Annotated in this window: 46 protein-coding genes (2 of these 46 running past the window's edge); 12 read left to right on the forward strand and 34 right to left on the reverse strand. The window is 69.3% G+C overall.

Annotated elements, in window-relative coordinates; translation table 11 throughout:
* The 4 genes in view from C4F17_RS15925 to C4F17_RS15940 are tightly spaced (at most 33 nt apart) and all read left to right on the forward strand, a layout consistent with a single transcriptional unit that may run on beyond the window.
* A protein-coding gene (locus C4F17_RS15925; RefSeq protein WP_106935885.1) for an MSMEG_0567/Sll0786 family nitrogen starvation N-acetyltransferase crosses the window boundary here: on the forward strand, positions 1 to 404 show its 3' portion. It extends 157 nt beyond the left edge of the window; the window shows 404 of its 561 coding nt (coding positions 158-561); its start codon lies beyond the left edge, outside the window; it ends in the stop codon at positions 402 to 404.
* Positions 401 to 1,411, forward strand: a complete 1,011-nt coding sequence (locus C4F17_RS15930; RefSeq protein ID WP_106935886.1) for a sll0787 family AIR synthase-like protein — start codon at positions 401 to 403, stop codon at positions 1,409 to 1,411. The genes C4F17_RS15925 and C4F17_RS15930 overlap by 4 nt, the downstream gene beginning before the upstream one ends.
* Complete coding sequence (locus tag C4F17_RS15935) at positions 1,402 to 1,686, forward strand: MSMEG_0570 family nitrogen starvation response protein (RefSeq protein ID WP_106935887.1); 285 nt, start codon at positions 1,402 to 1,404, stop codon at positions 1,684 to 1,686. The genes C4F17_RS15930 and C4F17_RS15935 overlap by 10 nt, the downstream gene beginning before the upstream one ends.
* 33 nt (positions 1,687 to 1,719) lie before the next feature.
* Positions 1,720 to 3,021 carry an MSMEG_0569 family flavin-dependent oxidoreductase gene (locus C4F17_RS15940; protein ID WP_106935888.1) on the forward strand — a complete coding sequence of 434 codons (1,302 nt, stop codon included), beginning with the start codon at positions 1,720 to 1,722 and terminating at the stop codon, positions 3,019 to 3,021.
* Here C4F17_RS15940 and C4F17_RS15945 read toward each other — a convergent pair.
* Complete coding sequence (locus C4F17_RS15945; protein WP_081268464.1) at positions 3,018 to 3,701, reverse strand: response regulator transcription factor; 684 nt, start codon at positions 3,699 to 3,701, stop codon at positions 3,018 to 3,020. The genes C4F17_RS15940 and C4F17_RS15945 overlap by 4 nt on opposite strands.
* A 241-nt stretch (positions 3,702 to 3,942) precedes the next feature.
* Between C4F17_RS15945 and C4F17_RS15950 the strand changes: the two genes are divergently transcribed.
* Positions 3,943 to 5,286, forward strand: a complete 1,344-nt coding sequence (locus C4F17_RS15950; RefSeq protein ID WP_106935889.1) for a DotU family type IV/VI secretion system protein — start codon at positions 3,943 to 3,945, stop codon at positions 5,284 to 5,286.
* A 5-nt stretch (positions 5,287 to 5,291) separates the two neighbouring features.
* Positions 5,292 to 6,413, forward strand: a complete 1,122-nt coding sequence (locus tag C4F17_RS15955) for a type VI secretion system protein (RefSeq protein ID WP_106937582.1) — start codon at positions 5,292 to 5,294, stop codon at positions 6,411 to 6,413.
* Positions 6,414 to 6,429: 16 nt separating this feature from the next.
* On the opposite strand, the gene tssJ is transcribed toward C4F17_RS15955, so the two are convergent.
* Positions 6,430 to 6,942: a type VI secretion system lipoprotein TssJ gene (gene tssJ, locus C4F17_RS15960; RefSeq protein WP_106935890.1), complete on the reverse strand. Its 513-nt coding sequence runs from the start codon at positions 6,940 to 6,942 to the stop codon at positions 6,430 to 6,432.
* Between the two features lie 71 nt (positions 6,943 to 7,013).
* Between tssJ and tssA the strand changes: the two genes are divergently transcribed.
* The 5 genes from tssA (at position 7,014) to C4F17_RS15985 (ending at position 11,411) form a co-directional block, all read left to right on the forward strand.
* Entirely contained in the window at positions 7,014 to 8,054 is a 1,041-nt protein-coding gene (gene tssA, locus C4F17_RS15965) for a type VI secretion system protein TssA (RefSeq protein ID WP_081268467.1), read from the forward strand.
* A gap of 51 nt (positions 8,055 to 8,105) precedes the next feature.
* Entirely contained in the window at positions 8,106 to 8,621 is a 516-nt protein-coding gene (gene tssB, locus C4F17_RS15970; protein WP_081268468.1) for a type VI secretion system contractile sheath small subunit, read from the forward strand.
* Between the two features lie 40 nt (positions 8,622 to 8,661).
* Complete coding sequence (tssC, locus tag C4F17_RS15975) at positions 8,662 to 10,155, forward strand: type VI secretion system contractile sheath large subunit (protein WP_106935891.1); 1,494 nt, start codon at positions 8,662 to 8,664, stop codon at positions 10,153 to 10,155.
* Between the two features lie 155 nt (positions 10,156 to 10,310).
* Complete coding sequence (locus C4F17_RS15980; RefSeq protein WP_081268470.1) at positions 10,311 to 10,790, forward strand: Hcp family type VI secretion system effector; 480 nt, start codon at positions 10,311 to 10,313, stop codon at positions 10,788 to 10,790.
* 81 nt (positions 10,791 to 10,871) lie between these two features.
* Positions 10,872 to 11,411, forward strand: coding sequence for a peptidoglycan-binding domain-containing protein (locus C4F17_RS15985; RefSeq protein WP_106935892.1), 540 nt, complete (start codon positions 10,872 to 10,874; stop codon positions 11,409 to 11,411).
* 94 nt (positions 11,412 to 11,505) lie between these two features.
* On the opposite strand, the gene C4F17_RS15990 is transcribed toward C4F17_RS15985, so the two are convergent.
* The 32 genes from C4F17_RS15990 to phnD all read right to left on the reverse strand — a co-directional run bounded on the left by C4F17_RS15990 (position 11,506) and on the right by phnD (position 56,041).
* The gene (locus C4F17_RS15990) at positions 11,506 to 12,300 is read right to left on the reverse strand and encodes a PP2C family protein-serine/threonine phosphatase (RefSeq protein ID WP_106935893.1); all 795 of its coding nucleotides are present in this window, start codon (positions 12,298 to 12,300) and stop codon (positions 11,506 to 11,508) included.
* A gap of 56 nt (positions 12,301 to 12,356) precedes the next feature.
* Entirely contained in the window at positions 12,357 to 13,952 is a 1,596-nt protein-coding gene (tagH, locus tag C4F17_RS15995; RefSeq protein ID WP_106935894.1) for a type VI secretion system-associated FHA domain protein TagH, read from the reverse strand.
* Positions 13,953 to 14,040: 88 nt separating this feature from the next.
* Entirely contained in the window at positions 14,041 to 15,300 is a 1,260-nt protein-coding gene (locus C4F17_RS16000; protein WP_234382121.1) for a TIGR02270 family protein, read from the reverse strand.
* A gap of 10 nt (positions 15,301 to 15,310) precedes the next feature.
* A complete protein-coding gene (locus C4F17_RS16005; protein ID WP_106935896.1) occupies positions 15,311 to 16,021 on the reverse strand; it encodes a hypothetical protein in 711 nt (236 codons plus the stop codon).
* Positions 15,993 to 16,907 carry a type VI immunity family protein gene (locus C4F17_RS16010; RefSeq protein WP_106935897.1) on the reverse strand — a complete coding sequence of 305 codons (915 nt, stop codon included), beginning with the start codon at positions 16,905 to 16,907 and terminating at the stop codon, positions 15,993 to 15,995. Before C4F17_RS16010 ends, C4F17_RS16005 begins: the two co-directional genes overlap by 29 nt.
* An 11-nt stretch (positions 16,908 to 16,918) precedes the next feature.
* Positions 16,919 to 17,830 carry a DUF4150 domain-containing protein gene (locus C4F17_RS16015; RefSeq protein ID WP_106935898.1) on the reverse strand — a complete coding sequence of 304 codons (912 nt, stop codon included), beginning with the start codon at positions 17,828 to 17,830 and terminating at the stop codon, positions 16,919 to 16,921.
* 3 nt (positions 17,831 to 17,833) lie between these two features.
* Positions 17,834 to 18,901 (reverse strand): beta-ketoacyl synthase, encoded by a 1,068-nt coding sequence (locus tag C4F17_RS16020; protein ID WP_106935899.1) that lies wholly within the window; start codon positions 18,899 to 18,901, stop codon positions 17,834 to 17,836.
* Between the two features lie 2 nt (positions 18,902 to 18,903).
* Complete coding sequence (locus tag C4F17_RS16025; protein WP_106935900.1) at positions 18,904 to 19,956, reverse strand: DUF2169 family type VI secretion system accessory protein; 1,053 nt, start codon at positions 19,954 to 19,956, stop codon at positions 18,904 to 18,906.
* A gap of 17 nt (positions 19,957 to 19,973) precedes the next feature.
* Positions 19,974 to 20,450 (reverse strand): DUF6484 domain-containing protein, encoded by a 477-nt coding sequence (locus tag C4F17_RS16030; RefSeq protein ID WP_106935901.1) that lies wholly within the window; start codon positions 20,448 to 20,450, stop codon positions 19,974 to 19,976.
* Positions 20,451 to 20,453: 3 nt separating this feature from the next.
* The gene (locus C4F17_RS16035; protein WP_106935902.1) at positions 20,454 to 22,799 is read right to left on the reverse strand and encodes a type VI secretion system Vgr family protein; all 2,346 of its coding nucleotides are present in this window, start codon (positions 22,797 to 22,799) and stop codon (positions 20,454 to 20,456) included.
* 70 nt (positions 22,800 to 22,869) lie between these two features.
* Positions 22,870 to 23,265: a DUF4150 domain-containing protein gene (locus tag C4F17_RS16040; protein WP_081268481.1), complete on the reverse strand. Its 396-nt coding sequence runs from the start codon at positions 23,263 to 23,265 to the stop codon at positions 22,870 to 22,872.
* 23 nt (positions 23,266 to 23,288) lie between these two features.
* Positions 23,289 to 23,903, reverse strand: coding sequence for a DUF3540 domain-containing protein (locus C4F17_RS16045; RefSeq protein ID WP_106935903.1), 615 nt, complete (start codon positions 23,901 to 23,903; stop codon positions 23,289 to 23,291).
* 35 nt (positions 23,904 to 23,938) lie between these two features.
* Entirely contained in the window at positions 23,939 to 24,991 is a 1,053-nt protein-coding gene (locus tag C4F17_RS16050) for a pentapeptide repeat-containing protein (RefSeq protein WP_106935904.1), read from the reverse strand.
* Positions 24,988 to 27,585 carry a DUF2169 family type VI secretion system accessory protein gene (locus C4F17_RS16055; protein ID WP_106935905.1) on the reverse strand — a complete coding sequence of 866 codons (2,598 nt, stop codon included), beginning with the start codon at positions 27,583 to 27,585 and terminating at the stop codon, positions 24,988 to 24,990. The genes C4F17_RS16050 and C4F17_RS16055 overlap by 4 nt, the downstream gene beginning before the upstream one ends.
* Before the next feature lie 12 nt (positions 27,586 to 27,597).
* Positions 27,598 to 30,405, reverse strand: a complete 2,808-nt coding sequence (locus C4F17_RS16060; RefSeq protein WP_106935906.1) for a type VI secretion system Vgr family protein — start codon at positions 30,403 to 30,405, stop codon at positions 27,598 to 27,600.
* Positions 30,406 to 30,733: 328 nt separating this feature from the next.
* A complete protein-coding gene (tssH, locus tag C4F17_RS16065; RefSeq protein ID WP_081271171.1) occupies positions 30,734 to 33,409 on the reverse strand; it encodes a type VI secretion system ATPase TssH in 2,676 nt (891 codons plus the stop codon).
* A 39-nt stretch (positions 33,410 to 33,448) separates the two neighbouring features.
* Positions 33,449 to 34,477, reverse strand: a complete 1,029-nt coding sequence (gene tssG / locus C4F17_RS16070; RefSeq protein ID WP_234382123.1) for a type VI secretion system baseplate subunit TssG — start codon at positions 34,475 to 34,477, stop codon at positions 33,449 to 33,451.
* Positions 34,474 to 36,366: a type VI secretion system baseplate subunit TssF gene (gene tssF, locus C4F17_RS16075; RefSeq protein WP_106935908.1), complete on the reverse strand. Its 1,893-nt coding sequence runs from the start codon at positions 36,364 to 36,366 to the stop codon at positions 34,474 to 34,476. The genes tssG and tssF overlap by 4 nt, the downstream gene beginning before the upstream one ends.
* Before the next feature lie 112 nt (positions 36,367 to 36,478).
* The gene (tssE, locus tag C4F17_RS16080; RefSeq protein WP_081271174.1) at positions 36,479 to 36,991 is read right to left on the reverse strand and encodes a type VI secretion system baseplate subunit TssE; all 513 of its coding nucleotides are present in this window, start codon (positions 36,989 to 36,991) and stop codon (positions 36,479 to 36,481) included.
* Positions 36,984 to 37,805 carry a type VI secretion system accessory protein TagJ gene (locus C4F17_RS16085; RefSeq protein WP_106935909.1) on the reverse strand — a complete coding sequence of 274 codons (822 nt, stop codon included), beginning with the start codon at positions 37,803 to 37,805 and terminating at the stop codon, positions 36,984 to 36,986. Before C4F17_RS16085 ends, tssE begins: the two co-directional genes overlap by 8 nt.
* Positions 37,806 to 37,833: 28 nt before the next feature.
* Positions 37,834 to 38,391, reverse strand: coding sequence for a type VI secretion system tube protein Hcp (locus C4F17_RS16090; RefSeq protein WP_081271176.1), 558 nt, complete (start codon positions 38,389 to 38,391; stop codon positions 37,834 to 37,836).
* A gap of 39 nt (positions 38,392 to 38,430) precedes the next feature.
* Entirely contained in the window at positions 38,431 to 40,434 is a 2,004-nt protein-coding gene (locus tag C4F17_RS16095) for a caspase family protein (RefSeq protein ID WP_106935910.1), read from the reverse strand.
* 281 nt (positions 40,435 to 40,715) lie between these two features.
* The gene (locus C4F17_RS16100) at positions 40,716 to 41,870 is read right to left on the reverse strand and encodes a hypothetical protein (RefSeq protein ID WP_106935911.1); all 1,155 of its coding nucleotides are present in this window, start codon (positions 41,868 to 41,870) and stop codon (positions 40,716 to 40,718) included.
* Positions 41,871 to 41,897: 27 nt separating this feature from the next.
* Positions 41,898 to 42,647: a hypothetical protein gene (locus tag C4F17_RS16105; RefSeq protein WP_081271178.1), complete on the reverse strand. Its 750-nt coding sequence runs from the start codon at positions 42,645 to 42,647 to the stop codon at positions 41,898 to 41,900.
* A 36-nt stretch (positions 42,648 to 42,683) separates the two neighbouring features.
* Positions 42,684 to 44,276: a murein transglycosylase A gene (gene mltA, locus C4F17_RS16110; RefSeq protein WP_106935912.1), complete on the reverse strand. Its 1,593-nt coding sequence runs from the start codon at positions 44,274 to 44,276 to the stop codon at positions 42,684 to 42,686.
* Between the two features lie 60 nt (positions 44,277 to 44,336).
* Positions 44,337 to 46,247, reverse strand: coding sequence for a serine/threonine-protein kinase (locus C4F17_RS16115; RefSeq protein WP_106935913.1), 1,911 nt, complete (start codon positions 46,245 to 46,247; stop codon positions 44,337 to 44,339).
* A 565-nt stretch (positions 46,248 to 46,812) separates the two neighbouring features.
* Complete coding sequence (tagF, locus tag C4F17_RS16125) at positions 46,813 to 47,463, reverse strand: type VI secretion system-associated protein TagF (RefSeq protein WP_106935914.1); 651 nt, start codon at positions 47,461 to 47,463, stop codon at positions 46,813 to 46,815.
* Positions 47,460 to 51,062 carry a type VI secretion system membrane subunit TssM gene (gene tssM / locus C4F17_RS16130; protein ID WP_106935915.1) on the reverse strand — a complete coding sequence of 1,201 codons (3,603 nt, stop codon included), beginning with the start codon at positions 51,060 to 51,062 and terminating at the stop codon, positions 47,460 to 47,462. The genes tagF and tssM overlap by 4 nt, the downstream gene beginning before the upstream one ends.
* A complete protein-coding gene (locus tag C4F17_RS16135) occupies positions 51,059 to 52,408 on the reverse strand; it encodes a DotU family type VI secretion system protein (RefSeq protein ID WP_106935916.1) in 1,350 nt (449 codons plus the stop codon). The genes tssM and C4F17_RS16135 overlap by 4 nt, the downstream gene beginning before the upstream one ends.
* A gap of 46 nt (positions 52,409 to 52,454) precedes the next feature.
* Positions 52,455 to 53,786 carry a type VI secretion system baseplate subunit TssK gene (gene tssK, locus C4F17_RS16140; protein ID WP_106935917.1) on the reverse strand — a complete coding sequence of 444 codons (1,332 nt, stop codon included), beginning with the start codon at positions 53,784 to 53,786 and terminating at the stop codon, positions 52,455 to 52,457.
* 138 nt (positions 53,787 to 53,924) lie between these two features.
* Positions 53,925 to 55,004 carry a phosphate/phosphite/phosphonate ABC transporter substrate-binding protein gene (locus tag C4F17_RS16145; RefSeq protein WP_106935918.1) on the reverse strand — a complete coding sequence of 360 codons (1,080 nt, stop codon included), beginning with the start codon at positions 55,002 to 55,004 and terminating at the stop codon, positions 53,925 to 53,927.
* On the reverse strand, positions 55,004 to 56,041 hold the full coding sequence (gene phnD, locus C4F17_RS16150; protein WP_106935919.1) for a phosphate/phosphite/phosphonate ABC transporter substrate-binding protein: 1,038 nt from the start codon (positions 56,039 to 56,041) through the stop codon (positions 55,004 to 55,006). Before phnD ends, C4F17_RS16145 begins: the two co-directional genes overlap by 1 nt.
* 163 nt (positions 56,042 to 56,204) lie before the next feature.
* Here phnD and C4F17_RS16155 point away from each other — a divergent pair, with 163 nt between their 5' ends.
* Positions 56,205 to 57,671: the 5' portion of an ATP-binding response regulator gene (locus tag C4F17_RS16155; RefSeq protein WP_081265868.1), read on the forward strand. Its footprint extends 426 nt past the window's final position; 1,467 of the gene's 1,893 nt are visible here — the first part of the coding sequence; it begins with the start codon at positions 56,205 to 56,207; its stop codon lies off the right edge, out of view.

Here is a 57,671-nt window from a genome sequence, read left to right on the forward strand (position 1 = left end):
GCGACGCCATCGACGACCACGCGCGCCTGCTGGTCGCCATGTCGTGCAACGGCGGCATGCCAGAGCAGGTGGTGGGCACGGTGCGCATCCATCGCGGTGAGGCCGAAGGCGAATGGTGGGGCTCGCGGCTGGCCGTGCACCCCGCCTTCCGCAGCCAGGGGCACCTGGGCGCCACGCTGATCCGGCTGGCCGTATCGCGCGCCCATGCGCTGGGCTGCGAGACCTTTTTCGCGCAGGTGCAGCTGCAGAACGTGCCGCTGTTCAACAAGCTTGGCTGGACGACGCTGGAGGAGACCAGCGTGCACGGCCGCCCGCATGCGCGCATGCAGGCCGACCTCGCGTGGTATCCGCCTTGCCACGATCCCGTCAGCGGCTTCGTCACGCGCGCCAGGGTGGCGGCATGACGCAGCATGTCCACGACATCGCCGAAGCCCTGCGCGCCACGCGCGGCTTCGCCCACAAGCGCGACATCAGCGATGTGGTGTCGGCGCTGGGCCGTTCGCTGCCAGGCGGCCATGCGGCGCTCGCGCAGGCCGTGCCCATCGGCGACGACTGCGCGGCCATCCCCGACGGCCACGGCGGCTACCTGCTGTTCGCCATCGAAGGCCTGGTCGAAGACTTCATCGTGCGCATGCCGTGGTTTGCCGGCTACTGCGGCGTGATGGTCAACGTGAGCGACATCTACGCCATGGGCGGGCGCCCCACCGCCGTGGTAGATGCCCTGTGGAGCACCGGCATGAGCCCCGCGGACGACGTGCTGCGCGGCATGGCCGAGGCCGCCGTGCGCTACGGCGTGCCCATCGTCGGCGGCCACAGCAACAACCGCAGCGAGCGGCCGCAACTGGCGGTGGCCATCCTCGGGCATGCGCGCCGGCTGCTCACCAGCTTCGACGCCAGGCCGGGGCATCTGCTGGTGATGGCCGCCGACCTGCGCGGCGCCTACGAGGAGCCTTTTCCGTACTGGAACGCCTCGACCCGCGCGCCCGCCGCGCGGCTGCGCGCCGACCTCGAGCTGTTGCCGGCCATTGCCGAAGACGGCCTGTGCGGTGCCGGCAAGGACATCAGCATGGCCGGCGCCGTGGGCACGGCCATGATGCTGCTCGAATGCTCCGGCGTGGGCGCGCGCATCGACCTCGACGCGCTGCCCCGGCCCGACGGCGTGCCGCTGCTGCGCTGGCTCTCGTCGTTCCCGAGCTACGGCTTCGTGCTCAGCGTGGCGCCCGCGCAGGTGGCCTCGGTGCTGGCGCGCTTTGCCGCGCGCGACATCGCCTGCGGCGTGATCGGCGAGGTCGATGCCGCGCGGCAGGTGCGCCTGCGCGCCGGTGGCGAAGAGGCGCTGCTGTGGGACTTCGGCAGCGACGCCTTCATCCAGCCGCCCAGCCTGCAAGCGGAGGCCGCCGCATGCCCGTGACCCACTTCAGCGTGCGCTGGCCCGACGCCAGCGAAACGCGCTGCTACTCGCCCTCCAGCGTGGTGCGGGAGCACCTGGCACCCGGCGAGCGCTATGCCCTCGCCGACTTCATGCAACGCACACGCGAGGCATTGGGCCAGGCCTCCGAGCGGGTTCGCGCGAAGTACGGCTTCGCGTGTTCGCAGGCGATGGACCAGCTTGCAGACATCGAGCAGACCGCCGCGCGCTTCGCCACCACCGCGGACGCACACGTCACCGTTGTCGCCATCGACTGACGCGTTCCCCACATCCAGAGAAAGAAGCACCCCATGTCACATCCCTACGGCGGACGCAGCCACTACAGCGTCGTCATCGTCGGCGGCGGCCAAGCCGGCCTGTCGCTGAGCCACTGCCTGCAGCAGCGCGGCATCGACCACCTCGTGATCGAGAAACGCAGCCTGGTGCACACCTGGCGCACGCAGCGCTGGGACTCGTTCTGCCTCGTCACGCCCAACTGGCAATGCCAGCTGCCGGGCTGGGGCTACACCGGCGTCGATCCGCACGGCTTCATGGTCAAGGACCAGATCAACGAATGGCTCGCGGGCTTCGTCGAGCACGTGAAGGCGCCGGCCGTCGAGGGCGTGACCGTCGAACGCGTATCGCGCGACGGCGAGCGCGACCGCTTCAGCGTGCAGACCGACGCCGGCCTCTACACCGCCGACCAGGTGGTGGTGGCCTCGGGCGGCTACCACCGCCCCATCGTGCCGCGCCTGGCCGAGAAGCTGCCGGCCAGCGTGGCGCAGTTCCACTCGGCGCAGTACCGCAACCCGGCGCAACTGCCCGAGGGCGCGGTGCTGGTGGTGGGCTGCGGCCAGTCGGGCGCGCAGATCGCCGAAGACCTGCACCTGGCCGGCCGCAAGGTGCACCTGGCCACCGGCAACGCGCCGCGCTGCGCGCGCTTCTATCGCGGCCGGGAAGTGGTCGACTGGCTTGCCGACATGAAGTACTACGACATGCCCGTCACCGAGCATCCGCTGCGCGAAGGCGTGCGCGACAACACCAACCACTACGTGACCGGCCGAGACGGCGGGCGCGACATCGACCTGCGGCGCTTCGCGCTCGAAGGCATGGAGCTGTACGGCCTGCTGAGCGGCTTCGACGACGGCAGCTTCGAATTGCAGCCCAACCTGCGCGACAACCTCGACCAGGCGGACAGCACCTACAACCGCATCAACGCATCGATCGACAAGCACATCGCGGCGCAGGGCATCGAGGCGCCGCCGCCTTCGGTCTACACGCCGGTATGGGAGCCACGGGAAGAACGCACGCGGCTCGACCTTGCCGCGGCGGGCATCACCAGCGTGGTGTGGTGCATCGGCTTCTCGCCGGATTTCGCGTGGGTGGATGCGCCGGTGTTCAACGGGCGCGGCGCGCCGGTGCACCTGCGCGGGGTCACGAACGAGCCGGGGCTGTACTTCCTGGGCCTGCCGTGGCTGCACACCTGGGGTTCGGGACGCTTCTCGGGCGTGGCGCGGGATGCGGAATTCCTGGCGCAGGCGATCGAGGAACGCAAGGCGACGTCGCGCGGCGGTGCCGACGCCGCACCGCCCCCCGAGTTGCGCGCAGCCTAGGCCTGCTGCGCCTCGGTCAGTGCCTGCGCCGCCACCACCGCCTCGGTGCGGTTGCGCACGTTCAGCGCACGGAAGATGGCCGCCAGGTGGATCTTCACCGTGCCTTCGCTGATGCCCAGGCTGCGCCCGATCAGCTTGTTGGGCTTGCCCTGCGACAGCAGTTGCAGCACCTCGACCTGCCGCTCGGTCAGCACGTTGCGCAGGTGTTCCAGCGTCTGGCTGCCGGCGCCGCCGCGCGGCAGCGTCTCAGACGCCTGCGGTGCCACGCCCGCCACGATGCCCGGCGGCAGTGCGGTGAGCATCATCGGCGGCACGTACACGCCGCCGGCCAGCACCAGCCGCACCGCGGAGAGCATCACCTCGGGTGAATAGGCCTTGGGAATGAAACCAAGCACGCCGCGCTCCAGCGCGCTGCGCATGATGGCCGGGTCTTCGTAGCCGGACAGCACCATGACGGGCAGGGCCGGATGGCGCTTGCGGATTTCGTCGATGTGCGCCTGCCCATCGGCGCCGGGCATGTTGAGGTCGATCAGGGCCAGGTCGAGGTCGTCGGAAGCACCCGCAAGCAGCTCGTCGACGCTCATCGCCAGAACGAACTCGATGCCGGGCTCCAGTTCCGACAACTTGGCTTTGACCGCCTCGATGACGAGCCGGTGGTCGTCGGCGATCAGGATTTTCATGTCTTTTTTCCCGTGCCCCAGCACGCGTTGAACTACCGGGTGCAGAAGATACCGGTGATTTCCCCGCGCAGCAAGGCCGCCGCCCCACCAACGGCATAGGCCCCAAGCGGTATGGCGCCCCCGCCGGCCCGTTTGAAACAATGAAAGCCTACTCGAAGGAACCGGGGACATAGGCATGTGCCATCGCTGCAGACGCCGGTGCAAGGCATCCTTCGCAATGCACGCCTGAGCAGGCACCTCCATGGCTCGCCTGCTCGACTGCTTCTCCGGCTTCATCGCATACGGCCTCGCCCTCGATGCATCGGCGGCCGCCGGGCGCCCGATGCCCGCGCTCGCGACGGTGCAGCGCAAGGCCATGCAGCTGCTCGACACCGCGCGCGCCGAAGCGGCCGCCGCGGGCACGCCCGCGCCGCAGGTCGAGTCGGCCGTGTTCGCGATGGTGGCGTGGATCGACGAGATCCTCGCGCGCCACCCGGAAGCGACGGCGGGCTCGGATGCGGGCAGCGGCCCCTCGCCGCTGCAGGCGCAGCTCTTCAACTCGAACAATGCGCACAGCGAGTTCTTCCACCACCTGTCGGCCCTGGGCGCGCAGGACAACGACGTGCGCGAGGTCTACTGGCACGCGCTGGTGCTGGGCTTCAAGGGCCAGTACTACTTCGAGGACGGCGACCAGGGCGAGCTCGGAAAACTCAAGGACCTGCACGGCCGCCAGCTGCAGCTGCGCCCGCTCGCGGCCGACAGCCTGGCGCACGACCGCATCACGCCGCAGCCGTACAGCGTGCCCGACCCGCGCGGCCCCAACGACACGCACCGGCGCGACCGCGCGCTGCTGCGCGCCGGCGCGGCGCTCGCGCTGCTGCTGCCGCTGCTCTACCTGCTGTGGCTGTGGTCCACCGGGCCGCCCGCGGCCGGCTCCGGACTGAGCCAGCGCATCGAGCAGCACCTGCAGACCTTCGCCTGCGCCGACCTCACGGCCACCGTGGACACGGAGGGCCGCACGCGCGTGTCCGGCTTCGTCTCGCTGCCCGGCGACCTGTCGCGGGTGGAGCGCGAAGTGGCCTTGGTGCCCGGCGTGAAATCGCCGAGCTTCGACGTCGGCCTGCGCGTGTGGCCGCACTGCGAGGTGTTCGCCATCATCAAGCCCTACCAGGCGCGCAACCGCGAGCGGGCCTACGGGCTCGACATCGACTCGCCCTCCGCGCTCGAAGGCAAGTTGCGCGAAGGCGACCCGGTGCGCGTGCAGGTGGTGGCGCCGCGCCACGACAGCTACATCTGGGTCGACTACTACACGGCCGACGGCGCGGTCATGCACCTCAACGCCGGGCAGGCGCCCACGAAGCTGCATGCGGGCGAAACACTGGCGCTGGGCCGCGAGATCCCGTCGAGCTGGCTCGTGAGCCCGCCCTTCGGCAGCGTGCTGATCACCGCGCTCTCGGCGCCGACGCCGTTCACCGAAACCGCCGACCGGCCGCCTTTCGAGCTCGCGTCAGACTACCTGCTGCGGCTGCGAGAGACCGTCGCGGCCGGCAAGAACAGCGACCGGCTGATCGCCGACTTCGTTTTCCTGGAGACGGTTTCGCGGTGACCGCCATGCTTTCGCACGACCATCGCTTCTGGCTGCTGCTGGCGCTGTGCCTCGCGGGCTTCGCGCTGCTGTACGGCGTGGTGCGCGATGCCGGACGCGGAGCGCGGCGCCGCGCGCTGCAGCGGCGCATCGAGGCACTCGGCGTCCCCGCGTCAGAAGCAGCGGGCGACACGGACCTGGCCGCCGCCGCGCTCAGGGAAGGCATGGCGCAGGCACAGCAGGCCCTGAAGCGCAGCCGCCCGCGCGCGCCTGTTCCATGGTTCCTGTTCTTCGGCAATGCCGCCGCCAACGTGTGCGGCCTGCTTTCTGCGGCGCATGGCGAGCGCCTGCCCGCGCACGACGCAGGCGAAGCCAAGGCAGATGCCCGGTGGCACTGGTGGCTGACCGGCGCCACCGTGTCCATCGAGATTCCGCCCGGCGCGGTCGGCAAGGCTGCCGACACGCCGGCGCAGCGCGGCCTGTGGCTGCAGTCGCTGCTGGCACTGGCCGAGCGGCGACATCGCCTGCCGCTCAACGGCATGGTCGCGTGCGTGTCAGCGCAAGAGCTGCTGCATGCCGACGAGAGCGAACTCGCGGCCCTGGCCGCGCGAATGCGCCGCCTGCTCGACGAGACCGCAGACACCCTGCGACTGCAGCTTCCCACGTACCTCGTCGTCACCAGGCTCGAACAGCTCCCGGGCTATGCGGTGCTGCGCGGCGCGTTGCCGCCCGAGGTGCTCTCTCAGGCCGTGGGCCATCGGCTGACCGACGCCTCGGCCGCCATTGCCACGCCGCCGCGCGAACGGCTCGATGCGGTGTTCGACCCGCTCGCCCGGCACCTGCATGCGCTGCGAATGAGCCTGCTGCATCGGCAGGCCAGCGCCGCGGACCGGCTCGCGGTGCATGAATTCGTGGAAGCGGTGCGCGCGCTGCAGCCCGGGCTGCGCACCTTCGCGCAGGTGCTGCTCGCGAACCACGGCAAGGGCACGCGCGCGACGCGCTGGCGCGGCCTCTACCTGACGGCTGCGGCATCGCCCGTGCACGGCGCGGGCGCGGCCTTCGTTGATGACCTGTTCGGCCGCTTCCTGCCGGCCGACCAGCCACTGGTGCGGCCGGGCCGCCCATCGCCCGCCGGCGCCACGGCCTGACAGCAGGGCCGCGGCGCTACTTCGCGTCGATGCGCATCTGCCGCGCGCCGAGCAGCACGTCGAGCGACTGCGCCTTGCCGGTGGTGACCGGGCGCACCTCGCGCCAGCGCGCGCGGTCGAGATCGCGGAACGCCGCCATCACGCCGATCGCCTTGGCGTCGGGCGGCAGGTTGAAGTCGAGCTTTCTGCTTTCGCCGGGCCGCAGCAGCACTTCTTCGCGCTGCACGAGTTCGGCGCCCAGCGTGGCCTGGTCTTTCTCGAACAGCGAGAAGAAGTCGGCGCCTTCGAACGGGCCAGGCGACTTCAGCGCATACACGCGCACCGTGAGCGGCGAGGCGCGTCCGCGCGCATCGGGGTTGGCGTCGGGGCCCGCCGTGAGCGAGACCGCGACGGTCGTCACCACCGGCTTGCTCGCGCATCCGATGAGCGAAAGACCCGCTGCAGCAAGGCCAAGAACGGCGATGCGACGCCGCGGCAGCGCGGCGCAGGAGCTCTCATAGGACGAATGGTGTGTACCCAGCGTGCGCATGCTATTCCCTTCGTTGCATTGACCGGTCAAGACGCATCTTTGATTATCACCAGCCAACTTCAACAGGCAATATGCTGAACAACCAACTTGCCGCCGCACTGCTCACGCCCATCGGCGAAGCATCGCCGTGCGGCGACGACCTGGAGTACGACGCGGACTTCACCGCGCTCGTCTCGGCCGCGCAAGGCAAGCCGGAGCAGCAGTTCGGCGACACGGTCATTCCCGCGGTCGAGCCCGAGTGGCGCGAAGTCGCCGAGCAGTCCGACGCCATCCTTCGCCGCAGCAAGGACTTGCGCGCCGCGGTGCTGCTGCTGCGCGCCGCCACGCGCCTGCAGGGCGTTGCCGGTTTCGCCGCGGGGCTGCGCCTGCTGACCGACCTGCTCGACAGTTTCTGGGACGGCATACATCCAAAGCTCGATGCGGACGACGACAACGATCCGACGATGCGCCTGAACGCGCTCGCGCCGTTGACCGACGAAGGCATGGGCCTGCGCGACCTGTACGACGCGCAGGTCGGCATCGCGCGCGGCGTCGGGCCGATCCGCGTGCGCGACATCGCCATTGCGCACAACGCGCTCACCGCCGTCGGCGGCGAGGCGGCGTATTCCATGGCGCAGGTGCAGGGCGGGCTCGAAGCCATACAGGCCGAGCGGCCCGAGGCCATACAGGCTGCCGTCGAGGTGCCCGCGCTGATCGATCGCCTGCACAGGCTCATCGTCGATCGCACCGGTCGTGCCGACGCGGTCGACTTCGACGCGCTGCGCGGCATCGGCCGCGTGCTGAACAAGGCCTGCGCCGCGGCCAGCGGCGCGCCGGCGGATGCCGCGGGCGCGGCAACCGGCGAGGGCGATGCGGGCACGCAGGACGCAAGCGCCGCGGCCGCACATCCCGCAGCCCCGCGCGGCGAGATCCAGAACCGCCAGGACGCGGTGCAGATGCTCGACCGGGTGATCCGCTACCTCGAGCAGGCCGAGCCCGGCAACCCCGCGCCGCTGCTGATCGAGCGCGCGAAGAAGCTCATCGGCGTGAGCTTCCTCGAGATCATGGCCAACCTCGCGCCCAACGCGATGGACACCATCGAGACGGTCACGGGCCGACGCCCTTCCGAATAAGCCAGCACCACAACACAACCGCCCCATTCACACCCGCAAGGAGCATCTTCCATGGCCAAGAGCAGTCAGAAATTCATCGCCCGCAACCGGGCGCCCCGGGTCCAGATCGAGTACGACGTGGAGCTCTACGGGGCCGAGAAGAAGGTGCAGCTGCCCTTCGTGATGGGCGTGCTGGCCGACCTGTCGGGCAAGCCCGCCGACCCGCTCGCGCCGGTGGCCGACCGCAAGTTCCTGGAGATCGACGTCGACAACTTCGACTCGCGCATGAAGGCCATGAAGCCGCGCGCAGCCTTCGCGGTGGAGAACTCTCTCACCGGCGAAGGCGACCTGAAGGTGGAGCTCACCTTCGAGAACATGGAAGATTTTTCGCCCGCCGCCGTGGCCCGCAAGGTGGGCGCGCTGAACAAGCTGCTCGAGGCGCGCACCCAGCTGTCGAACCTCGTCACCTACATGGACGGCAAGGGCGGCGCCGAAGACCTGCTGGCCAAGGTGCTGGAAGACCCGGCCCTGCTGCAGACGCTGGCCGCGAGCAAGAAGCCCGAAGACGGCAGCACGCCCGCCGCCTGACCCCCGACACACACACACCGGTTAACGAGGAGTACCCACCATGGCCGAAGCACTCGAACAGAGCGCGCTGAAAGATGTCGCGTACGCGGGCAGCGATTTCTCGTCGCTGCTGCAGAAGGAATTCAAGCCGCGCAGCGACGAAGCCAAGAGCGCCGTCGAGGCCGCCGTGCTCACGCTGGCGCAGCAGGCGCTGAGCAACAGCACCGTCATCGGCAAGGACGTGACCAAGTCGATCCAGGCCATGATCGCCGCGATCGACGCCAAGCTCACCGACCAGGTCAACAGGATCATCCACCACCCCGACTACCAGAAGCTCGAGAGTGCGTGGCGCGGCCTGCACTACATGGTGAACAACACCGAGACCGACGAGAACCTGAAGATCCGGGTGATGGACATCTCCAAGGCGGACCTTGCCAAGAGCCTGAAGAAGTTCAAGGGCGCGGCCTGGGACCAGAGCCCGATGTTCAAGAAGATCTACGAGCAGGAGTACGGCCAGTTCGGCGGCGAACCCTTCGGCGCGCTGGTGGGCGACTATCACTTCGACCAGAGCCCGCCTGATGTGGAACTGCTCGGCGAGATGGCCAAGATCGCCGCTTCGGCGCACGCGCCGTTCATCACCGGCGCAAGCCCGAACCTGATGCAGATGGAGTCCTGGCAGGAGCTCGCCAACCCGCGCGACCTGACCAAGATCTTCCTCACGCCGGAGTACGCCGGCTGGCGCAGCCTGCGCGAGTCGGACGACTCCAAGTACATCGGCATGTGCATGCCGCGCTTCCTGGCGCGCACGCCCTACGGCGCGAACACCAATCCGGTGGAAGAGTTCGACTTCGAGGAGGACACCGCCGGCGCCGACCACAACAAGTACGCCTGGGCCAATGCGGCCTACGCGATGGCGACCAACATCAACCGCTCATACAAGCTCTACGGCTGGGGTTCGCGCATCCGTGGCATCGAATCGGGCGGCGCGGTGGAGAACCTGCCGCTGCACACCTTCCCGAGCGACGACGGCGGCGTGGACCAGAAGTGCCCCACCGAGATCGCCATCAGCGACCGGCGCGAGGCCGAACTCTCGAAGGCCGGCCTGCTGTCGATGATCCACCGCAAGAACTCCGACTTCGCGGCCTTCATCGGCGCCCAGTCGCTCAACAAGCCGGCCGAGTACGACGACCCCGACGCCACGGCCAACGCCAACCTGGCGGCGCGCCTGCCCTACCTGTTTGCCTGCAACCGCTTTGCGCACTACCTCAAGTGCATCGTGCGCGACAAGATCGGCAGCTTCAAGGAGCGCGAGGACATGCAGCGCTGGCTCAACAAATGGATCATGAACTACGTGGACGGCGACCCGGCCAACTCCTCGGAGATCACCAAGTCGCAAAAGCCGCTGGCCGCCGCCGAGGTGGTCGTCGAGGAAGTGGAAGGCAACCCGGGCTACTACACGTCCAAGTTCTTCCTGCGTCCGCACTACCAGCTCGAAGGCCTCACGGTTTCGCTGCGCCTGGTGTCGAAGCTGCCTTCCGCCAAGGGCGGCGCATGAAAAACAGGCCGGAATTTTCTTGAAATTCCGGCTTCCGTTTCGTTCTATCAACAGCTGCCGCGCACCGGCTTTCACCGCAGGCCGCCGGCAGCCCAGGAAACCGTCTGGATCATCAACAACCGCCCGAACGCAATCGGGTTCCAAGGAGTAGGAACATGTCTTCTGACTTTCACATCAAGCTCGACGGCGTCAAGGGCGAGTCTTCCCACAAGGATCACAAGGACGAGATCGAGATCTCGTCGTGGTCCTGGAACGTGAGCAACTCGTCGGGCGCGGGCTCCGGCGGCGGTTCCGGCAAGGGCAAGGCCACGCCCGGCGAATTCCACTTCACGCACACCTACGACAAGGCCTCTCCGGTGCTGGCCAAGAACTGCGTGAGCGGCAAGCACTTCAAGGACATGGTCCTGACCTGCCGCAAGGCCGGCGAAGGCCAGCAGGAGTACCTGAAGGTCACCATGAAGGAAGTCTTCATCTCCGGCGTGAGCCCCGGCGGCGCGCAGGGCGGCGACGTGCACGAGCAGGTTCTTTGCTCGTTCAAGGACATCGAGTTCGCCTACAAGGCGCAGGACGACAAGGGTGCGGCCGGCGGCGAAGTGAAGTTCGGCTGGAACGTGCCGACCACCGAAACCCGCTGACGGGCGACGGACGCCAAGGTGCGGCATCGGGCGTGCAAGCGCCCGGGCCGGCCCCGACGTGTCCTCAACCGGAGCAATGCCATGGCATTCAGCACCCCATTCATCGGCTCGAGCGGCAATCCGCGCACGGCCTACAACATCGACTGGTCCGTCGGCCTGATCGGCTCCAACACGCGCGAAGACGTGATGCTGGTGCAGGCGCTGTTCAGGATCTTCTACTACGAACTGCTCGGCTTCAACGGCGGTTTCGATCCACCTCCCGGGGAGAACGCAGTGATCGTCGTGGACGGCCAGAAGGGGCCGATCACGCAGAGGCACATCGTGCACTTCCAGGAACAGGCGATCGCGCGCGGCCAGAACCTGAAGCCGGACGGCATCTTCGATCCGTACCGGGCGGTGGGCGCGAGCAGCACGATCAGCAAGACGCGCTACGCACTCGACCTGCTCAACAACGGCTGCGCCAACCTCTGCGACGCGCAGGGCATCGACAACTACAGCAACCTGCCGAACCGGCAGGACATGCCGCTGTTGCTGCGCAGCGCGCTGAAGCGGGTCAAGAAGACGGCCAGCAAGTACACCTACGTCGCGCCGCAGACGGTGCCGACCACGGGCGGCGCCTGAACGGAGGACCGAAGGAACAGCCGACCCGGCTGATGCGCAAAGGGCCCGGAGCGATCGCTGCGGGCCCTTTTCCTTTCTGCGCAGGCAAGAGGATTCAGGAATCCGTCGGCATCGCGTTCTCCGGCATCAGCCGGGTCACGTCGTCCCCGTCGTCCTCTATCACCCACAGCGTGAGCGCCGTGTAGTTGTCGTGGCCCGGCTTGGCGTTGGCCTTGACCTGCGCATCGATCAGCTCGGTCCATTGGGTGGGCGTGCGCGAGGCGTGCAGCGTGTCGATCAGGCACTCGTCGCCCAGCGGCTCCCACACGCCGTCGCTGCACAGCAGCAGCACGTCGCCGGGCAGCAGGCGCATCCGGTCCGACACCGCGATGTCGGGCGCCTCCTCGACCGAGCCCAGCGCCGACAGCAGCATGTTGCGTTGCGGATGCAGCCGCGCCCCCTCTTCGTCGAGCATGCCGCCGGCCACCATCTGCTGCACCAGGCTGTGGTCGGTGGTGCGCGCCACGATGGCGCCGCCGCGGAACAGGTAGGCCCGGCTGTCGCCGCTGTGCACCCAGGCGAGCGCATGGTCTTCCAGGTCGATGGCCGCGAACACGATGGTCGAGCGCATGCCCGCGAGCTTGCCGCCCTCGGCCTGGCGCGCCACCACGTCGAGGTTGGCCTGCTCCACCAGACGGCGCAGCGTGGCTTCGTCCAGCCCCGGCGCGGCCGAGAAACCGCCGAGCATGCTGGCGCGCGCGGTGGCCGCCGCCACGTCGCCGCCGCCATGGCCGCCCGCGCCGTCGGCGACCAGGCAGGCGACATGACGCGCGTCGTGCCAGTGGCCGTGCACGTCCTCGTTGTAGGTGCGGCCGCCCTGCCGGGAGAGCGTGACGATTTCGATTTCCAAGCGGGGTGCCTCGCGAATGCTGCGGTTGTCGTTGTTGCTGCCGTGCTTTTTCTGCGTCAGGCGTCCGATTTCAGGCGCGCCATCTGCTCTTCGTAGGCCTGCAGGAAGGCCTTGCCGAAGAGGCTGTGGAAGTCGTCCTCCGCCTCGCTCGCGATGCCGCCGTAGAGCGACACGAACTGGTCCCACAGCCTGGCCTTGCGGTTGGCGCTGAAGAGCGCGTCGAGCGCGGTCCTGGCGCTGATCTTCTTCTCCAGCTCGGCCGGCTCGAAGCGCGCGATGACATGGGCCAGCGCCGCGCGCATGCCCACCATCACGCCGAACTGATGCGCGCGCAGGTCGTCGAAGGCGTCGCGCATCGCGGCCTCTGGCGGCATGAAGCCGCGCACGCCGGGGCCCAGCAGGTGCGCGAGCGCCACCTCCACCGTGGGCGAGAACTTCAGCGGGTTGTTGGCCTGCGCCGCGATCATCGTGACCTCGGCGCGCACCTCGCGCTTGAACTCCTGGCGCGTGAGCAGCAGCTGCAGCGTGCCTTCTGTGGCGCTGCGCAGCATCGAGCCGATGCGCTCCATGAGGCCGGGCGTGAGCATCTCGGGCGGCTGGTGGGTGCTGGCCAGGCCGCGCAGGAAGGCGGCGAGCAGTTCGTCGTCGCTCGCCGCGCGCCTGGGCGCCACTGGTGGCGCGGGCGGCTCGAAGGGCTTGCCGGAACTCTCCGGCCCGCTGATGCGTATGGGCTGGCCGGTCATGTCGTCGAAGTTCGCGACCGGCTGCGCGGGCGCCGGACTGTCGATCGCCTTCGGCGGCGTGAAGCCGAACTGGTCGATCGGCAGGTGGTCCGCGCGCGCTGCCGGCGTGGCGGGCGCGGCGCGCTGCAGCGCGGCCAGCGGATCGGCGTCGGATGCGGTGTTGGGCTGCAGCAGCGGATCGGCCAGCGGCGACAGCGCCAGCGGATCGCCGCCGATGCCGCCGCCACCGCCGTGCATGCCGCCGAAAAGTTCGTCGATGCCCGTGGCCTTGCCGTGCGCGGGCGGAGCGCCGAGGTCGGAGAAGTCGTCGAGCGCGCCCAGGCCGGCCACCGGTGCAGACGAAGGCGTGGGTCCGAGCAGGTTGGCGAAAGGATCGATCTGCGCGGCCTGCGCGTTGCGCGAGCCGCTTTCCATCGGATCGGGGAACAGCAGCGATTCAGGCAGTGCCGCTGCAGGGGCCGGTGCGGCCGGTGCGGCCGGTGGCGCGAGGCCCGCGAGCAAGTCGGCGAAGGGGTCGTCGCTCGTCGGCGCGGCAGGCACCGCCGCAGAGCCCCCCAGCACGGTGTTCGGAATGGCGAGTGACGGCGGCGCGGCGGCGGCCGCGACACGCACCGTGAGCTCGAAGCTGCCCACCACCAGCCGCGCGCCGTCGGTCAGCGCGGCTTCCTTGCCCGAGCCCAGCGACACGCCGTTGCACTGCATCGGGTTGCTGCCCCGGTCGATGACGAAGTACTGCCCGTTGCGGCACAGCACCTGCGCATGCACGCGCGACACGGTGCGGTCCGGGTCGTCGAGCACCAGCGTGTTGGTGTCGGCCCGGCCGATGGTGCCGCCGTTGGGGCCGAAGTCCGCGGCAATGGCCTGCCCGGCCGGAGCGCCTTGCCGGGTGATGACAGCGATATGGATCATGAATCGGCCCCCGAAGGCTCTGTGCCTGAATGCGCCCGAACAAACTCGCAAGGAGTATTCATTCCGTGGGGCATGTTGGCAATCTCGCCTAAAGAGGTATGCCGTCGCCGAGCCAGCGCTGCTGCCGCCACGCCGGCGCGCTGGTTGCGAACAGCGGCGCGTGCGCGTCGAGCAGCGCCAGGTGCAGCGCCGCCGCCACGCGCTGGCGCTGGAAGCCCTCACGCAGCACACCCGTGCAGCCGTCGGGCGAGACCGGCTGGCCCATGAAGAGCCGCACGCCGGGGACGAAGCGCGCGCCGTTCTGCTGCCACCACGCGCGGACCTTGTCGATGTCGGGCCAGGGCAAGGCGATGTCCTCGGGCAGCTCCACGTTGTCGTCGTCGGGGTCGTCGGTCGGTCCGTCCTCGAAGCCGTCGGGCGGCGGAACCTCCATCTGCGCGAGGTTGAAGTCCACGCCCGTGATGGTCACGAAGGCCTCCGCCGCAATGCGCGCCGTGGCCGGCTGCGCCATCTGCTCGATGAGCCAGGGCACGTAGCGCGCGTCCCCGATGAAGCCCGAGCCGATGATGCGCAGGCGCTGCGCCTCGGGCAGCGCTGCGCTGTCGAGCAGCAGCGCATGGCCCGGTGCCGGCTCCATCGCCTGCAGCGCGAGCTGGAACGCGCGCGGCTGGCGCGGCCCGCTCTTCAGCGCAAAGGCCGAGAGCACATCGAGCGCCTGCGCCCGGTCGCCGAGCAGCACCGCCGCCCACGCGGCCCAGAAGCGCAGCTCGGGCTTGGCCTCTCCGAGCAGCGACCGGGCCTGCGACAGCAGATCGGCACGGCCCAGCTCGCCGGCTGCACGCAGCGCGCGGATGCGCACGCTGTCTGGCGCATCTGCGAGCAGCTGCCCAATCAAGGCGCCCGGATCACGCCGATGCAGCGCGCAGGCCGCCACGCCGAGCTTCTGCCGCAATGGCGATGCGTCTTCGAGCAAGGCCTTGACGCGGCCGCCCAGATACTTCGGCTCGACCCAGCCCAGCGCGGAGATCAGGCCGGGCACGACCTCGGGCAGGTCCTTGGCGCGCTCCACCAGATCGTCGAAGCGGCCATCGACCGCCTCGATGGCGAGCACGGCGGCGACGAAGAAGTCTTCGGGGCCTTCGTTGTCGGTGAGCGCCAGGGCATGCTGCCAGCCTTCATCGCCGGCAACGCGCAAGCCGTCGACGTGGGCGGCGAGGCGTTCGTCGAGGTCGGCGAACTGCTGGGGCGAGTAGTTGGGAGCGTGGACCGCGCTGGTGCGTTGGAGCCAGAGGAAGGAGGCTTCGTCGGCGTGTTCGACGACAACGGAAGACAGCGTGTCGGAGTCCACGGGCAAGCTCCTATTCGAAGTGCACCCGCACGATGGGCAGTGTCTCGTGCCAGGCGCAGCACAGATTGACGATCAGATCCCATGCTTCTGCGTCCGCGTTGTCCCAGATCCATTCGTAGTAGTGGATGGTGCGCGGATCGTTGAAGATGGCTTGCGCACCGCTGACTTCCACCGCATCCTCAGGGTCGGATCGATACGCAAGCGTCAACGCGTCCCACAACGCAAGGGTTTCGAGCAGGCCCTGCCCGACCTCGGGCTGCACCGGCTGTGCGAATTCGATCTCGACCAGCAAGGCATGGTTACCACCCAGGTTCTCCGGGAACTCAGCGGCGAACGGCGGTTCCTCCGGAGCGGCCGGACGCACGCCTCTCTCGCTCAGCAAGTCAAGCTCGCGCTGTCCCAGCATGGCATGCGCCGCGTGGAAAAGGACTTCGTGCTGACGGCAATCCGCCAGCATGCCACCCAGCACATCCAAGGCCGCAACAGGGAGATCCACGACTTGCAGCCGCGCCTGCAACGACCTACCGGCGACGCGAAGCTCGGCCGGCACAGCAGGAAGCCGCCTCCCCGGGAAGAAGAACCCCGCATCGACCGCATCGAGAAAGACGCGAACGCGCCGCTCCACGAGCCCGACCGATCCTTCCGGGCTTTGCTCCAGCATGGCCTGGAGCAGAACCAGGCCGCTGTAGCGCTCAGACGAAGAAGCGTCGAAGCCAGTCATGCGCCGCCTCCTCGGACATGCCTTTGATGAATATCTGGTCCAGCGCCTCGTCGGGCGCCACCACATGCGCGACAAGCTTGCCCACGGCGCCATAGATCGGCACGGTGTCTTGCCGATTCACGTCACCGATCTGCGGCGCATCGCCGGCGCGCAAGATCACGCCGGCCTTGCCGAGCGCAAGCGCGGACACCCCCAAGGGGGCACTTCGCTCAAGGGCTGCCAGACCGCCAAGCGCCGCCGCCGCATCGGCCCCGAGGAAGGTCAACCAATTGACGGCCGCGACACCATGCAGCGCTCCATTCGACATGCGCAAGGCGTCGCCGTAGCCGAGGCCTGGATACCGCAGCATCAGCGGTATCGACCATTGGAGGACTTTCCGATCCACCAATGAATCCGCGTCCTCCCAGAGCAAAGAGTAGCCGGCATATCCACTGTGAAGCGGGAGTTCGGCAAGCGCCTCCTGGGCCAGCGCGATCACCTGCTCGGGATGGTCGCCCCACTCGACGGGCAGCGACATGCGCAGCACAAAGCGCGACGGATCCAAGGGTCCGGCCAACGACATCCTTATCGCGGGCGACTGAATCTGGCCGGCCTTCTTGCCCGAATGCGCTCTGTGGCTCAGTATTTTGGTTGCGAGCATGTCCGGGTCCGAAAACCAGTGATTCGGTCCCTCAGTCGCCTTGGCATCCTGAACGCGGAAGCGCTTCATGTCGCCAGTGCGATAGAAACGCTGCTGATTGCCAAAGGCGTCCATGTACGCGCGCAGAAATCGCGCAAGGCCCGCTCCAATGTTCTCAGGCAAGCCGTAGGCAAATGCGACGATTTCGACGCAGGGCGTCGCCAAGCTCTCGCCATCGTCCATCAGGGTGAACAGGGACTCATCCATAAATTTTCCTTTCAGGTACACAGGCAGTCGGCGTCTTTGGCGTCCTTTGCCCCTTTTTTCCTGACCTTCATCTCCGTCAGCTTCTTGTCCGTCTCCGGGTGTGTTTTTCGCAGAATGTCTTGATTGTCCGTAGGCGAGTCATTGGGAAACTTCACCTCGACGATATGTTTCACATCGGCGAGTGTCAGCGCCTTTTTCCCAACGGCGACCCCTGCCTCGAGCAGGATGATGTCCCACCTGGCTTTTCCAAGACTACTGCTGACATCCTTGCCATATTTGCCGATGAGTTTCCCAACATTCGACTGCGAGACCTCCGTGAGCAGGCCTGGTCTGCCACCGCGCACACCGGCGACCTTGGGATCGATGATGTCGCGCATGCGGCGCTGGTATTGGTCAGTGGAAGCCTTCCCTGGCGGTAGTTTGGCGTCAGCCGCTTCCTTGTCTTTCAAGGCCTGGCACGCGGCTTCGCAAAGCTCTTGCGCCAGGGCAGCATCCCCCAAAGCAGCGATCAGCGGCTGCTGCGCAACCCCGCCCAGATTCGCCGCGTTCTCGGAGTTGTGGAACATCTTGTCCGTGAGCCGGGCCGTGTTCTTGCCGTCCATCTTCACGTCGAAGGAATAGAGGATCCAGGTCGCCTCCTTCATGAAGGTGCTGGACTTCACGCCGCCCGCCACGCCTGCGTTGTCACCGTTGGAAATGGCGAACTTCGAACCCTTGTTCGCAGCCATCGCCTTGTCGCCTTTGACGGTGCTGGTGCCGCTCGACAGCGTGATCGAATTGGCGATGTTCGGATAGGGAACCGGCACAGGACCACCGGGGCTCGGCGTCTTGCACACGTCGGGAATGGTCGCGGTGCTGATGCCGATGCTGAACTTGTGGACCAGCGTGAGGCTGGTTCCGTTGACCCTGATGGTGAGCGGCATGACTCAGCCTCCCATCGGTCCCGCGCAGCGCACCAGCACCGCACCGCGCTCGCCCGACTCGGAACTGCCCCAGACCATCGACACCGGCCCCTTGGCGTAGCGCTTGCGATTGGCGATGACAGCCAGCGCCATGTGCAGCGGCGGCCCCGCCGCACCCACGTCGCCCCAGCAGTCGGCTGGCGCGATGAAATCCGATGCCGAGCGGAAGTGTTCTCCGTGGCGCAGCGTGGCAAAGCCGAACTCGTCGGCCCGGTAGGGCTCTCCGTTGAGATCGCAGACCACGTTGTCGACTTGCTCGCCGGGCGCAAGGGCCCGCAGCGCGGCGCGGAAGGCCTGGGTCAAGCCCTCGCCGATGCACACCGTGTCCGTCTTGATGAGCCTGGACTCCATGCCGATGCCAACCGACACCAGTTCACCCAGTGGTGCGATGCCGCACAGCTGCGCCAGGCGAGGCGTTCCGAACAACACCGCGCCAGCTGCCTCGCCGGGGATGAAGCCCCAGGCATTGTTGAGCGGGCCGCCGCCGTGGAGTTGATCGCAGGCTTCGACCCATTCGAGCGTCTCGGGTGCGAGGTACGAGTCGGTGCCCGCCACCACACATGCATCGAAGGCATCACGCGCGCAACCGGCCTCGGCGGCCGCCACGGCCATGTGGCCTGCTGCATGGCCGACCTCGAAGCGGGCGATACGGGCGAATCGATCCCCCATGCGCTCCCGTATTGCCTGCAATACATCATCGGCCAAGCCATCAGGCTGCCCGGGGCGCGGTGGCGGCAGCGCCAGTGCAAGGCCGATGCGCGGCGACACGTTTCCGCCAAGCTGCGTCAACGGCGCCAACGCCTCCTCGATGGCCGGCAGCAGCAGTGCGCCCAGCCGCGCGGCACCGCCGAGGCCCACGTCGAGCCATGGCGCTCGCGAGATACGCATCGCCTCGCCGGCCGTGTCGACCATGTACGGGTGCTCGGAGAAGCCACACACGCCAGCGCGCGCCGCGGCGGCACTGGCCCACACATTGCGCCCTATCGGCGTGCTGGCGCCGAGCCCGAGGATCTGCAATGCGTTGACCGCCATGCTCAGGCCTCCATCGCCTGCTCCAGCGCGCTCTCGCCCAGGCGCAACAGCCTTTTCTCGACGATGCGCGTCTTCAGCAGCTTGTGAACCTTGGGATGGCAAGGCAAAGCGCTATGCCAGACCAGCGAAACACGCATCACCGCCGGCTCGAGGATCACCGTGTGCAACTGCGGTCGCTCATGCAGTACCTGCGTGCCGTCGGAGAAGAAGGTTTCGAAGCCCAGCAGCACGCGCGGCAGCGTGAAGCGGATATCGGACTGCTGCGCCAGATGCACCATCAACACCGGCTCTCCACCCACCAGAAACTGCGGCGCCTGCTGATCCCCCGGCGCGCACTGATAGTGCCGATCATCGAAATCCACCGGCAGCAACGGCATCCGGTCCCGCTGCCAAGTCTCGTCATACGTCCCCGCAAACCCCGCGCGCGGCTGCCAGTGATTGCACAGCGGTCCGAACCCCGCAGGCTCGGGCCTGTCGCTCCACGCCCGCACGCATTGATCCGGATACTCGATGTTCGGCAGCCGCACGCCTTCCGCATGCGCCGCTTCCAGTACAAAGCCGGTGCCCACCGGGTTGCGCACGTCGAACTGCGGCAACGGCGCGTCGCGCGTCCACGGGTCGATGCCGCCGTATGCGCGCTCCCACACCAGCGGCATGGTGCTGAAAGGCTCGGGCTCCGATGGCGCGCCGCCCAGCCACACGCGGTCGCCGGTCACGCGCAGGCGCTTGGCGATCGGGCCGACGCGCAGGCCCACGTCGAGCTGCGTCACGGGCACGCCGCCGGGCGCATGCGCGTTGCCGATCAGCAGCACGTCGGTCGTCTGCTTGGTGCGCACCAGGTCCATCTCGTAGAGCAGGCTGGGCCGGGGCGCGGCCTCGTCGACGAAGACGGGCGCCTGCGCGACGGGCGGTTGTCCGGCGGCGACGCTCGTCTGGCCATCGGGCGAGACATCGAAGCTGCACTTCACCGCCACGAGCCAGATCTCCGCGCCGTCGCGGTCGCGCACCCAGGTGCGTTCGGCGGCATAGGGTGTGCGGTTGTCGAGCTGCCACATGGCGGGTGCCTCGTTCGTCAGTTGATGCCCACGTAGGCACCCTTGACGCGGTTGGCGCCGCGCGAGCGCGTGAGCACGTAGTTGCCGTTGATCAGCACTTTTCCCGCGCGCGTGAGCACGATGCTGGCGTCGCCGCAGCGCAGCTCGATGCGCTCGCGCCCCTGCAGCACGACGCGCTCGCCGTCCACGCGCGCGTCCAGCGCGGGCGGTGGCTCTTTGCGCGGCGGCTGCACACGCCCGACAATGACCGGGCGCCGCACCTCGCCCTGCTCGAAGGCCACGACGATGGCCGCACCGGCATCGCCGGGCGCCAGGCCTACCGTGGAGAGCGCCTGCACCGGCGCCATGCCTTCGCCCAGCGTGACCAGGAAGCGCCCCTCGGCATCGAAGCCGGCGAAGGCGGCCACCGCCACGCCCTGGCCCGGCAGCTTCGACCAGGCCGCCACGCTGTGCAGCACGCTGCGCGCGCTCCGGAGATCGGTGTGGTCTTCCACGGCTCAGTCCTCCCCCAGGTTGGAGCCCTTGATCTTGATCGAGCCGCCGGCCTTGAACGACGCGGTGCCGTCGGCCTTGATGGTGATCTTGGCGCCCTTGATGGTGATGCCGCTGGCGTTCATGACGATCTTGCTGCCGCCCGCCTTGAGCATGATGGTGGGCGCCTCGACCATGCAGATCGCGCCCGCCTTGATCTTGATCGGCCCCTTCGATGTCTCGGCGATCACCGCCGCCGAGAGCTTGTGCGGGCCGCCGACCGTGATCGACTGCAGCGCGCCCACGTTGACCTTCTGCACGCCGCCCACGCTCACCATCTGCGCGCCGCCCACCGACACGGTCTGCACGCCGCCCACATTGATGGCCTCGCCCGCGCCCACGCTGTGCATGCGGCCCGCCCCCACGGTGTGCGCCTCCGCCACCGAGATGGTGGTGGTCTGCATGCCGTTGACGGTGTGGCTGCGCCCGCCGGTCACGGTGACGGTCTCGCCGCCGTTCACGGTCTCGGTGCGATGCCCGGTGATGGTGATGGTCTCGGTGCCGCCCACGGTCTCGCCGCGGTTGGAGCCTATGGAGATGGTCTGGTTGACGCCCACGTGCTGCGTCTGGTTGTTGCCCACGCTCTCCGAATCGTCCACGTCGACGGTGTCGGTGCGGCTGTTGTGCACGGTGGTCGTCTGGTTGTGCTCCACCGTGGTGTTCATGTCGTACTGGCCGTGGATGGTCACCTTCTCCTTGCCGGCGGTGTCGTCCATCGACAGTTCGTTGTAGCCCTTGCCCTTGTGCGTGTTCGACTTGATGCCGCTCACCACGGCGCCGGCCGGCAGGCCGAAGGGCGCCATCGATTCGCCGTTGTAGAAGCGCCCGACGATGATGGGCTGGTCGGGGTCGCCGTCCAGGAAATCGACGATCACTTCCTGGCCGATGCGCGGAATGCTGACCGCGCCCCAGCTCTTGCCGGCCCAGGGATGCGACACGCGCACCCAGCATGAGCTGTTCTCGTCGTTCTTGCCGTAGCGGTCCCAGTGGAACTGCACCTTCACGCGGCCGTGCTCCTCGGTCCAGATCTGCTCGCCGCTGCGGCCCGTGACGATGGCGCTCTGCGGGCCGGGCATGGTCACGCGCGGCGTCAGGCGCGGCGGGCGCCAGGGCGTGTTCAGCGGAATCACCGTGAGCAGGAAGCTGCTGCTCGCGCGCTGGCCGGTGCTCAGCGCGGGCGTCTGCGCGATCAGGTCGCCCACCAGTTCGCCCAGCCCGGTGTTGACGGGGTCGTCGGCCAGCGCGTCGTGCAGCACCGCGTCGATCGAGCGCCGGCTCTCGGGGAAGTTGGCGCCTTCGTAGCCGGGGTGGCTCGCGACGAAGGTGCACGCCGCGATCAGGTAGTCGCCGTCGCGCTTGCCGTCGGGGTCGCCCTTGAAGGCGAAGCTGCGCCCGGCGGTCACGTCGGGCCAGCCGGTCAGCGCCCAGTGGCGCTGGCGCCGGCCGATGAGTTCGTCGAGCCGCAGCTGCGCGAGGTTGTCGGTGTCGTCGCCCGACTGGTAGCCGCCCGGGAACTCGAACACTTCGAGGTCCGACAGCTCGTGCGTGTCGGGGTCGCCCTTGTCGGCGCGCAGCTGCTTGCTGATGACCTTGAAGTCCCGGTCGCGCGACGCGAACTTGCCCGATTCGAACTGGCGCGAGCTGATCCAGCGCGTGATCTCGTTGAAGCGCCCTTCCGATGCGCCGCGCTGCACGTGGTTCAGCGTGTCGGCGGCGGGCAGCTTCTCGTGCGCCAGCGTGCTGGTGTCCGAAAGGTACAGGGTGCCCGGCGCGTCGTGCGCGTCGAACCAGTAGTAGATGCCCTCTTCTTCCAGAAGGCGCGAAAGAAACTGGTAATCGCTCTCGCGGTATTGCACGCAGTACACGTGGGGCTCATGCGGGCCGACCACGCCGCCCGCCTTGAGCTTCTTGAGGCTGCCGACCGGGCTGTCGTCGAGCACCGCATCGATCACGCCCAGCACCGGCTTGTTCTGCAGGATGCGCGCGTTGACGCGCTTGCTCAGCAGCCAGAACCACGAGCGCAGGCTGATGCGGTATTCGAGGAAACGCCCGCTCTGCGCCACGCGCGTGAAGCGCACCGCATGCCCCTGGCAGTGCCGCTTGTGGGTGCCGCCGTCGGCGTCGGCGAACTCGATCACGACGTCGAAGGAGCGGCCCAGCACGTCCGCGGCTTCGATGCTTTCGTTGTCTGTCAGCACGGTGAGTTCGTAGGCCGACGGGCGCGCCAGCACCTCGTGGCCCACGATGCGCCAGAACATGAGCTTGTCGACTACGGGCGAATCGCCCTGGATGCTGAACTTGTGATCGGCCATGCCTTGCGCCCCTTTTCTTTCGTTCCCCTCCCGAATCGCACCGCCGGCCCGCCCATGCGGCGGCGCAGCCTTACGGCGCCAGCAGCAGCACCAGCGGCTGGCTCGGCACCGTTCGCACGCCCGGGCAGTTGGTGCTGTTCTGCAGCGACGTGCTGGTGAGCCGCGACGCGGGCATGCCCATCCACAGCACCGTGAAGGCGCCGGTGAGATGGCGGCTCGGCCCCATCACCGTGCCCGAGGCCACGCCCAGCATCACGCCCGCGTTGTCGCCGTTGGTCATGGGAATGGTGGTGCCGAGGTTGTGCGCCGGCCCGCCCATGATGAGGATCGTGGGGCAGTTCGGAATCGCCATCGGCCCCATCGCGATGTTCGGATACGGCACCGGAATGGGCGACGGCGCGGCGGGCGTGATGCAGACATCGGGAAAGCCCATGTCGGTGCCCATCAGCTGGCAGTTGGCGAACATTTCTTTTCTCTCCCCTTGCCGCTTCAACCGAAGTGGATCTGCGCGCCGCGCGCCTTGACGAGCTCGCGGCCGTTGACCAGCGTGTGCTCGCCTTCGAGCCGCAGCAGCTGCTTCGCCTCGCACTCCAGGTGCGTGGCCGCCACGCGGTCGATGCCGTCGGTGGTGCGCAGGTAGTGTTTGCTGAAGTGCTGCACGCGGTCCATCACCGACGACAGCACCGAGCCGACCAGCTTGATGCCGGTGCCCACCACGGTGAGCTGGCGGCCGACGACGTCCGCGGTGTCGGTGGCCAGGCGGGTGCGCCGGGTGGCCACGTCGAGCTCTTCGGCCGCGAGTTCGAGCCGGCCGCCTTCCACGGCGATGCGCATGTCGTTGCCTTCGCAGCTGACGACGTTGGCGGTGCCTTCCTCGCGCTGCAGCACGGCCATGACCCAGACTTCGTCGGGGGCGATGCGCAGGCAGGCGACGCTGTCGCCGGCGGCGGGTTCGAGCAGGCAGCTCGCCGCGCGCCGCGTGCGAAGCCGCAGGCCGCCGCTGTCGACGACGAGCGCGCCGACCTCGTCGCGGCCGAGCACGCCGACGCACCACTGGCCGGTGATGGCCTGGGCGGACGCCGGTTTCAGGCTGCTTGTCTTCATGGTGTGTTCCTCCGTTGCTTGGCTTCGATGTGGGGTCATGCGACCAGCGGCTGCCAGCGCTCGGACTTCTCCAGCTCCGGATCGCTTTCCATGGCGCGTGCGCGGTCGGTCATCTGCGCGTCCTGCGTATTGGCGCCATGCAGCACGGTGCGCATCAGCGTGGCGCGGCGCAGGTCGGCGGTGCCGAGGTCGGCATGGCGGAAATCGGCATAGGTGAGTTCGGCGCCCGTGAAGTTGGCGCCGCGCAGCTTCGCGCCCGCGAAGTGCGTCTGGTACAGGTCGCAGCCCGAGAAGTCGGCCTGCGGCAGCGTGGCCCCGGTGAACAGCGCCTGCCTTAGCTGCGCGCCGGAGAAGTCGCAACCGGTGCCGCTCGCCTCGCAGAAGATCGACGAGGGCGCCACCGCCTTCGCGAACTTCGCGCCGTCGAGCCGCGCGGCCTGGAAGTTGCACTGCCGCAGCACGATGCCGCTGAAGTCCGCGCCGCCCAGGTCGGCGGACGAGAACTGGCAGCCCTCCAGCGCCAGCCCCGCGAACGACATGCCCTTCAGCGAGGTCTTGAAGAACACGTTGCGCAGCATGCGCGCGCCGGTCCATGTGAGGTGGGACAGGTCGCACTCGTTCACCGTGGTGTAGTGCCAGCTGGTGTCGTCCGCGCACACGTCCAGCAGCACCGACTGGCTGAGCACGGCCGAGTCGAGCTGCGCGCCGCGCAGTACCGCATGGTCGAGCCGGCACTTCGCGACGGTGGCCATGGTGAGCACGCTGCCGGCCAGCTGCGCGTGCGTCAGGTCGCATTCGGTGAACACAGCGCCGTGCAGGTTGGCCTCGCGCAGGTCGACGTGGTCGAGCAGGCAGCGGTTGAACACGGCCTTGCGAAGGTTCGCGCCGGAGACGAGCGCGCCGCGCAGGTCGCACTGGTCGAACACGGTCTCGCGCAGGTCTGCCGCGCGCAGGTCGGCTTCGGCAAGGTTGACCCTGGAGAACACGCCGCCGCCCAGCGGCAGTTTCGCGAACTGGCCCTTGCGCAGGTCGAGGCCTTCCAGCGTCTCTCCGACGCCGACGGCAATGGCGAGCAATAGGGGTGTCATGCCGCGGCCTGCTGTTCAGGGGTGAGACGGGGCCAGGTGCGCGCGCGCTGGAGCAGCGCGCCGTCGAAGCTGGTCGAGCCGTCGAGCCGCACGCGGCTCAGGTCGGCGCCGAAGAGGTTGCTGCGCCGCAGGTCGGCGCCGCGCAGGTCGGCCGACTGGAACACCGCGTCGCTGAAGTTCACGCCCGACAGCAGCGCTCCGGTGCACACGGCCTTGCGCATCAGCACGCCCTTGGCGCTGGCCAGCCGCAGGTCGGCCCCCTCGAGCCGCGCGTCGCAGAGGTTGGCGCCGTCGAGCACGGCACGCACCAGCTTCGCGCCGCGCAGGTCGGAGGCGCCGAAGTTGAAGTTGCGCAGGTCGGCCAGGCCCATCTCGGCATCGGCGAGGCTGGTGCCCTTCACGGCCACGGCACCGGCGCACTTCGCGCCCATGAGCCGGGCGGCATCGAGCTTGCAGGTGACGAAGGTGGCGGCTGCGAGCGTGGCTTCGTGCATGTCCACGCCGGTGAGGTCGCATTCGATGAAGTTGCAGGCCGACAGGTCGGCCTCGGGCCAGCGCATGCCCTTGAGGTCGAGCTTGTGGAAGACCTGGCCCGCGAGCAGCGCGCCGGTCCAGTCCGCCTCGCCCCAGGAGGTGTCGAGCAGCCGGGCTTTCGTGAAGTTGGCGCGCCGCATCTGCGTGCTGCCGAAGGCGCAATGCATGAGCGTGGCCTGCGAGAAATCGCAGCCGTCGAACACGCCGCGCGCGAGCCGCGCCTTGCCGAGGTTGGCCTCGCGAAAGCCGGCGCCGATGGCGATGGCGCCTTCGAGGTTCGCATGCGCGAGCACCGCCCCCGAAAAAATGGCGCCCGAGAGGTTGGCGTTGCTGAAGTCGGCGCTCTCCAGCCATGCGCCTTCGAAGTTGACCTCGCGCAGGTCGAGGCCCGAGAAGTCGGCTCCCGTGAAATCGGCGCGCGGGAACAGCCTGATGCCGGCCGCGATGGCGCGCGTCATTTCCGCGCGCAATGCCGCCGCCGCATCGGCCGGCATCGCAAAGGCCGGCGGCTGCACATGCGCGGACTGCAGGTAGCCCTTGCGCTGCACTTCCTCGAGCTCGCAGAGCCTGCCGAACATCGGCATCAGGTCGACCTTGCGGGTGCTGCCTGCCGCCTGCGCCTGCATCTCGGCCAGGTGCTTCTCGGCGCTGTAGAGCGGCGGGCCGCGGTGCTGAACCTTGGCAAGGTCGATGCGGTGCTGCTGCGCCGCTTCCAGCGCCTTCTCGAGCACGGTCACGGCGTCTTCCACGGCGGCCCAGCCCTGGGCGTCGGCCTCCTTCATCTTCTTCTCGAGGTACGGGGGCAGCGCGTCGCCCACCGGCACCTTCTCGCGCGGCGGCATCCTGATGCCGAGCGCGTCGGGGTCCTTGCCCATTTCCACGGCCTTGTCGCGCGCGAACTCGACGTCCATCTCGGCCCGGCGGTACTGTGCCTCGCCCTGCAGGCCGTCCAGGCCGAACGGCGCCTTGGCGGCTTCCACGTCGGGGTCGAGCGTGCCGATCCCGTCGGGCAGCAGGTCGCTGTCGATGATGGCGTGGACGGGGCCCATCTTCGGGTCGGCGCGTCTGGCGGCGGCTTCGAGGTAGTGCGCGTCACTGCGCGGCTCGCCGGTGCGCTCCACCGCGCCCATCAGGCTGGCCACGTCGGAGCCGTCGTCGGTGCCGACCTCGGCCAGCCCCTGGAAGATCGCGATGCAGCGCTCCGCGTGCGGGAAGAACCACACGGTGGTCAGCCGCAGCGGCACTTCGCGCACCTTGGGCTCGCTGCTGCCGGCGATCCTGTAGCCGACGAACACGCGCGCGCGCAGGCCCGGCAGGCGGCCTTCGATGCGCGGCTTCTGCGGGTGCATGTTGTCGAAGGCGAAGGGCTCGTCGCCGGCGAGCGGCGCGGCCATCCACTGGTCGGGAGGCGCGAGGTTGAAGTAGCGCCAGTCGGTGTCGGGCGCAAAGCCCGGCGCATGCAGCTTCAGGTAGTCGGCGTCGTAGGTGCCGCGGTATTGCGCGCGCTGCGGATGCATCAGGTCGAGCGCGCCGAAGCCGGCCGGCGCAATGGCCTGGTCGGGCCGCAGCAGGCGGTCTTGCGGCAGCTCGGTGTTCGGCAGCCACAGGACGCCGTCGCGCGCCTGCCGGCCCCGGCCTTGCGGGTTCTGCGCGAAATCGGCGCCGCCGTAGGCGGCGGCCCAGTCGAGCGGCAGCGACTCGAAGGGCCGCGGCGCGCTGGCGCGCGTGCCCTCCCAGTGCCGCTCGCCGAAGACGAGCAGCGTCTTCTCGCACGCGCCGAAGCGCGCGCGCACCGCGCAGGCTTCGGGCCGGCCGGGCGGCGCGAAGGCCTTGCCGTGCACCAGGAACTCGGGCGTGAGCTTGGCAACGCCTTCGTCGATCAGCGGCTGCGCCATTTCCTTCGCCAGAAAGGACCACATCGACTGCTCGGCCCACAGCGTGCCGCGCTCGCCCTGCGCGAAAGGCAGGTGCAGGTACGCGCTGACGCTGAGTCCGAACCGCTTGCGGAACTCGATGGGCCGCGTCGAGAGGCCGAGCGCCTGGGGCTTGAGGACTTGCATTCGGCGCCCCGGCTAGTCGCCTTCGGGCTCGCGCTCTTCGGGCGGCCGGGCCGAGCCGTCGGGCTCGACGGCGTTGTTGACCTTGCCCAGGTCGGCGGTGCCGCTGGGGTCGCTGGAAAAGACCTCCGCGAGCGGCAGCCCCAGGCCCATGACCGGCACCAGCCCGAGGATGGCGTCGGTGCGCCGGTTGCGGGCCTTGCCCGCCAGCGCCCGCAGCCGGTCTTCCAGGCTGTGCAGGCCTTCGGCATGCGCGTCGTCGGCGGCCTTGCCCAGGGCATCGGCCGCATCGGCGTACTGCTTGAGCGTGGCGCCGATGTCGACGTAGGCCGAGGCGGCACCCGCCACCGCGGCCAGTCCGCCGGCCACCGCGGCTGCCCCGGCGCCCGCGCCGCCGGCCCCCGGTGTGAAGGTGTGCAGCGCCGATTGCTTCACATCCATCGCCACCGCCGCGATGTCGGGCGCCGCGCAGTTGGTGAGCTTCACGCCCGCGGTGTTCTCGATGTTCACGCCCAGCACGTTGGCCATGGCCAGCGCCAGCGCGTTCTCGATGCTCATGCCGATGAAGGTCGAGCGCGTCACGCCCATGTTGGCTTCGCTGTTGGTGCCGATGTAGCCGCTCGAATTGGAGCCCAGCACCGTGGTGTTCGAGCCGATGGAGGTGGCGTTGATGTCGCCCACCGCCATCATCTCGATCTTGGTGTTGCTCACCAGCTTGATCTTGTCGGCCATCAGCCCCAGCGGGCCGCTGGGCACGGTGATGTACTTGGAGCTCGCGCCCGTCACCAGCCAGTCGATGTGGCCGGCCTCGAAGCTCATCTTCGCCGCCTTGTAGGTGAGGTTCCCGCTGACGGTGATGGTCTGGTTGCCGGTCACGTTGCGGGTTTCGCCGGCGCGCGAGGTGTCGGTGCGCGCACCGGTCACGTCGCTCAGGCTGGTGCCCGTGACCATGGTCTTGTCGTCGGCGTCGACGAAGGTGGTGCGGTTGCCCACCACCTGGTTGTTCTGGTTGCCCTTGACGGTGTTCTTCTGGTCGACCACCACCATGTTGGTGTCGTTACGCGTGACGGTGCTCTTGCGGTCGCGGTCGACCAGGCTGGTCTGGTCGCGCTTGACGGTGACGGTCTGGTCGCGGTCGATGGTGGTCGAGTCGTCGCGCTCCACGCTGCGGCTCATGTCGAGCTCGGCGTGGATGTTGATGTTCTCCTCGCCCTTCTTGTCCTCGAACATGATCTCGTTGTAGTTCGCGGGACCGCCGCCGGGCGTGGAGCGGGTCTTGAAGCCGCTCTGCGTGGGCGACTTGTACGGAATGGGCTGCTCGTCGTTGTAGACGCGCCCGACGATGACCGGCCGGTCGGGGTCGCCGTTGAGGAAGTCGACGATCACCTCCTGCCCGATGCGCGGAATGAAATAGCCGCCCCAGCCTTTGCCGCCCCAGGGCTGCGACACGCGCACCCAGCAGGTCGACTTCTCGTTGCTCTCGTCGTAGCGGTCCCAGTGGAAGTGCACCTTCACGCGGCCGTGGTCGTCCACGTGCAACTCGTCGCCCTTGGGTCCGACCACGATGGCGGTCTGCGGGCCCGGCATGACCGGGCGCGGCGTGAGGCGCGGCGCGCGGAACGGCCGCTCGGCGGGCATCACGGTGAGCAGGAAGGCGCTGGCGCCGGTCTGTCCGGCCACCATCGCGGGCGTGGCGGCGATCAGGTCCTCGAGCACCTGCAGCGTGTCGGCGTTGACGGCGTCGTCGCGCAGCACCTCGGCCAGCGCCGCCTGCACCGGCCGCGCGGCCGAGCCCGCGCTCACGCCCTCGTAGCCGCGATGGCTGGCGACGAAGGTGCAGGCCGCGATGATGTAGTCGCCGTTGCGCGTGCCGTCGGGGTCGCCCTCGAACTTGAAGCTGCGGCCGGCTGCGGCGTCGGGCCACGGCGTCAGCGCCCAGTGGCGATCGCGGCGCGCATTGAGTTCGTCGCCGCGCAGCTTGGCGCGGCTTTCCCCGTCGTCGCCGGTGAAGTAGCCGCCGGGGAACTCGAACATCTCGAGCGTGGCCAGCTCGTGTTCGTCCGATGCATCGATGTCGGCGCCGAGCTTTTTCTTTATGGCCTTGAAGTCGCTGTCGCGCGACGCATGCTTGCCGGTGTCGAACTGCCGCCCGCTCACCCAGCGCGACACTTCGTTGAAGCGCGCCTCGGCCGCGTCGGTGGCCATGTGGTGCAGGGTGTCGTTGGCGGGCAGCTTCTCGTGGGCGATGTCGCTGGCGTCCGACAGGTGCATGGTGCCGGGGGCGTCGTGCGCGTCGAACCAGTAGTACACGCCCTCGTCCTCCAGCAGGCGCGAGAGGAAGCCGTAGTCGCTTTCCTGGTGCTGCACGCAGTAGCGGCGCGGGTTGTGGGTGCCGATGACGTTGTCGGCCCTGGTTTTCTTGAAGCGCTTGATGGGGCTGTCCTCGAACACGGCATCGAGCACTTCGAGCACTTTCTTTTCCTGCAGGATGCGCGAGTTCCTGCGCTTGGTGAGCAGCCAGAACCAGGAGCGCAGGGCGATGCGGTATTCGTAGTGCCGTCCCACGTGGCCCGTGCGCACGAAGCGCACGGCATGGCCCTGGCAGTGGCGCTCATGGGTGCCGCCGTCCGCGTCCTTGAATTCGATGACGACGTCGAATGCACGCCCGAGGATGTCCTTGGCGTCGATGGCCTTGTTCTTCGACAGCACCGTGAGTTCGTAGGCCGACGGGCGAGCGAGTGCTTCGTGGCCGACGATGCGCCAGAACATCAGGTCGTCCTTGGCGGGGGAGTCGGTCTCTATGCGGAACTCGTTGTCGGCCATCTTTTTCTCTTTTGGTCTTTTTTAAAGCGCTTGTTTCGGGGTGCGTGCACAGGGCACCGGGTACTCCCCTCCGCGAATGTCCCCCGGGCTTCGCCCTCCTCCTTTATTTCGCTGCGGGGAGCACCCGGTGCCCTGTGCACAACGAGCGCTGCCGTTGTGTCGTTCGATCAACCAGTGCTCTGAACAACGCTCACGCCGGCGGGGTGCCTTGCGCAGCGAAATAAAGGGGGAGGCCGCAGGCCGGAGGACATTCGCGGAGCAAGGTACCCCGTCGGCGTGAGCGCGCCCCGAACAACCAACACCCGAAGCCGAAAAGCAGACAGTCATTTCAGTCAAAGGCATAAGTGAAGTCAGCGTCCTTCACATCCAGCGCCACCCGCCGGATCTCGCCACCCGAAGCCAGCCGCTGCAAATACTCGACAGAGATCGTCGGCAGAACGGTGTTGGTGAGGATCGCGTCGATCACCCGCCCGCCCGACTCCGGGTCCTGGCAACGCGCCACCACCTGGTCGACCACCGCGTCGCTGTAGTCGAAGGGCACGCCGTGGTTGGCTTCCACGCGCTTCTTGATCCGGCCCAGCTGCAGCCGCACGATCTTCTTCATCATGTCCGGCGACAGCGGGTAGTAGGGAATGGTGACGATGCGGCCCAGCAGCGCGGGCGGAAACACCTTCATCAGCGGCGCCTTCAGCGCATCTGCCAGCGCGTTGGAGTCCGGCAGCAACTCAGGGTCGCGGCACATGCTCATCACCAGTTCGCTGCCGGCGTTGGTGGTCAGCAGGATGATGGTGTTCTTGAAATCGATCATGCGGCCCTCGCCGTCTTCCATCCAGCCCTTGTCGAACACCTGGAAGAAGATCTCGTGCACGTCGGGGTGGGCCTTCTCCACCTCGTCGAGCAGCACCACGCTGTAGGGCCGGCGGCGCACCGCCTCGGTCAGGATGCCGCCCTCGCCGTAGCCCACGTAGCCCGGCGGCGCGCCCTTGAGCGTGGAGACGGTGTGCGCCTCCTGGAACTCGCTCATGTTGATGGTGATGATGTTCTGCTCGCCGCCGTACAGCGCCTCGGCCAGCGCGAGCGCGGTCTCGGTCTTGCCCACGCCCGAGGTGCCGCAGAGCATGAACACGCCGATGGGCTTCTGCGGGTTGTCCAGCCGCGCGCGCGAGGTCTGGATGCGGCGCGCGATCATCTCCAGCCCGTGCTTCTGGCCGATCACGCGCTGGTTGAGCGTGTCGGCGAGCTTGAGGACCGCCTCGACTTCGTTCTTGACCATGCGGCCGACGGGAATGCCGGTCCAGTCGGCCACGACCGAGGCCACGGCCTGTTCGTCGACCGAAGGCAGGATGAGCGGCGACTCGCCCTGCACCGCCTGAATCCTGGCTTGCAGTTCGTGCAGCTCCGCCAGCAGCGCCGCCCGGTCCTCGCCCCCGGCGCCCGGCGCATCCACCGGCTTGTTGCCCGCCCGCAGCTTCGCACGCAACTCCAGCAGCCGATCGACCAGCCCCTTCTCCTCCTGCCAGCGCGCGTTCAGCGCATCGAGCTGCACCTTCGACTCGGCCAGCAGCGCGGCAACCTGCGCCGCCCGCTTCGTCACATCGATGCCGATGGCTTCCTCGCGGCCGATGATCTCCTGCTCGACCGTGAGCCCCTCGATGCGGCGCATGCAGTCTTCCACCTCGGGCGGCGTCGCGTGCTGCGACACCGCCACGCGCGCGCAGGCGGTGTCGAGCAGGCTCACGGCCTTGTCGGGCAACTGGCGCGCGGGAATGTAGCGGTGGCTCAGCTTCACCGCCGCCTCGATGGCTTCGTCGAGCAGCTGCACGCGATGGTGCTTCTCCAGCACGCTGGCCACGCCGCGCAACATGAGGATGGCCTTGGTCTCGTCGGGCTCGGGCACCTGCACCACCTGGAAGCGCCGCGTGAGTGCCGGGTCTTTCTCGATGTACTTCTTGTACTCGGCCCAGGTGGTGGCGCCGATGGTGCGCAGGTTGCCGCGCGCCAGCGCGGGCTTCAGCAGGTTGGCCGCATCGCCGGTGCCGGCCGCGCCGCCGGCACCCACCAGCGTGTGGATCTCGTCGATGAACAGGATGATGGGCGTGGGCGAGCTCTGCACCTCGTCGATCACCTGGCGCAGCCGCTGCTCGAACTCGCCCTTCATGCTCGCGCCGGCCTGCAGCAGGCCGATGTCGAGCGTGAGCAGCTTCACGTCCTTCAGCTGCGGCGGCACGTCGCCGCGCGCCAGGCGCTGCGCGAAGCCTTCGACCACCGCGGTCTTGCCCACGCCGGCCTCGCCGGTGAGCAGCGGGTTGTTCTGACGCCGGCGCATGAGGATGTCGACGATCTGGCGGATCTCTTCGTCGCGGCCCGTCACCGGGTCCATCTCGCCCTTCTTGGCCTTCTCGGTGAGGTCGACCGCGAACTTCTTCAGCGCATCGCCCTTGCCCATGGCGGCCGGGGCCATCGCGCCGGAATCTTCGCCCGGCGCGCCGCTGCCCATGCCGGTGCCGTCCTGCGCGCGCATCTGCGCCTCGGGCGATGCGTCGCAGATCTTCGCGAAGTTGTCGGCCAGGTCCTCGACCTTCACTTTCTCGAACTGCTTCGACAGGCCGAACAGCGGATTGCGCAGGCTCTGCGTCTTGAGCATGCCCACCAGCAGGTAGCCGGTGCGCACCTGCGCCTCGCCGAACTGCAGGGTGGCATAGGTCCACGCGCGCTCGATGGCGTTCTCGATGTGCGGGGAGAAATCGCTGATGGCGGTGGCGCCGCGCGGCAGGCGGTCGAGCGCGGCTGTCATGTCCTTGGCGATCACCGACACGTCCAGGCCGTAGTGCTGGATCACGCGATGCAGGTCGGAGTCCTGCGCCTGCAGCAGCTGCGCGAACCAGTGCTCCAGCTCCACGTACGGGTTGCCGCGCATCTTGCAGAACACGGTGGCGCCTTCGATGGCCTTGTAGGCCAGCGAATTGAGCTTGCCGAAAAGCGCGGTGCGGCTGATTTCACTCATGGGGAACTCCGTATCTCTTCTGAACGAATGAAGATGGGTTTATTGAAAGACGCGCTGGCTGCTGCCGATGCGCACGTCCGCCGCATTCCTTGAACGGGCCGACTGCCCGAGCCACGACACCCAGCCCAGGCGCGGGCTGTTGCCCTTGGCGCCGCCCAGCCGCGTGGGTGGCACCTGCTGCTTCTCGAGCACCAGTTCGGCGTCCCACTCGAGCTCGTCGCCGAGCAGTTGCTGCATCCAGCGCTGCAGCACCGGCCGTGCATCGCCGGTCGGCAGGAACATGCGGTACTGCGCCAGCGTGAGCGGGCCCAGGTGCAGGCGCACGCGATGCTGCCGGTCCCACGCGCGGGTGCCCAGCATCGCGCCCATGCCCATCGAGCGCGAGCTCTCGCCCTGCCCCAGCCGCGTGAGCTCTCCGGCAGGCAGGCTCATCCAGTGGCCGACCCAGCGCTCCAGCTTCACCGGCACGCCGAAGTAGCTGCACAGCACCGACTCCACGCTCTCCACGTTGTGCACGCGCCGCGCAAGCCAGCCCGAGAAATGCAGCCGCGCGTCGTCGTGAATCTCGTCGCGCCCCACGCGCCCCGGCGTGCCGATGCCGACCAGCGCGCCCACCTGCAGCCGGAAACGGTCTTCGCCCGGGCGGTCCAGCGCCACGGCGGGCCGCGACTGCGCCCATGCGCGATAGAAGTGCAGCGAGAAGCGGTGCGAAAAGCTGTCGAGGAACGCCAGCCATGTCGGGTCGCCGTGGTTCAGGCTGCGCTCGCGGATGAAGTCGCTCAGGTGCACCGGCAGCGGCCCGTTGGGCCCGATGTAGCCGAAGAACTGCTGGCGCAGGCGCGGCGGCGAATGCGCGGTCGCGGGCTCGAAGCGGCTGAAGCTCGCCGGCGCGAACGACAGCGAGGGCTCCTGCCCCACGCGCACCGGCTCCGCGCCGGGCAGCAGTGCGCGGCCCCAGCGCGGCGTGGTCCTGGCGACCGATTCCAGCCGGCGCATCACGGCGAAGTAATCGAAGGCCCACGGCTCGGCCGACCACTCGCGCAGCGCGGCATCGACGCGCGTGCTCACAGGATCTGTCGCGTCCCGCACAGCGGCCTCCAGCGCATGGTCTCGCCCTTGCCCGCGATGCGCAGCACGGTCTCGACGAAATGATTGACCTCCACATGGCGCGCCAGAAAGCGCGCGAGCACGGCGCCGAACAGGAACACGCTGTGGCCGTGGAAGGCGTCCTTGTCGACCTCGAGCGTCACCTCCAGCCCGCGGCCGAAGGCGATCGGCCCCTTCAGCGGCAGGCGCCGTGCCACCGGCTTGCTCTTCACCGACAGCAGCCCGCGCACCTGGCCCTGGCGCATTTCGTCGGCATGCACCGCATAGAGCATCAGCGTTTCGCGCAGCGCGGCGGCACCCTGCTCGGGCGTGCTGTCGGACAGCGACAGGTAGTTGATCGCAAGGTGGTCCACCACGCGCCAACCCAGCCCCTGGCTCACCACCGGCGACACCGGCCGCGAGGGTCCGCGCACCATGCGCACGCGCTGCACGGGGAATGAATCGACGCAGTCGAAATCGTTGTCGCGGCCCAGCGGCATCAGCAGGGGCAGGTCGCGGTTGGTGCACAGCGCCGTCACCGCGAGCTGGCGCAGCGCGGCCGAGTATGGCGCCTGCTGCGGATCGACGATCTGCATGTAGACCTCGGAGCCGATGTGGCTGCTGCGGTTGCCCTCTGTGCGCTGCCGTACCGACAGCATGCGCGGCTCGCGCGTGGTCGTGAAGTAGGCGGGGTGGCTGAGCCGGCTGCCGTGGAAGGCCGAGTAGAACGGCCTGAACGGCTGCTCGGCCGCCACGGCTTCGGCACCGGGCGCGCCGTGGCCGATGACTTCGGTGACGGTGTGCACCTCGAAGTCCTGCGGCCGCGTGCGGTCGGGCACCAGGTGGAACTGGCTCACGCCCTCGTTCAGGGCCACGCGGTCGAGCCGCTTGGTGAACAGGTTGATGGCGGGCACGCAGTGCAGCTGCACATTGTCGGCGCTCACCAGCTTCTCCAGCGCCGCATCGCCGCGCGAGAACAGCAGCACGATCTCCACGTCGGCCACCGGCATCGCGGCCAGCACGTCCTTCAGGCCGCCGATGCGCGCGAACTGGAAGCGCTGCGGAAACGCAAAGTACTCCTGCAGCAGCCGAAAGCCCGAAAAGCCGGTGGCCGTGACGGGCAGCAGTGCCTCGTCTTCCTCGAAGCCGACCGCGCCGATGGAGCTGGCCGGCAGGCTGTGCGCCGTGCCCTGCAACGCACCGGACGGCGACAGCGGCCGCACCAGCACGCCGACCGGCTGGCCCAGCGCGCATTCGTGCAGTTGCCAGGCCACGTCTTCCGCGCCGCTGAAATGCAGCACCAGTTCGTCGAGCGCGATCTGGTCGAAGCGGAGCCCCGCCGTCGCATGCAGCGCGATGCGCAGGCCGCCGCGAATGGCGCGCGACTGCGGATGCGTGTTCAGCGGCAGGTCGGGCGCATAGGTGAAGTACTGCGCACGCTGCACCTCCACCGGCCACACGCGCAGCGCGCTCGCGGTGCGGAACTCGCAGTGCGTGTTCTGCCCCACGGCCTGCCGCGCACGCAGCCCGCTGCCGCGCGGCAATGTGGGGCCGTTGGCAAGGTTCGCGTCGTCGGGGTCGGGCACGAAAGACACGACCACCATCGCCGGCGTGGGCGCAAGAAAGTGCGGATAGACGATGTCGAGCAGGTGGCCGGTGAAGCGCGGGTACTCGGCATCGAGCTTCAGCCCCACGCGCGCCGACAGGAATGCGGTGGCCTCGATGAGCCGCTCCACGTACGGGTCGGCCACCTCCTGCCCCTCGATGCCCAGGCGGTGCGCGATCTTCGGGAATGCGCGCGCGAACTCCGAGGCGCTCTCGCGGAAGTAGCGCAGCTCCTGTTCGTACAGGCTCAGCAGCCGAGGGTCCATGTCCGTTACTCCGGGAAGGCGGCCGCCGCCGGGCCGCCCCAAGGCGAGCCGCGCCTCCCCCTCGGGGGGTGGCGAATTACACGCAGCGCAGCGAAGTGAAAAGCCGGGGGGCTCATAGTTTCTGCGCCATGTCCACGATCTCGATGCGGCCCTCTTCCAGGTCGACGCGGCTTCGCATCAGGAACTCCAGCGGTACGGGCTGTGCCCACAGCATGCCGCGTATCTGCAGGCCGATGCTGTTGTGGGAGTCCAGTGCCGGGCCTTCCATGACGAGTTCAACTTCGAGAGTGCGGGACAAAATGCGCGGCTCGAACTGCAGGATTGCGTTCTTCAAAGCCTGTTCCATGCTGACACGCTGCACCGACGAGGTGAACTGGCCAGACAGCATAGGCAATCCGTAATTGATGACCGAGCGCGCCGCGTTCGGGTACTGCCTGTCGTCCATCGAGAGGCCGTAGCCGGTGGCGTTGAAGAGCCAGCCCAGGTCGCGCAGCACGGCCTGTCGCAGCGCCTGCTTGGTGAGGGTGCGCTTCTCGTCGCTCTCCTTCTTCTCGTCGGGCGCATGGTCGACGAGGCGGTCGAGCAGCGAGGGCTGCAGCCGCTCCTGCGCCGTGAGCTCAGCCATCGGCGTCGCCTTGGCCGGCAGCCGGCGTGAAGAGGATTTCGCGCACGTCCATCAGCGCACGCTCGCTGCCGTCGCTGCTGCCCAGCACGCGCTGGCCGTGGCCGGCCCACACCTCGGGCCGCAGTTCGCGCCACTTGGTCTTGCGCGCGAGAAGCAGCTCGCCGTCCTCGGTCTTCTCGGTGCCTTCGTAGCGCGTGGGAATCAGCGCGAGCGTTTCGCCGCCGTTCTCGAACTGCAGGTGCGCGGGCATCCATACGCAGTCGCGCAGGTCTTCCGGCGGCTCGATCCTGATGTGCGCAAGGCGCGCATACGGAACCCAGTAGTACTTGCCGTTGACGAAGGCTTCGAGCACCGGGCCCAGTCGCATGTCGGCGTCGGCCAGCCATTCGAAGGGCGCACCGTCGATGGTTCCGCCGATGGCCGGGGCGCCGTCGAAGGCGCGCTGGCGCAGGTCTTCGGCCAGATCGCTTTCGCCGCGGCCCTGCCGCAGCAGCGACTCGATGAGCAGCGCCAGCCATTCGTCGGGCTGGCCGAAGATCATCGGCGTGCGCTTGCCCGCGAACACGTCGGCGCGCAGGCCCTCGCAGCGCACGGCGTCGCCGTAGACCTGCTTCATGGGCACGGCCAGCGCGTCGAGTTCGGCGGCCACGGTGAGCTGGTTCAGCGCGCGCTCCCACTGGCCCAGCACGCACAGCAGCTGCGCCATGAACACGCGGTGCTTGCTGTCGGCGGGCCTGGCGCGCACGTCGTCGCTCAGGGCCTTGAGGGCGGCCGCGGGGTCTGCGGCCTTGATGAGTTCGGCGGCGGTCGTCATGTATGCGGCTCCTGTGGCGTGTGCGCGCTCAGGCGCGCGTGAACTGGCATTCGCGCACCGCGCCGCGCGCACCGGTGGTCTTCTGCGGCGCCGACTTGACCTTGGCCGTGCGGTAGCTGATGGAGATCAGCTCCGAGGGCACGCCCCACTGCGCGCCGGAGTTCAGCACCAGCCGGCAGATGCGCGCGTTCTCCAGCGCCAGTTCGAAGGTGGCCTGCGCCTCGGTCGAGCGCTGGTCGCCGCCGGACTTGAAGACGCTGATGACGACCTTCAGGTCTTTCTCCTGCGCGCGCAGCAGGCTCGCGATGGTGGCGGTGGCCGCGTCGCTGCGGCGCGCGACGATCAGGTTGTTGGGCACCACCTGGTTCTGCGCCGAGGACTCGGGCACCTGCACCGACCAGTAGTAGCCGCCGATGTTCAGCCGCGCCTTGCCGTCGTCGAAGGCGCGCTCGAGTTCGCCCTCGACCGCCGCGCCCTTGTTCTCGATCATCATGACCAGGTCGGTGTCGGCCGAGCCGGTGCCGATCAGTTCGTAGAACCGCCGGGCGTCTTCAGGGCTCCAGGAGCCGTCTTCTGCAAATGCCATGTCACCTCCGGGTGCTTAGGAAAAAAATTCGAACCGGCGTCACGGCCGGGCTCCGTCGGCGGGCGCGCCGCCGTTCCTGCGCAGCAGGGCCGCGAACACCTGCCGCTCGCGATCACCGGTGCCGGCCGGCGGCTGGCCGCCGCGCACGCGCACTTCCGACAGTTCCGCCTGCGCCGATGCCACGCCGAACAGGCGCGGCGCGCTGTAGGGCGTGGCGGGTACGGCCATGACGAGCAGGCGCGCGTCGCCCGGCGCATCGAGCCAGGACAGGTCGAAGCGGCGGGCCGAGGGTTGCTCCGGCGTGCCGCGCTTGAAGCGGTTGGTCTCGCCCGAGGCGTCGGGGTACACCGGCTGCAGGTTGCCGCGGCCATCGATGCCGGCGACGACCAGGTCGATCGAACGGCCGCTGGTGTTGCGCACGTTCAGCCGCAGGCGCTCGCCGGGGCGCAGCGCGGGCAGTGCACCCGGGGTCTCGTCAACGGAAGCGCTGCGCAGCAGCCGCTCGCCGCTCCAGATTTCGAGCGTGGCGTCGAAGCCGTCTAGCCGGCCGTCCTTGCCGTAGTCCTGCAGCCGGGCAAGCCACTTGAGCTGCGCCAGCGACTGCAGGCGGCGGCGCAGCGCGGCGGTGTCGGGCAGCACGACGGTGGAGAGCGTGGCGCCGAACAGCGGTGCCAGCAGCTCGATGCGCTGGCCCGAGGGGCCGAGGTCGGTCCAGCGCACGTCGGCGGGCGAAGCATCGTCGGCCGGGCGGATCGCGGCGGGGTAGTCCAGGCTCAGGCCGGCGGGCAAGGGCTTGTCGGCGCGCACGCGCAACGCGGTCGCGGCCGGTTCGCCGACCGGCGTGACGCTCCAGAAGGCCGCGCCCGACACATCCTTCAGCGCCGAGGGCACGGCAAGCCCCGCGACGCCGGGCGCGACCTGCGCAAGCGTTGCGGGCGCGCCGCGCACGGTGCCGTCCTCGAGCGTCGCGAGCACGCGCACCTCCTGCTGCGGCACGAGGCCGTCGAGCAGGCCCGCCTTCAGGGCCAGGCTGTCGCCGGTGCGCTGTGCGCGCCACACGGGCCTCGTGGATGCGGGCGCGCCGCTGTTGGCGAACAGCGGCGCATCGAGGTTGCCTTCGGCCACCGGCGACGGCAGCTCGCGCGTGGGAAAGCGCTGCGCGAGTTCATCGATGACCGGTGGATAGAGCGCGAGCACCCCGTCGAACAGTTCGCGCCAGGTGGCGGGCTTGCGCGACAGCGCCTCCACCAGGGCCCAGGTCAGCAGGCCCTGCGGCCGGGCATCGCGCGGATCGCGCGCGTTGCGCGCCTTGCGGGGCAGGCGCAGTTCGGGCGTGATCTGGTGGCTCTCGGACGCGAAGAAGGCGACATAGCGGGCGCGCGGCACGGCGTCGGCCGGAACAGGCGCGGCCATGCCGGAGCGCACGGGCGCATTGCCCCCCGCAAGCTGCGTCGCGCGCAGGCCGCGCCAGCGCACCTCGTCGTCGGCGGGGCCTTCGGCCGTGGCCGGCGCATCGGCGGTGCCGCGCGTCATCGAGTTGGCGGCGCAGGTGTCGAACACCGAGGCGATGAAGACGTTCTTCGCGAGGAAGGCCTGGATCCAGCCGTCGAAGTCGGCATCGCGCAGGTCGCCGGTCAACGTGCTGTCGCTGCCGAGCGTGCCGCGCACGTCGCGCGCGAGGAAGTTCTCGGACAGGCCGTCGGGCTCCTGGTAGCGCTTGGCCACGTCGCGCAGGCGGGTGCCGTGGCCGGAGAAATACAACAGCACAAAGTCGCCACTCCTCGACTGCGCGAGCAGCCGCGCGAGCGCATCGTGAATGGCCTGCGAGTCGGGCAAGGCGGCGCCGCTCACGCCGTCCGCCAGCACGGTGATGTCGGCCGCGCCGAAGCTCTGCCTGAGCAGCGCGTCGCGCATGAGCATCACGTCGTTGCGCGGCGCCTGCAGCCACAGGGCCTGCGGCTGGTTGACCAGTTCGGAGACGCCGACGAGCAAGGCGCGCTGGGTGGCGAATGCGAGGCTGCCGCAGAGGAGCAGCCAAAGCACCAGCAGTGCCTGCAGCCAGCGCAGTTGCCTTGCTCCTTCCCCTTCCGGGGGAAGGCCGGGTTGGGGGCGGGCAGAGCGCCCCCTGGATACGCCGCGTGCCCCCACCCCTGCCCTCCCCCGGAAGGGGAGGGAGAAACCCGATTCGAGTTGCCTTGCTCCTTCCCCCTCTGGGGGAAGGCTGGGATGGGGGCGGGCAGAGCGCCCGTTGGATACGCCGCCTGCCCCCTCCCCTGCCCTCCCCCGGAAGGGGAGGGAGAAAGACCAATGCGTGCGGCGCGGTGTCATTGCCGCTCCTGCGCCGGCCCGGCCGATTCGACCAGCGGCGACGCCGCCAGCACCGCCAGCGCATCCACCGGTTCCGGCACGCGCAGCCGCCACGCGCCGTTGCCGCCCGGCCCGCCCACCACGTCGGCGGAGATCGACTGCAGCAGCCGGTCGGCTTCGTCCATGCGCACGCCCTCTTTCCAGCGCACCAGGAGGTCGGCGCGCACCGGCGCGGGCGCCGTGGGCACCGCGCGAAAGCGCACGTCGTCTTCCTCCGCCGCGTCGCGCCCGCCGAGCAGGCCGACGTTCTGGATCACCACGCACAGCGCCAGCACGGCGAAGGCCGGGCGCACCCAGCCTTCGGCGCCGAACCAGCGGCGGATGCTGCCCCACCAGCCGCCTTCGGGCCGCTCGGGCCGCGCCTGTGGCCGCGCGCGCGGTGCCTCCGCTTCTTCCGGCTGCACCAGCGCGCGGGCCAGCTGCAGCCCCGCATTGCGGTACAGCGACTGGTAGTCGGCGCGCGGATCCTGTGGCCCGAGCGGCGTGCCCGACAGCACCGGGAACGCGCCGCCCCCCACGCTGCGCAGCGCGATGCGCCCCGGCTCCGGCGCGATGGGCGACGCCGCTTGCGCGGCCCACTCGTCGTGCACCGCGCGGATCGCCGCGAGCCGCGTGGCCGACACCTCGCCGAGCACGCGCGCGCACAGCCGCGGGCTGGGCTCGAGCGTGAGCACGTTCCAGGCCTGGATCACGCCGAACATCGGCTCGAAAGGCTCGTCCCCCGGCTCCAGCAGCACGTCGAACGCGCTGGCCCAGTCGGCCTCGCCCGCGGCCATCCAGCCCTGCCAGAGGTCCCCGTGGATGCAGCGGTCCAGCAGCACGCCGAGCAGCCGCCCCTCATGCAGCACGCTCACGAGCCGGCCCGGCGCCCAGCGCGCCGGAAACGCGCGCTGCGCCACCGCCTCGCGGCGCCGTGCCAGTTCGGCCAGCGGCAGCAGCAGGCTGGACATGGCGGGCACGCGCGCGGGTTCGCGCCTCGCTCCGGGCGTCGCACCCGGCATGGCCACGACCGCGAGGCCGGGCTCCTCATCCGCGCCGTCCTCGGGCACGGCCGAGCCGGTTTCGAGCGCGTTGCGGATCACGCTGAGCGGGGGCCAGAGTTCGGTGGGCATGGCGTCTGTTCCTGAATGGCTATGTCTTCAGGCGTAAGACGCTTCAGCACCGAGGATTTTGAAAACCTGCAGGATCGCGTCCATGTTGCCGGGCTCGATGGCGATGCCCAGCGTCTGCTGCAGCCAGCCTCCGAGCCGGGTCTTCGCGTAGTCGGCGGTCATGCCCTCGCGCTTGTGCACCAGGCCCAGCCGGCCCGCGCGGTAGTGGTAAGACGCGATGGCATGGCGCGAGGCAATGCCCGACAGCCCACCGTCGGCCTCCTTGCCGAAGCCCTCGCACAGCAGGATGCGTTCGGGCTCGGGCAGTTCGGCGATGAAGGCGCGCGCGGCCAGCTGCACCGCGTGCGCGCTCAGGCCGTGCTCCGCGAGGCAGCCTTCGAGGTCTTCGCCCGCGCCCACTTCGTCTTCCAGCTGCGCCTCGGTGATCTGCTCGCCGATGGAGAGCTTGCGGCGGAATGCGCTGGCGCGCGTGCAGTCGATCAGGTAGCGGCGGAAGTACGCGCACAGCGCAAACGCGGTCGAGGGCGCGCTGTGGCTCGCGCGCTCTTCCGAATCCCCGGGGTCGGCATCGAGCCGCAGCACCTTGACGTAGATGAACTGCGCCACCAGCTCCTGCCGCCCCTCGCCCAGCACCTGCAGCTCGGGCGGGTTGCATGCCGAGAGCGCCTCGCCCACGATGCGGTACATGGCGCCCATGTCGTTCGCGGACAGCGTCTGCCTGCGCCGCCAGAGGCGGACGAGTTCAGAGCTTTCCGAAGACGACAGGGTTTCCTGCATGAGCTCAGCGAGTGAAAAGCCGGGGGGCAGACATGACTAGTCGTCCACGCAGCTGCCTTCCGACGGCACCAGGCACTGCGGCAGGTTCGCGCCCACCGGCCCGCCGCGCGTGCGGATGGCCGACGAGGTGGCGGCCTGCGCCACCGCCAGGCCGCGCGGCAACAGGATCCACAGCTGCCCGCGCTCCTTCATGCGGCGCGCGTTGGTCGCGGCCTGCTGGCCGTTGCCGAAGAAGTAGTCGGCGCGCACCGCGCCGCGAATGGCGCCGCCGGTGTCCTGCGCGATGGTCAGGCGCTGCATCGGCGCGCCGCTGCCCGGCGTGCGCGTGGAGACGAACACCGGGTAGCCCAGCGGCGTGCTGCGCGGATCGACCGCGATGGAACGCCCCGCCGACAGCGGCACGCCGAACGCGCCCACCGGCCCGCCGACCGGCGACGTGGCTTCCTTGAAGAACACATAGCTCGGGTCCTTGATGCCCGAGCCCGCGACCGCGCCGGCCGCGCGCCGCCCCGGCACCACCACCGCGCCGCTGGCCACCGGCCGCGCGAGCGTGAAGCCGCGCGTGCGGATGGTGCTGTTGTCGACCGCGCCCACATCGTCGTCGTCGCCGTCGTCCAGCTGCAGCTCGATGGACGAGCCGCGCACCTTCACCGGGCTGCGCGGCTTGCCGTTGGCGGCCTGCGCCAGCGTCGGGCGGAAGGGCTGGCCGTTCTGCTCGGCGTAGGCCACGCGGATCAGCTCGCCGCTGGGCAGCTTGATGCGGCCCGAGCCCTGGATCTGCATCTCGTACAGCGCGCTGGCGCTGCTCACGAAGGCCAGCACCTTGGCGTTGGGCGCGCCCTTGGTCTCGATCTCCTCGCGCGTGTAGTACGGCAGCAGCTGCTTGCCCTCTATGCGCAGCCGCACCTTGCGGTCGATGGTGTCGCGCGAGACGGCCGACAGGTCGAGCGCATAGAGGCCGGGCGCGCCCATGTCGCGCGTGCTCAGGCCGGTCTGCACCACCACGTTGCGCCCGTCCACGCGCGCGGCCACCGTGCCGTTGCCCGGGGGCAGCTTGCGGGCATCCGCGAACAGCATGTCCTCGGGCTGGCCGTAGACCGGGTAGATGAAGGGCGCGCCGTACTGCCGGCTGCCCGCGATCTCGGGCTCGAAGTAGCCGGTGACCACGCCGTCGGGGCGGCGGTCGTCGTCGCGGATCTGGTAGGCCGAGAACTCGCCTTCGAAGAAGCCGCGGATGGCGTTGTTGTTCCTGCCGTCGACCTTGAGCGCGCGCGCGCACACTTCCTTCCATTCAGCGCCGCGCCCGGTCAGCACCTTGCAGCTGCCGAGGAAGGCGGGCCAGCTTTCCGAGAAGTCGTCGCGCGACCAGCCCGGCACCGCGTCGAAGCCGACCGATGTGTAGGTGGCGAGCTGGGTCGAGAAGGTGCGCGCCTGGCCGGCCACGCTGGCGCCGGTGGGCGGCGGCGGGCGCGTGGCTGCGGCGGTGTCGGGCGTTGCAACCGCGGTGTCGGTCTGTGCCGGTGGCGGCGCGGCACAGCCGGCCAGCGAAGCGACGGCGGCAGCGGCGGCCCAGCGAAGAAGCGTGGCGGTGAAGCCGGGGGTCAGGCGTGGCGGCAGTGAGGGGTGCATGGAGGTCTCCTGGTCCGGGAAAGGGAGCCCTCGCGCAGAGGGCCGGCGCTCTGCAGACGATTACTTCTCGACGATTTTGAAATTCGCGACGCCATAGACGTCGTTGCACGGCGCGCTGCCGGGCGCGCACACCGGCTTGCCCAGCAACGGCGAAGGACCGGTGCCCCGCGTGGCTTCGAGCGCGGCCAGCACCGGCAACGGGAACACCGGGAACACGCCGTCGTTCTGCACGCCGGCGGCACTGAAATCGCGCTCGTGCTCGCTCACCAGCACCGCGAACTGGTCGGTGCCGGGCGGGCCGCCCGCGTCCATCGGCCACGAGGCGCGCGGCAGCGCAAGCGAGCCGCCGGCGCTGATCTTGTTGTACTTGTCGAGCAGGTTCGGGAACAGCAGGAACATCTCGCCGCCGCTGGACAGCAGGAACACGTAGACGAAGCCCTCGCGCTTGCTGCGGACCTCGAACGCGAGCCGGTCCTTGCCGACGGTGACCTCGGGCTTCTTCGGCGCGGCGGTCACGTCGAAGCCCGGTGCCGCGCCAGCGGCGAGCGACTGCAGCGACTCGAGCGGCGTGCGCGGCGCCGGCGCGGGCGCGGGAGGCGGCGGCGGCGCAGGGGGCGGCGGTGCCTCGGCGACCTTGGTGTCGGGCGGCGGCGCGGGTGTGGGCGCGACGGCGGCCTGCTTGCCGTTCGTGCCGGCCTCCGTGCCGCCACCCGTGCGGCCCTGCAGGAACCACCACCCGCCACCGGCCACGGCCGCGAGGGCGACGGCCGAGGCGATCGCAGTGATGGTCTTCCGGCCGGCGGGCGCAGAGGGCGCAGGAGACGGCGTCTTCGCGTTGACCGGCTTGCCTGTTGCTTTCCCGCTGCCCACGATGACGGTCGCCGCGTCTGCAGCAGCATTGCCGCCGCCTCCTTGAACACGCGGCGGCTGCGTGCGCGGCACGGGCGCGACGGTGTTGCCCGCATCGAGATCGAGCGCCGCGCGCAGCTCCGCCATCGACTGCGGCCGCTGCTCGGGCCGCACGCCCAGGCCCGCGTCGATGGCCTCCAGCAGCCGCAGGCTGTAGCGCTGGCGCAGGATGTCGTTGCCCGCGAGCGGCACGTAGCTGTCCGACAGCAGGCGCGCCACCGAAGGCGGCGGCGCGCGCCCGCACACCGCCACGTGCATCACCGCCGCGAGCGCATAGACGTCGGTCCACGCGCCCTGCGACATGTCGGGCATCTCCGCGTACTGCTCGATGGGCGCATAGCCGGGCTTGAGGATGACGGTGATCGCCTGCGTCTTGTCGGTGATCACGCGGCGCGCGGCGCCGAAGTCCAGCACCACCGGCCGGCCGGAGCCTTCGAGCAGGATGATGTTGTCGGGCGCGATATCGCGGTGATAGCAGTTGGCGCTGTGCATCACCGCCAGCGCCTGCGTGACGCCGTCCATGATGCGGATCAGCCATGCCTCGTCCACGCCCGCGGGGATGGCTACCAAAGCCTCTCTCAGCGTATCGCCCCTGTAGAAGGGCATGACCATGTAGGTGGTGCCTTTTTCTTGCCAGAAGCGGTAGACCTTGAGCAGCGACGGGTGGTCGAACTGGGCGAGCAGGCGGGCTTCGTTGATGAAGCTGCGCATGCCGAGGTCGAAGGTTTCCCTGTGCCTTTCGGACAGGGGGACGACGGTGCCGTCCTGCTGCCTCGTGGACAACGAGGTGGGGAGGTATTCCTTGATCGCCACTACGCGTTCGAGGGTGTGGTCCCAGGCTTCGTAGACCACGCCGAAGCCGCCCTGGCCTATGACTCGGGTGACTTCGAATTCGGCCAGGCGGCTGCCTACTGGCAGGAGGCCGGCGTCGGTGCTGCCCGTGGCGGGGCTGGTGACCGGCTGGGCTGCTGTTGCTGTGATGACTGTGGCGGCCGAGTCTGCGGGGGTTGTTGACCTTGGGACTACTCGGGTGCGGTCGTCTTCGTTTGGGGAGTCGGTCATTGACTGGCTCCTTTGCTGAATTGCTTTCCGGGGCCGGGTCTCGCCCCGGCGGGCGACCTACTTTTCTTTGCTTCGCCAAAGAAACGTAGGCAAAAGAAAGGCGACCCCACTGTCTGCGACCCCTTCGCTGCGCTACGGGGCAACCTGCGGTGCTCGCGTTTCGCGGGGTCCGCAGAACTCGCTTCGCTCAGACAGCTGCGGCCCTGATCCGCGAAACGCTCCGCTCCTCGGCGCAGCCAGAGGGGAGGTGGAGACAACTCGGGCCTTTGCTTCGCTCGGCCCCATGTGGCGCCGAGCGCAGCGATGGCGCGTTTGGTTTCCAAATCCCTTCTGGCTGCGCCGAGGAGCGCAGACGCAGGCGGGATCAGGGCCGCAGCTGTCTGAGCGAAGCGAGTTCTGCGGACCCCCGCCGGAGTCGAGCACCGCAGGTTGCCCGTAGCGAAGCGAAGGGACGCAGACAGCAGGGTCGCCTTTCTTTTGCCTACTTTTCTTTGGCGAAGCAAAGAAAAGTAGGTCGGCCGCCGGGCCGAGACCCGGCCTCGGAAGGCAAGAAGAAGCGAGTCCATCAACTCTCCCCCTCCACAAAGCCAAGAAAAAGCCCATCGAACTTTTCATCAACAGGCAGCCCGTCGCAAACCATCCGAACCCCCGCTTCACCAGCAGGATCACCAAGCCAAAGAGAAGCCCTCCCCATCGGCAGCTCAAGCACCTCCACACGCACCTCGCGCCCAGCCTCGCCGGCAGCAAGAAAGAGCCGCTGCAGCACAGCATCGAACCGCAGCGCATCCAGATCCCCTTCAAGCCCTTCAAGCGCGGCCTGCGTAGCCCGAATCCACCACTGCAGCGCGGCAATCAACGCCTCGCCGCGAAGCTCGGTCCCGCAAGACGCATCCAGCTCCACAGCCAGCGTGAAAGGAAAGTACCGCCCCACCCCGTCCACCGAAGGCATCAGCACCCCCATCCACGCCCGCTCGCCGGCGACCCCGGGCCCCAGCGCAAAGCACCATATGGGCGCCTCCAGATACCGCTCCACCCAATCGGCATGCCGGTCTCTCAACCGCGCCAGACCACGCTGCAGCCACTGGTCCCACACGGAACGGAACGCTTCGGGCAGCCGGCGATGCGCGAAGTCCCCCATCCCCGGCAACTTGCCGAACCAACCCGGCAACTCCGCCGAGGCAAAAATGGAAGAAGAAGAAAAAGAAGCTGCGCTCACAGCCCCTCCGGACAGGAAAACTCCCGCAGCTCGCGCAACCGGATCGGATGCTGCACGCTGTTGGTCGTCACCTCGAACCGCGTCTTGCGCGCGCCGATCTGGAAGGTGATGAAGAACTTCTCCGGCGCATCGCCCGCCTCGAGCTGCCCGTCGTCGAGCGCACGGAACAGCGCCCAGGGCCCATCCACGGCAGCGCCAGAGCTGCCCGTGGTCGAAGGCGGGCTCACCTGGATGCGCACCTGGTTGCTGCCCTTCGGCCCCGGCCACTGCACCGCCATCGGCACCACGGGGCCGTGCGCGTACTTCACGAGCTGGCCGTCCACGTCGAGGATGAACTGGGTGATGCCCGCGTCCATCTCCACCGGCTTGAAGTCCAGCCGCATCGACGGGCCGCGGCCGCCGCCGCGGAAGAAGATGTCCTTGATGCGCGCCGCGCGTTCGAACTGCGCGAGCGCCTGCGTGGTGATGGCGCCGCGCTCGGCCACGGGCTTGTAGCGCCAGGGGCGGGTGCTGGTGTCGACCAGCGCGGCCAGGCGCTTCTGGAAGAAGTCGTCCATCAGGCCGCCGGGGCCGAACATCTGGCCGAAGTCTTCGGGCAGCACGTCGCGCTTGCTGTTGCCCACGAACGGATAGCGGCCCGCGATGGCGCGCGCGCAGAACTCGGCCACGGGGCGCAGGTCCTGGCTCAGGTTGCCGCGCTCGGCCACCTGGGCCTGCGCGGCGCCGGACTGGCTCAGGTTCTCGACCATCGAGCGCACGGGCTCCGGCAGCCGGCCCGCGTCCGACTTGAGCTTGCCCGCCACGTCGCCGGGCGGCGGCGAGGTGCGGCCCTTCACGGCCGTGTCGACCGCGTTGAGGTACACGTACACCTCGTTGAAGAGCTTGAGTGCATCGTCGATGGGCGCCGGCTGGTTGGGGCCGCCGGCGGTGACGAGGCGGCGCAGCGGCTCGAAGCGGTCGTCCACGATGCTCTCGATGCGCTTGCCCGGCGCCACCTGGCGGCCGGGGTCGCTGCCGAACAGGTCTTCCAGGCCTTTGCGCGTGTTGCGCACGGTCTCGGTCGCCTTGCTGACCACGTCCTTGTTGGCGTCGGCCGCCGGGATCAGCGTGGTCTGCCTGACCACCGCGCGCAGGAAATTCGCGAGCGGGGAATCGACGCCCGAGAGAATGCGCGCGGTCTCGATGTTCTTCTCCAGGCCGGTGGCGCGGATCAGCCGCACGTCGGCGAGCAGCGCTTCCCACTGCTTCACGTACTCCTCCAGGTACAGGCGGCGCACGCGGTCGGTCAGCGCGCCGAGCGCGGCCACGTCGCGCAGGCGGTCGGCGGCGTTGCGGTCCTGCCCCAGCACCCACGGGTCTTCGTTGGCGAGCAGGCCGGTGAGCACGGTCACCTCGTTCTGGAAGCGCTTGTGATAGCCGTCGTAGGTGAACATGCCCGGCACGCCGTCGGTCAGCGGCTTGCCGCTGATGCGCTCGAACACCAGCGGGCCCGAGGGGCCGGTGGCGGCCGCCACGCTGAAGGCCGGGATGTCCTTGGTGGCGCGCTGGCGCTTCAGGCGGCTGAACACGCGCTGCTCCAGCGGGTAGCTCGCGAGCACCGCGCGCACGCTGCGCACCAGGTTCTCGTCCATCTTCAGCGGCGAGCGCGGCGGGCCTTGCGCGATGAGCACGTCGAGCTGGTCTTCGAGCTGCTTGCGCTGGTCTTCGGGAATGCCGCGGTCGAGGTTGCGCGACCAGTCGAGTGTGATCCAGGCCTTCAGCGCCTCGGGGTCGAAGTGCTCGGGCTGGTAGAGCATCAGGTAGCTCTTGAGCGCCTCGTACGTGTACTCGAGGTTGTCTTTCTGCGCGGTGCGCAGCTGGTCTTCGATGCGCTTGGCGATCTGCGGCAGGAAGGCGTCGTTGAGCGCGCGCTGGTGCGTGAGCATGGCGGCGGCGTCGAGCTTGTCGCCCTGGTAGAGGCCCAGCGTCATCGACAGCGGCTCGTCGCCCTGGTGGTTGTCGGGCGTCTTCCAGATGTCGCGCAGGCCCTGCAGCACGGGCGCGACTTCCACCAGGTTCTGCACCCGCGCGGGCAGCGCCGCCAGGTTCTGCCGGGCGGGCTCGACGCGGGCCTCGACCGACTTCAGGTAGTTCATGTTCTGCAGCGTGCTGTAGCCCCAGGCCGCGAGCAGGCCGACGGTGACCAGCGTCATCGCCGTCACGCCGATCACGCGCAGCGTGTGGCGGCGGCGCTCCAGCTTCACGTCGGCACCGGCCAGGCGCTGCTCGGGGAACACCACCTCGCGCAGCAGCGAGGTGAGGAAGTAGCTGCGTCCGCTGCTCTTCTGCGGTGCGAGCATCGCGCGCTCGATGCCGAAGCTGCGCGCCAAGCTGCCCATCACGCGGTCGATCGGGCTGCCTTCCTGCGTGCCGCTGGTGAAGTACACGCCGCGCACCCACGGCGGCTGCGCGAAGCGCGAACCGGTGAACACCTGCTCCAGCAGGTCGGACAACAGCGGGCCGACGGAGCCGAACTGGGCGGGGAAGCCGAAGATCGCCGCGCGGCGCGTGCCGTCGGTCTCGCGCTGCATGCGCGCGATGAGGCCGTCGTTCACGCGGTTGTGCAGCAGCGCGAATTCGCGGTTGAAAGCCGTGGAGAGCCCCTTCTCCTCGACCTGCAGGTTCTCGTCGGCCGGCAGCGTGAAGCCGAAGACCTGCGCGCGCTGTTCCTTGCCCAGGTCGTCGAAGTAGTCGGTGAAGCCGTAGAGCAGGTCGCTCTTGGTGACGAGCACGTACACAGGCAGCCGGGTGGTGAGCTTGCTGTCGAGCTCGAGCAGCCGCGCGCGGATCGACGCCGCGAGCTGGCTGCGCGCCTCCGGCCCCTGGCTCAGCAGGTCGGCCACGCTCACGGTCAGGAACACGCCGTTCAGCGGCCGGCGCGGGCGCGCCTTCTTCAGCAGGCCCAGGAAGCCTTCCCATGCGCTCTTGTCTTCGGACTGGTGGCTGTCCTGCGTGGTGTAGCGCCCGGCGGTGTCGATGAGCACCGCTTCGTCGGTGAACCACCAGTCGCAGTTGCGCGTGCCGCCCACGCCGCGAATGGCGCCGGGGCCGAACTTCTCGGCCAGCGGGAAGCTCAGGCCGGAGTTGACCAGCGCGGTGGTCTTGCCGGCACCGGGCGCGCCGATGAACACGTACCAAGGCAGGTCGTACAGGTAGCTGCCGCCCGAGATGGAGAGCCAGTCGCGCCAGCCGGGTTTCTTGCCGGCCGCATGCAGGCGCATCTGCTTGAGCGTGGCGACGGCCTCGCTGAATCGCGTGTCGAGGATCTTCTGCTCGCCGTTGACCGGGGCATCGGCCCTGGCGGCGGACGCCTTCATGAGGCCGTCGGTCAGGTGGCGGCTCGCGCGGCGGGCGCGCCAGCGGCGGTACAGCGCGCGCAGCACCACGACGAGCACGATGACGCCGATGACGATGGCGCGCGTCATCTCGCCTTCGAGCGGCGCGAGCGAACCGATCTTCACCAGCGGGCCGATCCACCAGACCAGCAGCGCGACGACGATGAGCGCAAGCAGCGTCAGCAGCAGCGGGCTGAACAGGAAGCCGAATATTTTCTTGATCATTTCGTCGCTCCTGGAACGGGAGCAGCCGATGTGGCGGCGGCGAGCCGGTCGGGTTCGGTCAGCAGCACGATGTCGACGCGGCGGTTGCGCGCACGGTTGGCGGGCGTGTCGTTGGCGGCCACGGGCTCGGCATCGGCCTTGCCGTCCGAGCGCATGCGCGCGGGCTCGACCAGCGTGCTCAGCGCGCCCTTCACCGCGTCGGCACGCGCGGCCGACAGATGCCAGTTGGACGGATAGCGCAGCGAGCGGATCGGCTGGTTGTCGGAGTGGCCGGTGATCAGCACCTCGCCCTTCACCTCGGCCAGCGCCTGCCCGATGCGGCGCAGCACCGGCAGCGACTGCGCCATCGGCTCGGCGCTGCCGGAACCGAAGAAGGAATCGCCGCGCAGGCGCACCACGCTGCGGTCGGCTTCGTCGGTCACGGTGACCAGGCCCTGCTTGATCTCGGGCTCCAGGAAGCGCGCGAGGCGCGGCGTCTTCGCCGGCAGGGCCGGCGGCGCGATCTGGATGTTGGGCGCGCGCAGGCTGGAGACTGCCGCATAGGTGGTGTCGGAGCGGTAGTTGAGCGTGAGCCGCAGCGCGAACCACGCGAGCGCCAGCAGCAGCGCGAAGCCGGCCGCGAACACCCACAGCGGCAGCGACTCGCGCAGCCGCACAGTGCCCGCGCCCTGCCCGCGCCAGTGCGGAGAAAGCTCGGGCTCCACGGCGGGGCGGTCCTTGGCGATCAGGTCGGCCAGGCGCTGGCGCACCGAGTCGAGCTGCGCGCGGCCGTTGTCGACCACGCGGTAGCGGCCCTCGAAGCCGAGCGCGAGCACGCTGTAGATCAGCTCCAGCAACTGGCGGTGCGTGGGCACGTCCTGCGCGAGCTTGGCCAGCAGCTGGAACACCTTCTCGCCGCCCCAGGTCTCGTTGTGGAACTGCACCAGCAGGCTCTGCTTGTTCCAGCCAGCCTGCACGCCCCAGGGCGTGTTGGCCACCGCTTCGTCGAGCGCGGTGCACAGCACGTAGCGCGCGGCGAGCACCGATTCGTTGCTCACGCCGGCGCGGCGCGCGTTGGCGTCGAACTGGTTCACCGCGTCCGCGGTGGACGCGCGCAGGGCCGGCACGTTGGGCGGCTGCGCCAGGTTGCGCAGCTTGCCTATCAGCACCAGCAGCTTGCCGGCGGCCGACACCAGCGGGTTGAGCAACCCCAGTTCGCCGACCTCGGCCGCGGGCGTCGGATCGGCGCCGCCGAAGAACGGCGCCGGTGCAGGCGCAGGCGGCGCACCGCCCGGCGTGCGCGGCTTGGGCTTGATGACCGTGCGTTCGGATTCGAAAGCGGCAAAAGGATCGGGAGGTGTGCTCATGATGGCTCCACGCTGACGGTGCCAATAAGTGCGCGAAGACTGGGGGTCATGCTCGTATCGCCCAGAAGGCAAGGTCGAGGCCGGGGAAGTCGCCCGCGATGTGCATCGCGATGCCGCCCGACTGCTCGAGCTGGCGCCACAGGTCGCTGTTGCGTGTTTCGAGCTCGAAGTAGTTGGCGCCCGTGTGGAACGGAATCTGGCGCGGCGCGACCGGCATCGGCGTGAGCGTGACGCCCGGCAGCGCCAGGTTCACGAGGTCGCGGATGCGCTCCACCGGGCCGATCTTGACCTGCGTGGGAAAGCGCGCGCGCAGCGCCTCGCTGGGCATGTTCGCGTTCACCGCGAGCACGAAGGTCGCCTTGCGCTGGAGTTCCACGTCCGTCACCATCGCCACGCGCACGCCGTGCTTGCGGTCGTGCAGTTCGATGCGGATCGCCGACTGCTCCAGCACCATCGACAGGCTGCGGCGCAGGTCGTCCATGAGCGGGCGGAAGCTCGTCGCGAGGTCGTCGTGGATGTAGGGCCCGAAGCGCGCCACGCGGCGTGAATCCCGAAAGCTCGCCAGGTCGCCGGCCAGCCCGAGCGCATGCTCGAAGAAATGCTGCGGATGCAGCACCGCGCTTCTGGCCAGGTGCGCGAACACCGCCTCGTTGCGGTTGACGGCCTGCAGCAGCATGAAGTCGGCGATCTCGGCCACGCCGCCGGTGCCGCCCTGCGTCATGCGGCCGGCAAGCGCCTCGCCGCGCTGGCGCAGCAGGCCCAGCAGCTCGTCGAGCCAGGCGCGGATCACCGAATGGCCCGCCACGTCGAGCAGCGGCGGCAGCATCGCGCGGTCCAGCAGCACCTGGTTGTCGACGCGGCGCTCCTGCACGCGGGCGATGCCGAGCGTGGTCCAGGCGTCGGTCGCCTCGCCGGCGCGCATCAGCCGCGTGTGGAGCTGGCCCAGCTGCAGCATGGCGGTGCGCTCGCCGGCGGTGTTGGAGTCGGGCACCTCCGACTCGAGCACGCGGTGGCGCACCAGCTCCTCGTAGTCTTCCGCGTCGGCCTCGCGCGCGCCGGCGCGGCGCAGCGGCAGCGCGAGCACCACGGCCTCGTCGCGCATGCCTGCGGGAATGTCGATGGGCTCGGGCAGCGGGTCGACCGCCGGCATGTCGAACACGGTGCCGTCGCCGAACACGCCCACCGCCCGCACCAGCGCGAGCTTGCCGAGCGTGAGCGCGGCGGCATCGATCTCGAGTTCGGCAAAACCCCAGGCATAGGGCGTGGTCGCGCGCAGCAGCACATGCCGCGCATGGTCGGCATGGCGCTCGCTTTGCTGCAGGTGCTGAGGCTGCAGCAGCATCCCCTCGCTCCACACCACTTTTGTTCGCCAGCTCATCCACGCTCCGTCAACGGCAAGGGTGCCGGAAAAGAAGCACGGAGTTTCAGGCGCGCGACGCGGCGGGCAAATCCGCCTTAAGGCCTAGGCGCGGGGGTTTGGTGGTACGGCGAAGGGACTAGGGAGCGCCGCGAGGCGTCAGCGGTTCGGCGCGCGCAGTGCCTCGACCTGCTCCGCGTAGGTCTTCTCGATGCGCTGCAGCCGCTGTTCGCGCGCGGCCTCGTTGACCCACGACGCGGCCATGGCGCGCTGCTTGCCCAGCTGGTACTCCAGCCGGGCTTCGGGCAGCAGCGCGCTGTCGTCGGCCTCGACGTAGCCGTAGCCCGCGCGCAGGTTCTTCAGCACCTCGCGCTCGGCGTCGCCGCGCGGGCCCCTGGCCTTGCCGTAGCCGGTCAGGAAGTTCTGCAGCCGCGCCTGGAACTCGGGCGGGTAGCTGCGCCGCACCACCATCGGCGCGCCCGGCGGCGGCTCAGACTCCCACACCACCTGCAGCCGCTCGGCCTCGACCGGGAACTGCTGCCTGAAGCGTTCGAAGTCGGTGGTGTTGTTGGTGGCCACGTCGGCGTCGCCGTTGGCCACGGCGAGCGCGGTGGCCTGGTGGGTGCCGACGAACTCGCTGAGGAAGCGGGTTTCCATCTGGATGTTGTTCGGCAGGAAGAACTGGCTCTGCGGCACGATGAAGCCCGTGACCGAGCGGCTGTCGCCGCGCGCGAGCCGCCAGCGCTGCGGCTCGGCGAGCAGGCCGGCCAGCGTGTTGAGAGGGCCGGCCTTGCGCATCAGCAGCACCGCGCGGTGCTGGGGGTTTCCGGGCTGCTTGGCAATCTGCGCCACCACCTTCATGCGCCGCTGCATCACGGCGTCGAGCGCCATCTTGGCCGACAGGAAGGCCATGTCGATCTCGTCGCGGCCGATGGCGCGGTCGAGTTCCTCGTAAGACGGCACCGAGTACGAGCTGACCGGGACGCCAAGCGCGCGGCTCATGTCGGCCATCAGCGGCGTCCACAGCGCCCGCGACTCGACGGTGCCGCCCAGCGGCAGCACGCCGAAGCGCACCGCGCGCACCACCTCGGGCACGCCGGTCACGCCCCTGGCGGGCGCGGGCGCGGGCGTCGCCGCATTGGCGCCCTGCGCGGCGGCCGTGGCGGGCGCGGCCAGCATCGCGGCCGACGCGGCGCAAAGCAGCGTCGCGGCAAGCAGTCGGGCGGCGGCGCGGGCCATCAGGGAGACACGTCCTTGAGCACGCCGACCTGCTCGGCGTAGCTGCTGTCGATGCGCTGCAGGCGGGCTTCGCGCGCGGCGTCGTTGACCCACTGCGCGGTCATGGCGTTCTGCCGCGCCAGTTGCCAGGCCAGCCTGGCGGCCGGCTCCAGCGAGCTGTTGTCGGCCGGCAGGAAGCCGGCCAGGTCGTGCAGCGACTTGAGCACCAGCCGCTCGGCGTCGCCGCGCGGGCCCTTGGCGCGGCCGTAGGCGGTCAGGAACACCTGCACGCGCTTGCGCAGCTCGGGCGGGTATTCGCGCCGCACCACGATCTGCGCATGCGGAATGAGGTCCGACTGCCACAGCACCTGCAGCCGTTCCGCCTCGGCCGGAAAGCGCTGCCTGAAGCGCTCGAAGTCGGCCGTGTTGTTGGTGGCCACGTCGGCCTCGCTGTTGGCCACGGCCAGCGCGGTGGCCTGGTGGGTGCCGACGGTCTCGCTGAGGAAGCGCGTCTCCATCGCGATGTGGTTCGGCAGGAAGAGCTGCAGCTGCGGCACGATGAAGCCCGACACCGACTGCTTCTCGCCGCGCGCCAGCCGCCAGCGCTCGGGCTGGGCCAGCAGGTCTTTGAGCGAATTGAAGGGCGGCGCCTTGCGCGCCAGCAGCAGCGCGCGGTAGCCGGGCAGGCCGTCGTGCCGCACCACCTGCGCCACCACCTTCATGCGGCGCTGGGTGACGGCGTCCAGCGCCATCTTGCCGGACAGGAAGGCCATGTCGACCTCGTCGCGCCGGATGGCCTGCTCCAGCGCCTCGTACGAGTTGACGGACAGCACGCTCACCGGCCGGTCGATGGCGCGGCTGAGCTCGGCCAGCAGCGGATCCCAGTCGCTGCGCGACTCGAAGGCGCCGCCCAGCGGCAGGATGCCGAAGCGCACCGGCGGCTCGCGCGCGGTGCCCTGGGCGCAGGCCAGCAACGGCGCGAGGCCGACGAGCAAGCCCATCGCCGCCGCGCGCAGGGCAGCTGGAAACAGGGCAGTGAGGCGCAATGAAACCAGCATTTTTTGACCGGATGGCATGGGGTTCGCCGACGGGCGGCGGGTCTGACACGGGCTGTGCGGACGCCATTAAATAGCAATTGCGCGTAGTTTTCGTGATGTTTTTCCTGCTTCCCTGTTCGCTCCGGCGCCCCTAAGCTCGGGCCTCCATGCGTCCGAAGCCTTCATGAACTGGAACTTCCGCGTCCTCCGCGGCCTGGCCCGCCTCACTTTCGCGCAGCAGCTGATCCTGCTGGCGCTGGTGCCGGCGGCCCTGGCCACGCTGGCGGCCATCGCGGTGTTGACGCGCCAGCACCTGGGCAACCTCACCGAGCTGATGCGGGCCAATGCGCAGACGGTGGCGCTGCAGGTGGCCACGGTGGCGCAGGCCCCGCTGGCGCGCATGGACCGCCGGGCGCTGCAGCGCACCGCCCAGTCGGGCACCTACCAGCCGCACGTGCAGCAGGTGCAGATCTGGACCGAGGACGGCGAGATCGTCGCCAACTCCGAGACCTCCGACCGCGCGCGCGGCGAGGGCCTGCAGGTGGTGGTGCCGATCGTGGGCGACGACGGCCGCCACACGGGCAAGGTGATGGTCGAGATCAGCCTGAGCGCGGTGCAGAGCGCGCGGCGTTCCGTGTGGCTCAACGTGGCGCTGGTGCTGGCCTTCAGCCTGGCGGGCGTGGGCCTGGCCGGCTGGTGGGCCGCGCGGCGCATCAGCGAGCCGATCCGGGCGCTGGGCAAGGCGGTGGACCGGCTGGGCGCGGGCGAGGACGCGAGCGTGGCGATCGAGGGCACGTCGGAGGTGCGCCACCTGCAGCACGGCTTCAACCAGGCCGCGCGCGCGCTGGCCGAGAGCCACCGGCTCCTGCAGAGCCGCATCAACGAGGCCACCGCCGAGCTGGCGCGCAAGAACCAGCAGCTGGAAGTGGCGAGCCAGGCCAAGACCCGGCTGCTGGCCGCCGCCAGCCATGACCTGCGCCAGCCGCTGCACGCGCTCACGCTGTTCTCCGACGGGCTGGCCAACGGCGAGACCGACCCGGTGAAGCTGCAGCGCATCGGCCACATCCGCGAGTGCGTGGATTCGCTCGACCGGCTGTTCTCCGAGCTGCTGAACCTGTCGCAGCTCGACGCCGGCGTGCTGCAGCCGCAGTGGGCCGACTTCCCGCTCGACCGGCTGTTCGACGAGATCAGCCGCAACTTCCGCCCGGTGGCCGAGCAGCAGGGCCTGCGGCTGGTGGTGCGCAAGACCGACGTGTGGGTGCGCTGCGACTACGTGATGCTCTCGCGCATCCTGAACAACCTGGTGTCGAACTCGCTGCGCCACACCATCGAGGGCGGCGTGCTGATCGGCGCGCGGCGGCGCGGCAAGGGCGTGCGCATCGACGTGGTCGACACCGGCGTGGGCATCGCTCTGCAGCACCAGGCGCGGGTGTTCGAGGAGTTCTACCAGGTCGAGCCCACCGGCCGGCAGGCGGCGCGCGGCGCGCGCGGCATGGGGCTGGGCCTGGCCACGGTGCAGCGGCTGGCCGACCTGCTCAACACCCGCGTCGACCTCAGCTCGAAGCTGCACAAGGGCACCTGCGTGCGGGTGCAGGTGCGCTCGGCGCCGGCCGCGCTGCCGGTGCCGGCGCTGCCGGTGGCCCTGGCCGGC

It is taken from the genome of Variovorax sp. PMC12, assembly GCF_003019815.1.
GTDB lineage: Bacteria > Pseudomonadota > Gammaproteobacteria > Burkholderiales > Burkholderiaceae_C > Variovorax.

Bases quoted from the DNA above. Each gene is read 5' to 3' on its own strand.
- C4F17_RS16090 (WP_081271176.1), bottom strand. From the start codon at position 38,391: ATGGCATTTGCAGAAGACGGCTCCTGGAGCCCTGAAGACGCCCGGCGG.
- C4F17_RS16050 (WP_106935904.1), bottom strand. From the start codon at position 24,991: ATGACACCCCTATTGCTCGCCATTGCCGTCGGCGTCGGAGAGACGCTG.
- mltA (WP_106935912.1), bottom strand. From the start codon at position 44,276: ATGCACCCCTCACTGCCGCCACGCCTGACCCCCGGCTTCACCGCCACG.
- C4F17_RS16060 (WP_106935906.1), bottom strand. From the start codon at position 30,405: ATGGCCGACAACGAGTTCCGCATAGAGACCGACTCCCCCGCCAAGGAC.
- tssF (WP_106935908.1), bottom strand. From the start codon at position 36,366: ATGGACCCTCGGCTGCTGAGCCTGTACGAACAGGAGCTGCGCTACTTC.
- tssM (WP_106935915.1), bottom strand. From the start codon at position 51,062: ATGATCAAGAAAATATTCGGCTTCCTGTTCAGCCCGCTGCTGCTGACG.
- tssB (WP_081268468.1), top strand. From the start codon at position 8,106: ATGGCCAAGAGCAGTCAGAAATTCATCGCCCGCAACCGGGCGCCCCGG.
- C4F17_RS15980 (WP_081268470.1), top strand. From the start codon at position 10,311: ATGTCTTCTGACTTTCACATCAAGCTCGACGGCGTCAAGGGCGAGTCT.
- phnD (WP_106935919.1), bottom strand. From the start codon at position 56,041: ATGCTGGTTTCATTGCGCCTCACTGCCCTGTTTCCAGCTGCCCTGCGC.
- C4F17_RS16020 (WP_106935899.1), bottom strand. From the start codon at position 18,901: ATGGCGGTCAACGCATTGCAGATCCTCGGGCTCGGCGCCAGCACGCCG.
- C4F17_RS16005 (WP_106935896.1), bottom strand. From the start codon at position 16,021: ATGACTGGCTTCGACGCTTCTTCGTCTGAGCGCTACAGCGGCCTGGTT.
- C4F17_RS16015 (WP_106935898.1), bottom strand. From the start codon at position 17,830: ATGCCGCTCACCATCAGGGTCAACGGAACCAGCCTCACGCTGGTCCAC.
- C4F17_RS16145 (WP_106935918.1), bottom strand. From the start codon at position 55,004: ATGGCCCGCGCCGCCGCCCGACTGCTTGCCGCGACGCTGCTTTGCGCC.
- C4F17_RS15950 (WP_106935889.1), top strand. From the start codon at position 3,943: ATGGCTCGCCTGCTCGACTGCTTCTCCGGCTTCATCGCATACGGCCTC.
- tssK (WP_106935917.1), bottom strand. From the start codon at position 53,786: ATGAGCTGGCGAACAAAAGTGGTGTGGAGCGAGGGGATGCTGCTGCAG.
- tagH (WP_106935894.1), bottom strand. From the start codon at position 13,952: ATGATCCATATCGCTGTCATCACCCGGCAAGGCGCTCCGGCCGGGCAG.
- C4F17_RS16115 (WP_106935913.1), bottom strand. From the start codon at position 46,247: ATGACCGACTCCCCAAACGAAGACGACCGCACCCGAGTAGTCCCAAGG.
- tssA (WP_081268467.1), top strand. From the start codon at position 7,014: ATGCTGAACAACCAACTTGCCGCCGCACTGCTCACGCCCATCGGCGAA.
- C4F17_RS16040 (WP_081268481.1), bottom strand. From the start codon at position 23,265: ATGTTCGCCAACTGCCAGCTGATGGGCACCGACATGGGCTTTCCCGAT.
- C4F17_RS16010 (WP_106935897.1), bottom strand. From the start codon at position 16,907: ATGGATGAGTCCCTGTTCACCCTGATGGACGATGGCGAGAGCTTGGCG.
- C4F17_RS15985 (WP_106935892.1), top strand. From the start codon at position 10,872: ATGGCATTCAGCACCCCATTCATCGGCTCGAGCGGCAATCCGCGCACG.
- C4F17_RS15945 (WP_081268464.1), bottom strand. From the start codon at position 3,701: ATGAAAATCCTGATCGCCGACGACCACCGGCTCGTCATCGAGGCGGTC.
- C4F17_RS16035 (WP_106935902.1), bottom strand. From the start codon at position 22,799: ATGGCCGATCACAAGTTCAGCATCCAGGGCGATTCGCCCGTAGTCGAC.
- C4F17_RS16045 (WP_106935903.1), bottom strand. From the start codon at position 23,903: ATGAAGACAAGCAGCCTGAAACCGGCGTCCGCCCAGGCCATCACCGGC.
- C4F17_RS16025 (WP_106935900.1), bottom strand. From the start codon at position 19,956: ATGTGGCAGCTCGACAACCGCACACCCTATGCCGCCGAACGCACCTGG.
- C4F17_RS16135 (WP_106935916.1), bottom strand. From the start codon at position 52,408: ATGAGCACACCTCCCGATCCTTTTGCCGCTTTCGAATCCGAACGCACG.
- C4F17_RS16100 (WP_106935911.1), bottom strand. From the start codon at position 41,870: ATGCCCACCGAACTCTGGCCCCCGCTCAGCGTGATCCGCAACGCGCTC.
- C4F17_RS15935 (WP_106935887.1), top strand. From the start codon at position 1,402: ATGCCCGTGACCCACTTCAGCGTGCGCTGGCCCGACGCCAGCGAAACG.
- tssJ (WP_106935890.1), bottom strand. From the start codon at position 6,942: ATGCGCACGCTGGGTACACACCATTCGTCCTATGAGAGCTCCTGCGCC.
- tssE (WP_081271174.1), bottom strand. From the start codon at position 36,991: ATGGCTGAGCTCACGGCGCAGGAGCGGCTGCAGCCCTCGCTGCTCGAC.
- C4F17_RS15930 (WP_106935886.1), top strand. From the start codon at position 401: ATGACGCAGCATGTCCACGACATCGCCGAAGCCCTGCGCGCCACGCGC.
- C4F17_RS15955 (WP_106937582.1), top strand. From the start codon at position 5,292: ATGCTTTCGCACGACCATCGCTTCTGGCTGCTGCTGGCGCTGTGCCTC.
- tssC (WP_106935891.1), top strand. From the start codon at position 8,662: ATGGCCGAAGCACTCGAACAGAGCGCGCTGAAAGATGTCGCGTACGCG.
- C4F17_RS16105 (WP_081271178.1), bottom strand. From the start codon at position 42,647: ATGCAGGAAACCCTGTCGTCTTCGGAAAGCTCTGAACTCGTCCGCCTC.
- C4F17_RS16085 (WP_106935909.1), bottom strand. From the start codon at position 37,805: ATGACGACCGCCGCCGAACTCATCAAGGCCGCAGACCCCGCGGCCGCC.
- tssH (WP_081271171.1), bottom strand. From the start codon at position 33,409: ATGAGTGAAATCAGCCGCACCGCGCTTTTCGGCAAGCTCAATTCGCTG.
- C4F17_RS16055 (WP_106935905.1), bottom strand. From the start codon at position 27,585: ATGCAAGTCCTCAAGCCCCAGGCGCTCGGCCTCTCGACGCGGCCCATC.
- C4F17_RS15940 (WP_106935888.1), top strand. From the start codon at position 1,720: ATGTCACATCCCTACGGCGGACGCAGCCACTACAGCGTCGTCATCGTC.